Genomic DNA, 56,048 nt, shown 5'->3' with positions numbered 1-56,048 from the left:
CGGAGGCCCACAACACGACGGTGACCGTCGCCGCGCCCGCGGCGAGCAGCTCCGCGCGGCGTGCGGGGGCAGGGGAGGAGGCGTTCATCATGCTCCTGAGACTAGGTACGGGCGGGGTGCCGGTCCGGCGGATTCCGGACGCCGTGGTGAGGGGCGGGGAGCGGATGGGGCGGGAGCGCTCAGTGGAGTGCCGTCGCCTCGATGCCCAGGAGTTCCGTGAAGGCGCGCTCCCCCTCCGGCGTGACCTTGACCGCGCGCTCCGACCCGATGCGTACGCACCAGTGGACGTCCAGGGCGTGGCGGCACAGGGCCGCGCCCGCCGTGCCGGCGAGGTGGGGGCGGCGCTCGGTCCAGTCGAGGCAGGCGCGGCTGAGAGGACGCCGACCGGTGCGGTCCAGGGCGATGCCCGCCGTGTCGAACCAGCGCAGGCCCGCGTCCGTGAGGGCGAAGCCGGTGTCCTGGCGCAGCAGCCCGCGCCGGGTGAGGGCGTCGGTGAGGGCGATACCGAGCCGTCCGGCGAGATGGTCGTAGCAGGTGCGTCCGCGGGCCATCGCGGAACCCGCGCCGGCCTCCCCCAGCGAGCGGGGACGCCCGGCGGCGCCGGGGGCGACCTGGGCGGCGAGATCCTCCACCAGCTGCGCGACACGGCTGTCGGCCAGGCGTACGTACCGGTGGCGGCCCTGTCGCTCCTCGGCGAGCAGGCCGCCCGCGACCAGTCTGCCGAGGTGTTCGCTGGCCGTCGACGGCGCGACCTCGGCGTACCGGGCCAGCTCACCGGCGGTCCAGGCACGGCCGTCGAGCAGCGCGAGCAGGAAGACGGCGCGGGTCTCGTCGGCGATCATCCCGGCCAGCGCCGCCAGACCGGGCGCGACCGGATCCTTCCGTCTGCTCATACGACCAGGATGCGTCAGGAACATTTCGGCGTCGGCCGAACCATGGGGCGAGGCCACCCCGCGGGCCCGGGTCCGGTCACACTCCGTGCCGGGTCCGGCTACTCCGTGCCGGGTCCGGCTACTCCGTCCCGGTCACCCGCTGGAACTGCTGCACCAGCCCGTCGAGCAGCGCCGTGAGCCCGACCTCGAACGCCCGCTCGTCGATCTTCTCCTGCTGGTCGGCGAGCAGATGGGCCTGCCCCAGATGCGGGTAGTCGGCGGGGTCGTACGCGGTCTCGTCGTCGACGAAGCCGCCGGCGAACGAGCCGAGGGCGGAGCCCATGATGAAGTACCGCATCAGGGCGCCGATGGAGGTGGCCTGCGCGGGCGGCCAGCCGGCGCCGACCATCGCGCCGAAGACCGCGTCGGCCAGGCGCAGACCGGCGGGCCGGCGCCCGGGTCCGCGCGCGAGGACCGGGACGATGTTCGGGTGGTCGCGCAGCGCGGTCCGGTAGGAGACGGCCCAGTCGTGCAGCGCGGTGCGCCAGTCCCGTCCGTCCTCGAACATGGAGAGATCGACCTGAGCGCTCACGGAGTCCGCGACCGCTTCCAGGATCTGGTCCTTGGTGCGGAAGTGGTTGTAGAGGGAAGGTCCGCTCACCCCCAGTTCGGCGGCGAGCCGGCGTGTGGAGAGGGTCGCCAGGCCCTCCGCGTCCACCAGGGTCCGTGCCGTCTCGACGATCCGGTCGGTGCTGAGGAGGGGCTTGCGCGGTCGGGCCATGGCGCACATAGTAGGGCTGCACACTTAAACTAGCAGTGCTAATTTACATTTTCGGATGTACGGCTTTCACGTGGGGTGTTCGTCATGAACCTGGAGCTCAGCGAGGAGCAGACCGCCGTCCGGCAGCTCGCCAAGGACTTCGTGGACCGTGAGATCGCCCCCCACGTCGTGGAGTGGGACCGGGTGGAGGAAGTCGACCGGTCCCTCGTCAAGAAACTCGGTGAGGTCGGCTTCCTCGGCCTCACGGTCGACGAGGAGTACGGCGGCAGCGGCGGCGACCATCTCGCGTACTGCCTGGTGACGGAGGAGCTCGGGCGCGGGGACTCGTCCGTGCGCGGCATCGTCTCCGTCTCGCTCGGTCTGGTCGCCAAGACGATCGCGCACTGGGGGAGCGAGGAGCAGAAGCGGCGGTGGCTGCCGGGGCTGACCGCCGGTACCCAGGTGGGCTGCTTCGGCCTCACCGAGCCCGGCACCGGCTCGGACGCCGGCCATCTGACGACCAGGGCCGTGCGTGACGGCGACGACTACGTCATCAACGGCACCAAGATGTTCATCACCAACGGGACGTGGGCCGATGTGGTGCTGCTGTTCGCCCGGTCGACCGACGCCCCGGGCCACCGGGGCGTCTCCGCCTTCCTGGTGCCGACGGACACGCCGGGGCTGACCCGCCACACCGTCCACGGCAAGCTCGGTCTGCGTGGCCAGGCCACCGCCGAACTCGTCCTCGAGGACGTCCGCGTCCCCGCGAGCGCCATGCTGGCGCCGGAGGGCAAGGGATTCTCCGTGGCCATGGCCGCCCTGGCCAAGGGGCGGATGTCGGTGGCCGCCGGCTGCGTCGGTATCGCCCAGGCCGCGCTGGACGCCGCCGTGACGTACGCGACCCAGCGGGAGCAGTTCGGCAAGACCATCGCCCATCACCAGCTCGTCCAGGAGCTGATCAGCGACATCGCCGTGGACGTGGACGCGGCGCGCCTGCTGACCTGGCGGGTCGCCGATCTCGTCGACCGGGGGCTGCCGTTCGCCACCGAGTCCTCCAAGGCCAAGCTCTTCGCCTCGGAGGCCGCCGTGCGCGCCGCGAACAACGCCCTCCAGGTCTTCGGCGGCTATGGCTACATCGACGAGTACCCGGCGGGCAAACTGCTGCGGGACGCCCGGGTGATGACCCTCTACGAGGGCACCAGTCAGATACAGAAGCTGGTCATCGGGCGCGCGCTGACCGGGGTTTCGGCCTTCTGAGTACACGGGTGAGTACGGGAGCGGATGCGGCCGGGACCGAGTCGGCCGAGTCTGGTCCGCATGACCGACACATCCGTCAAGCAGCAGTCCACCGCCGCCTTCTACGGCCAGGCGGTCGCCTCCTTCGCCGTCGCCATGGTCGCGACCGCCATCGGCATCTACAAGCTGGAGGCCGACACCTGGGTGCGCGCCTTCCTGGGCGTCGCCGTCCTCTATCTGGTGACCTCGTGCTTCACCCTGGCCAAGGTGATCCGGGACCGGCAGGAGGCACAGCTCACGCAGCGTGCGTACAGTCCGTTCGAAAAGCTCTGAGCGCGGGGCGGGCCGCCCTGAGCGGGCACGCTAAGCGCTCGCTCAGTATCAGAGGTATGGTGTTCGTCCTGCCAGTGGAAGGGGCGAACCAGCGATGAGTACGGCGCAGGAGACGGCCGACGGCGAGATGCAGCCGTGGGCCGAGGTCACCCCGGACGCGGCCCGGCGGCTGCTCGTCGCCGCCGTGGAGGCGTTCGCCGAGCGCGGGTACCACGCGACGACGACCCGGGACATCGCCGGGCGGGCGGGCATGAGCCCGGCCGCGCTCTACATCCACTACAAGACCAAGGAAGAACTGCTCCACCGGATCAGCCGGATCGGGCACGACAAGGCCCTCGCCATCGTGCGCGCCGCCGCGGACGGCGAGGGCGACGCCGCCGGGCGGCTCACCGACGCGGTGCGGTCCTTCGTGCGGTGGCATGCCGGGCAGCACACCACCGCGCGGGTCGTGCAGTACGAGCTCGACGCGCTCGGCCCAGAGGCCCGTGCCGAGATCATCGCGCTGCGCAGGCAGACCGACGCCGCCGTGCGCGGGATCATCGAGGACGGCGTCGCGGCCGGCGACTTCGACGTGCCGGACGTCCCGGGCACCACGCTCGCGGTGCTCTCGCTCTGCATCGACGTGGCCCGCTGGTTCAACGTGGACGGTCCCCGTACGCCCGACGAGGTCGGCGGGCTGTACGCCAACCTCGTGCTGCGCATGGTGGGGTCCAAGGAGTAGGGCCGGCGGGCGGATCCGGGGGGCGGCTCCGAGGAGCGGTCCCGGCGTGCGCCGTGCGGCCCACGCCGCTCAGACGTAGTAGCGCGACACCGACTCCGCGACGCACACCGGCTTGTCGCCGCCCTCGCGCTCGACGACGAAGGCCACGGACACCTGGACGCCGCCGGGCACGTCGTCGACACCGGTGATCGTCGCGGTGGCGCGCAGCCGTGAGCCGACCGGTACCGGGGCGGGGAAACGGACCTTGTTCGTGCCGTAGTTGACGCCCATCTGCACGCCCTCGACGCTGATCAGCTGCGGGCCGAAGAGCGGGAGCAGGGACAGGGTGAGGTAGCCGTGCGCGATCGTCGTGCCGAAGGGGCCCGACGCGGCCCGTTCGGGGTCGACGTGGATCCACTGGTGGTCACCGGTCGCCTCCGCGAAGAGGTCGATGCGCTTCTGCTCGATCTCGACCCAGTCGCTGTATCCCAGCTGCTCGCCCACGGCGGCACGCAGTTCGTCGACCGTCGCGAACGTCCTCGGCTCTGCCATCTCGCTGACCTCCCATATCTCCATGTCTAAGCGACTGCTTAGCATGGTCGTGTGCGGGGCGCATGTCAACGGACCGGGCGGGTGACGAAGTCGGTAGGGTTGGAGGGGTGCCCCAGATCCCTGAGAAGATCCACGAGCTGACCGTCGGACAGCTGTCGGCCCGCAGCGGCGCCGCCGTCTCCGCCCTGCACTTCTACGAGTCGAAGGGCCTGATCAGCAGTCGGCGCACCACCGGGAACCAGCGCCGCTACCACCGTGACGCGCTGCGCCGTGTCGCCTTCGTCCGCGCCGCCCAGCGGGTCGGCATCCCGCTGGCCACCATCCGTGAGGCGCTCGCCGAGCTCCCCGAGGAGCGCACCCCGACGCGCGCGGACTGGGCCCGGCTCTCGGAGGCGTGGCGTTCCGAACTCGACGAGCGGATCAAGCAGTTGAGCAGACTGAGGGACCATCTGACCGACTGCATCGGATGCGGGTGCCTGTCCCTGGACAAGTGCGTGCTCTCCAACCCGGACGACGTCTTCGGCGAGCGCCGGACCGGCTCCCGGCTCATGGTCGAGCAGGGTGCCGCGGCACGGCCGGTGCCGGAGCGGCGCAGGGAGTCCGAGGACTGTCGCTGACCCCGGCGCTCCCAGGCCGTGCCGGACGCCGTCCGGCTCACTCGTACTCCGTGCCGCCCTTGCGCGTCAGATACGCCGGGCTGACCGCCTTCGCGATGGCCCGGCCGCCCGTCACCGGGCTGTACCGCTCGGTCGCGGGCCTGATGACCACGCCTTCGCGCAGATGCAGTCCGCGGCCGGAGACCGTCTCCCGGCCCGAGGCCGCGTCCAGTACGCGGTCGACGCTGTACGGGCCCTCGTACACCCGTGGGACCAGGGGCAGTTCGCCCTCCAGCAGCGCCACCGCGTCCAGCCAGCGGACCTCGCCGTCGATCTCCGCGGACACGTCGAACACGGCGTAGCCGAGAGACTCGCGGCGGCCGTCGGCGCCGTAGGAGAGGTCCTGTACGCCCGCGCCGTACACCTCGCCGAAGATGCCCACCCGGCGCGCGCCGAGCCGCTCGGCGAGCCGGGCCGCGGCCCGCGCGACCCCGTGGCCGTGCACGGCGCGCCAGTACAGATTGCGCGGATCCTCCTTGAGCGCCTGCGACTTGGCCCCGAAGCCCTTGGAGGAGACGTACGCGCGCCCTTCGTCCGCGAGGTGGGTCACCAGGCAGGCCGAGCCGTGCAGCTTCTCCGTCAGTACGACGGGCTCGCCCGGCGCGAAGATGTCCGGGTACCGCTGGATGTTCTCGATGTCGACCCAGGGCAGCAGTCCGGGCGCGGACTCGATCTCGCCGTTCATGGTGGGCGGGATCGGGGGCACCCACTTGACGATGCCGAGCGTCTCGGCGAAGTCGGTGCCGTCCGCGGCGGCGCGCTCCAGGTCGACGTCCGCCAAGGCCCTGGGACGGCAGACGATCCCCTGTGACAGCTCTCCGCGCAGTCGTACGGCCCTGACGCGGTCCGACGAGCTGCCCGCGAGCCGTCCGGTCAGACCCAGCTCCTCGATCAGGCCGGGCGGGAGCACGGACTGCTCCGGGATGTAGAGCGCGGTCTCGCCGGTGCGGTAGGCGCCCTTCGCGACGACGGCCCGATAGAGGCCCACCTGGGCCAGTTCGAGCGCGTCGGCGTTCGGGTGGTCGTGGACGGTCAGGACTTCGGCGGTGACGCGCAGCGTCGACATCGGCCTCTCCTAGGGTTCCGCGGGATTCTCAGCCCGGTTTCATCGCCCCGACTATCCGGACCGCAAAGGAGTGGAGCGAGCGGGTTTACGGCTGTTAGCGTCGGTTTCCGGGGTCCACGTCGGTCCACGTCGGTCCACGTCGGTCCACGTCGGTCCACGTCGCCGCGCGACGACGCGCGGCCTGCCGCCCCGCCCTGCCCCACCCCGCCTTTCCGGCGCGCGCTACGACGGACGCCGGGCGGCCCCGTACTGAACCAGTCCCTCGGCCACCAATCGCGCGTTGGACCGAGCCCGCTCGCCGTCCGGCAGGACGAGGGTGTCCTCCAGCCCGATGCGGGTGGCCAGCCCCAGCCGGCCGGCGAGCCGCAGCACCGGCCAGGTGCCGCCCTCCTCGCCGTGCAGCAGGACGGGGGCGCCGTGCGCGGTGCCGAGGCCGGCGAGGAGGTCCAGGGCCGACCGCTCGGCCGTCCACGGGGAGGGGTCGGTCACCTCGGCCAGCACCCGCAGTACGCGCGGTCCGAGCGGTGACGCGGCGAAGCGGGCGGCGCCGTCGGTGCCGGACCAGATGCCCGCCTCCACACCGACACCGCGGGCGAGAAGCGCCGCCGCGAGCTCCTCGGCGCCCGGCTCGTGCCAGTTGACCGAGGCGTGGTCGGGCAGCACCGTCCAGGACCGGACCCGCTCCACGCGGGCGGCGGGACCGGGCGCGGCCCACGCGCCGGTCGTCACGCCGACCGGGACGTCGACCCGGGCCCGGATCGCGTCGAGGACCGCCGCGACCGCCTTCTCCGACAGGGTGTCCTGCCCGCAGGGGGTCTTGGGGTGAACATGAACGTCCGAGGCCCCGGCCCCGACCGCCCCGGCCGCGGACTCGGCCAACGCCTCGGGCGACATCGGCACCCCGACCCCGTCACCGGCCCCACGCGCCCCGTTCAGACAAACCTGCACCACACCCCCGATCCTGTCACCCGGACACCCGGACACCCGGACACCCGGACACCCGGACACCCGGTCACCCGGACACGGGGCAGCACGCCCCGGCCGTTCGACGGACGGCGGGGCCGCGCCCTGTCTTGAGGGGCGCGGGGGTCGCTTGCCGGGCCGCGGGGGACTGTGCGCTCAGCCATGAACAGCCCGCGGCGGACAACCGATCCGCAGTCCCCGCAGCGGGTCGCTTGCCGGGCCGCGGGGGGCCGTGCGCCCAGTCACGAGCAGCCCGCGGCGGACAACCGATCCGCAGTCCCCGCAGCGGGTTGCTTGCCGGGCCGCTGGGGACTGTGCGCCCGGCCATGAGCAGCCCGCGGCGGACAACCGATCCGCAGTCCCCGCAGCGGGTTGCTTGCCGGGCCGCTGGGGACTGTGCGCCCAGCCACGTACAACCCGCGGCGGACAACCGATCCGCAGTCCCCGCGCGCCGCCACTCACCCGAGCGCACCAGACCGGGACAACTCACCCCGACCCACCCGCACCCGACCGCTCAACCCGGCGGAGCGCCTACGCCGAGACGAGCAGCCGTCCGCGCCGTGCCTCCGCCACCGCCGCGGGCGTCAGGACCGGCCGCGGCACGACGATCCCGCAGCCCCTGCAGACCGGACCCGACGACGGTTCGTGGGCCAGGTCGTACTTCCACGCGAGGCGCTCCCCGGTGCACACCGGGCAGACCGCCCCTGGCTCCCGCTCCAGCGCGGCGATCAGCCGGCGCAACACCTCGGCCATGGGCTCGCGGGGATGGATCCTGGGGTCGTCGCACCACGCGACACCGAAGCCGCCCCAGGTCAGCCGATGCCAGTCGTCCACGCTGCCCGGCCGGCGCAGCCCGTCGTGCTTCTCCTTCTTGCGACGCTCGGCGAAACCGACCTCGTAGGCGAGCCAGACGGAGCGGGCCTCTTCCAGTTCCTCCAGTGCGGCCACGAGCCGCGCCGGGTCGGGAGACCGGTCCTCCGGGCCGAAGCCGGACCGGGAACACAGATGGTCCCAGGTCGCCCGATGCCCATAAGGGGCGAATCGCTCAAGGCACTTGCGCAGTGAATAGCGTCGCAGTGCCAGATCACTCCTCGGATCTCGCACCTGTCTCGCCAGACTCCGGAAACCGGCCATCGCCCTGCACCTCCGTCACACCTGCACCTGTACTTCGGTCACTTCGGCGTCGTCGTCCTAAGGACGTCGCCGAGTAGACGTATCGACACGCGATTCGGCTCCCTCCGATTTCCGACGAGGGCCACAAGTCACCGGCCGAATTCCCCCGGCCTACCCCTCTTCGCTGCTCTCACCTGTGGAAACGACTGTGAGTCGGGACGCCGGAGCCCCGGAGGATTCCCGCGGCCCGGTGATCCCGGAGGGCTGCCGACCGGGGGTTCCCGTGCGGCCCCTCGTCCCTCAACCACCCTGTGATCGTTAAAAGTTGACGCATGTTCATCTTCCAACTCGGGGATACCGGCGGTAACGTCCGGCCCACCCCGTCGGGAGGAGCTGCCATGCCACGGTGCACCCCACGTACCACCCTCGACAGACTGAGAACTCCCCGCAGATTCCCCAAGTTCCTGAAGGCCGCATCCATCTGTGTCCTGGTCGCCGGCCTGCTGTCCCCGTTGACCCAGGCCGCCGCCGCGGGCGGCACGGCCGGGCTCGCCGCGAACGACTACTGCGGCGGTCAGTGTTCCGACATCCTCCCGCCCGGCGAGAACGGCAACGCCACCCTCGCCCAGATCCTCCTCAACCAGGTCTTCGGCACCCAGCCCGACCACGCCGAGGACCAGCTCGGCCCCTACAGCAACCTCGCCGCGGGCTACTCCACGCTCACCGACGACAAGATCAACACCTTCTTCAACGACGCGTCCTTCGGCGTCGCCTCCGACCAGGTCGCCTCGACCACCAAGCCGGGCGGCCGCACGGACGTGACGATCGTGCGCGACAAGAAGTCCGGTGTGCCCCACATCACTGGTACTACCCGCTATGGGACCGAGTACGGCGCCGGATACGCGGCGGCCCAGGACCGGCTCTGGCTGATGGACGTCTTCCGGCACGTCGGCCGCGGCCAGCTGACCTCCTTCGCCGGCGGTGCCCCCTCCAACCAGGGCCTGGAGCAGGAGTTCTGGCGCAACGCGCCCTACACCGAGGCCGATCTGCAGGCGCAGATCGACAGCGCCACCGCCAACGCCGGAGCCCGTGGCACCCAGGCCCTCGCGGACGCCAACGCCTACCTCGACGGCATCAACTCCTACATCGACGCCTCCGACAGCGGCCGCTACTTCCCCGGCGAGTACGTCCTGACCGGCCACAAGGACGCCATCACCAACGCCGGCACGATCGACCACTTCAAACTCACCGACCTGGTCGCGCTGGCCTCGGTGATCGGCGCGCTGTTCGGTTCCGGAGGCGGCGGCGAGGTCAACAACGCGCTCTCGCTGCTCGCCGCCCAGTCCCAGTACGGCGTGACCGAGGGCACCAAGGTCTGGGAGTCCTTCCGCGAACGCAACGACCCCGAGGCCGCGCTCACCGTCCACAACGGCGAGAGCTTCCCGTACGCCACCAAGCCCGACACCGCGCAGGGCGAGGCGCTGCCCGACGCGGGCTCGGTGGCCCAGGAGCCGCTCGTCTACGACCGCACCGGCAGCGCCGGCACGGCAAAGGCCACCGGTGCCTCGGCCACGGCGGCCGCGACGACGCTCACCTCCGCCAAACGCGGGATGTCCAACGCCCTCGTGGTGAGCGGCAAGGCCACCGCCAGCGGCCACCCGATCGCCGTCTTCGGCCCGCAGACCGGCTACTTCGCGCCACAGCTCCTCATGCTCCAGGAGATCCAGGGGCCCGGCCTCAGCGCACGCGGCGCGTCCTTCGCGGGGCTGAGCATGTACGTGGAGCTCGGCCGCGGCCAGGACTACTCGTGGAGCGCGACGACGTCCGGCCAGGACATCATCGACACCTACGCCGTCGAGCTGTGCCAGGACGACTACCACTACCTCTACCACGGCACCTGCACCGCCATGGACAAGGTCGAGCGGACCAACTCCTGGAAGCCGACCACGGCGGACGGCACCGCGGCGGGTTCGTACCGCATGCAGGTCTACCGGACCAAGTACGGCCCGGTGGAGTACCGCGCGACGGTCGGTGGCAAGAAAGTCGCCTACACCACCCTGCGCTCCTCCTACATGCACGAGGCCGACTCGATCATCGGCTTCCAGATGCTCAACGACCCGGACTACGTGAAGAGCCCGGGGACCTTCCAGAGCGCGGTGCAGCACATCAACTACACCTTCAACTGGTTCTACGCCGACTCCGCGCACACCGCGTACTACAACAGCGGCGACAACCCGGTGCGGGCGAGCGGCGTGGACGCCGAGTTCCCCGTCTGGGCGCAGGCCGCCTACGAGTGGCAGAACTGGGATCCGGCCACGAACACCGCCGCCTACACCCCGGCGTCCGCCCACCCCAACTCGGTCGACCAGGACTACTACGTCTCCTGGAACAACAAACAGGCCAAGGACTACACCTCGGCGCCCTGGGGCGACGGCTCCGTGCACCGCGGCAACCTCCTCGAGGACCGGGTGAAGAAGCTGGTCGCCGCGGGCGGGGTGACCAGGTCCGCGCTGACCAGGGCGATGGCCGACGCGGCGCTGGCCGACCTGCGCGCCGAGGACGTGCTGCCGAAGCTGCTCCAGGTCGTCAAGAGCTCGCCGGTCACGGACACCGCGGCCGCGGCGGCGGTGACCAAGCTGTCCGACTGGGTGACGGCCGGAGCCAGGCGCAAGGAGACCTCCGCCGGCTCGAAGACCTACGCCAACGCCGACGCGATCCGCATCCTGGACGCCTGGTGGCCGCTGATGGTCAAGGCCGAGTTCGCGCCGGGCCTCGGCACCGACCTGTACACCGCCTTCACCGCCAACCTGCCCGTCGACGAGTCGCCGTCCGCGGCGCACGGCCCGACCGGCGCGCACGCGGGCAGCTCCTTCCAGTACGGCTGGTGGAGCTATGTCGACAAGGACATCAGGGCGGTGCTGGGGCAGCCGGTGCAGGGCGCACTGGCGCGGAAGTACTGCGGCGGCGGCAGCCTGAGCGCCTGCCGGGACATCCTGATCAGCACGCTCAAGACGGCCGCGGGTCTGACCGCCGCGCAGGTCTACCCCGGCGACGACCAGTGCTCGGCGGGTGACCAGTGGTGCGCCGACTCGATCGTCCAACGGGCGCTCGGCGGCATCAAGCACGGCAGGATCACCTGGCAGAACCGGCCGACGTACCAGCAGGTCGTGGAGTACACGTCGCACCGCTGACCCCGGTCGCGCCGTCGACTCCCGCCCGGTGGCGGATCGGAACTCCCGATCCGCCACCGGGCACCGGCCGTACGGCAGGAGTCAGCCGTAGAGGAGATGCTCCTTCCGCGTCCGCCGGAAGGCCGCCAGTTCGTCCCGCCAGGACGCCACGACCTCGTCGGCCGTCGCCCCCGCGTCGATCATCGTGCGCACGCCGGTGGAGCCGGTCAGCTTGTCGATCCAGTGGTCGGAGCGCCAGGCGAAGCCGCTCCAGACCTTCTTGGCGGTCACCAGGAGCGCGATGCCGGTCCGGACGGGGTCGAACGCGGCCCGGTCGTCCACATGGATCTGCACGCCGCCGATGGTCGTGCCCTCGAACTTCGAGAAGGTGGGGGCGAAATAGGCCTCCCTGAAGTGCACGCCCGGCAGCCCGAGGCCGCCGACGGCCCCGGCCCACCGGCCGTCCAGGCCCTCCGCGCCGAGCAGTTCGAACGGCCGTGTGGTGCCGCGTCCCTCCGACAGGTTGGTCCCCTCGAAGAGACAGGTTCCGGAGTACACCAGAGCCGTGTCGGCCGTCGGCATGTTCGGACTCGGCGGCACCCAGGGGAGCCCGGAGGCGTCGTAGAAGTCCGACCGCTTCCAGCCCGACATCAGGACGGTCTCCAGCGCCACCGGCTTCGTCAGGAACTCCTTGTTGAACAGCCGTGCCAGCTCCGCCACCGTCATCCCGTGCGCCTGCGCGATCGGCTGCCGGCCGACGAAGCTCGCGAATTCCTTGTGGAGCACGGGCCCCAGGGCGGCCCGCCCGGTCACCGGGTTCGGCCGGTCCAGCACCACGAAACGCTTGCCCGCGAGCCGGGCCGCCTCCATGCAGTCGTACAGCGTCCAGATGTACGTGTAGAAGCGCGCGCCCACGTCCTGGATGTCGAAGACCACGGTGTCCACGCCGGAGGCGGTGAAGATGTCGGCGAGCGGCTGCCCGCTCTTGAGATAGGTGTCGTAGACGGGCAGCCCGGTCGCCGGGTCGTCGTAGCGGCCCTCGGAGCCGCCCGCCTGCGCGGTGCCGCGGAAGCCGTGTTCCGGGCCGAAGACGGCGACGAGGTTCACGTGGGCGTCGGCGTGCATGACGTCGACGATGTGGCGCACGTCCGTGGTGACGCCGGTGGGGTTCGTCACGATCCCGACCTTGTGGCCGTGCAGGAGCGAGTAACCCGCGCTCCGAAGGCGGTCGAAGCCGGTGCGGAGACGGTCACCGGTGGCGGCCGCGGGGACCGGGGCCGGGGTGGGGGCGGCGGGGGCCGTCGCCAGGCCGGCCGCCGCGGTGGCCGTGAGAAGGGCTCGCCGGGAGAGGCGCATGGGGGGACCTCCGTGATCGCGGAAGGTGAGCACCGGCACGCTATGCGCAACCGCCCGACATGCGGAAGCCGCCGGTGCCCGTTGCCTGGTCGGGCCCGCGCGGCGGCGCCGCGCAATGTCACACTCCCGGGCGCCCCGCGCGGAGCCGGCGCCCCTTCCCTTGCAACATACCGACTGGTTAGTCTGACGTCGCAGCAGAGCCGACCGAGTGCAGAGCCGACCGAGTGCAGAGCCGACTGCTCGCAGAGCCGATCGGCGTCGCGTCGAAGGAGACCGATGGTGGAAGCCGTGCAGGATGCGGGAGTGGTCGTCACCGGTGCGGGAGGCGGCATCGGGGCCGCGCTGGCCCGCCGCTTCGCCGCCGAGGGAGCCAGAGTCGTCGTCAACGACCTCGACGCCGCCAAGGCGCGGGCCGTGGCCGAGGAGATCGGCGGCATCGCGGTCCCCGGCGACGCGTCCACGATCGTGACCGAGGCCCGGGACGCCCTCGGCGGCACGATCGACGTCTACTGCGCCAACGCGGGCGTCGCCTCGGGCGGCACCGAGGCGGCCGGCGAGCAGGTCTGGGAGCTGGCCTGGGACGTCAACGTGATGGCCCACGTCCGCGCCGCCCACGAGCTGCTCCCGGCCTGGCTGGAGCGCGGCGCCGGCCGTTTCGTCTCCACCGTCTCCGCCGCCGGGCTGCTCACCATGATCGGCGCCGCGCCCTACAGCGTGACCAAGCACGGCGCGTACGCCTTCGCCGAGTGGCTGTCGCTGACCTACCGGCACCGGGGCCTGAAGGTGCACGCGATCTGTCCGCAGGGAGTGCGCACCGACATGCTCGACGCCACCGGCAGCGCGGGCGACCTGGTGCTCCAGCCGACCGCCATCGAGCCGGAGGACGTCGCGAACGCCCTCTTCGCGGGGATCGAGGAGGACCGCTTCCTGATCCTGCCGCACCCCGAGGTGGCCGGTTACTACCAGGTGCGGGCCACCGAACCGGACCGCTGGCTGACGAACATGAACCACATCCAGCAGAAGTGGGAGGCCGGCCGGTGACCACGTACGCGGACCGCCCCTGGGTGGCCCTCCTCAGCGACGCGCAGAGCGCCCCGGTGAGCCCCGCCGACTCCCTGGTGCACGCCCTGCGCGTGGCCGTGGAGGACGTTCCGGACCGCACCGCGCTCGCCTACTTCGACGGGCGCCTGAGCTACCGCGAGGTGGACGAGCTGAGCGATTCGGTCGCCGGGCATCTCGCCGCCCGCGGCCTGGAGCGCGGCGACCGGGTCGCGATCCTGCTGCAGAACTCCCCGCACTTCGTGCTCGCGCTGCTCGGCGCCTGGAAGGCCGGCGCGACCGTCGTACCGGTCAACCCCATGTACAAGTCGGGCGAGGTCCGCCACGTCCTGCACGACGCGGACGTGCGCGCCCTGGTCTGCTCGGACCGCGCGTGGGAGTCCTATCTGCGCGGGGCGGCGGCCGACTCGGCCGTGGGCATCGTCCTCACCGCCTGCGAACTGGACTTCCAGAACCGCGACGACGCGCGCGTGCTGACCTTCGAGCGACTTCCGTCGGCCGCGGACGCCGACGACCTCGGGACGGTCGCCGCGCGGGGGCACAAGGCCCCCGAGGGCCGCGACGCGGGCCCCTCCGACATCGCGCTGATCAGCTACACCTCCGGCACCAGCGGCACCCCCAAGGGCGCCACCAACACGCACGGCAACATCATGTACAACGCCGAGCGGCAGCGGACCGGCCTCGCGCTGCCCGAGGCCCCGGTGTACTTCGCGATGGCGCCCCTCTTCCACATCACCGGCATGGTCTGCCAGCTCGCCGCCTGCCTCAACAGCGAGGGCACGCTGGTGCTCGCCTACCGCTTCGAGGCGGGGGTCGTGCTCGACGCGTTCGCCGAGCACCGGCCGCTCTACACCGTCGGCCCCTCGACCGCCTTCATGGCCCTGGCCGCCCATCCGTCCGTCACGCCGGACCACTTCTCGTCCTTCGTGAACATCTCCTCCGGCGGAGCGCCGCTGCCGCCGGCCCTGGTGGAGAAGTTCCGCGCCGGATTCGGCCCCTACATCCGCAACGGCTACGGGCTCACCGAGTGCACCGCGCCGTGCGCCTCCGTGCCGCCGGGCCGGGAGGCCCCCGTCGACCCGGTCTCCGGCACGCTGGCCGTCGGCCTGCCGGGCCCCGACAGCGTCGTACGGATCGTCGACGAGCAGGGCCGGGAGGTCCCGTTCGGGGAACAGGGCGAGATCCTCGTGAGGGGACCCCAGGTCGTACCGGGCTACTGGCAGCGCCCCGAAGCCACCGCCGAGACCTTCCCGGACGGTGAGCTGCGCACCGGCGACATCGGATTCATGGACCCGGAGGGCTGGCTCTACGTCGTCGACCGCAAGAAGGACATGATCAACGCGTCCGGCTTCAAGGTGTGGCCCCGCGAGGTCGAGGACGTCCTCTACACCCATCCGGCGGTCCGCGAGGCCGCTGTCGTGGGCGTCCCCGACGGCTACCGCGGCGAGACCGTCAAGGCGTACATCAGCCTGCGGCCGGGCGCCGAGGAGGACCCCGACGCGCTCGCCGCGTACTGCAAGGAGAGACTGGCCGCCTACAAGTATCCGCGGTACGTGGAGATCCTGCCCGACCTGCCGAAGACGGCGAGTGGGAAGATCCTCCGTCGGGAACTGCGTACGCGCTCGCAGGGCCCGGAGTAGACAACAATCTCCGTGGTGGACGCTCCTCGCCGAGCGGCGTCCGCCACCGGACGGCGCTTTCATCGAACCACGCACGGAAGGCAGGTGGCGGCAGTGCCCAGAACGACGGACGGCGACGGTACGCCCGTCCCGCAGCGGCTCCTGGCCGCCGCCACCCGGCTCTTCGCCGAGCAGGGCTACGACCGGACCTCGGTGCAGGAGATCGTCGAGGCGGCAGGCGTCACCAAGGGCGCGCTGTACCACTACTTCGGCTCGAAGGACGACCTCCTGCACGAGGTGTACGCACGCGTGCTGCGCATCCAGCAGGAGCGGCTGGACGCGTTCGCGGACTCCGGCGCGCCGGTGGAGGAGCGGGTCCGGGGCGCGGCGGCCGACGTGGTCGTCACGACCATCGACAACCTCGACGACGCCTCGATCTTCTTCCGGTCGATGCACCACCTCAGCCCGGAGAAGCTCAAGCAGGTGCGGTCCGAGCGGCGCCGCTACCACGAGCGCTTCCGCGCGCTGATCGAGGAGGGTCAGAACAAGGGCGTCTTCTCCACGGCCACCCCGGCGGACCTGGTCGTCGACTACCACTTCGGCTCGGTCCACCACCTGTCGACGTGGTACCGCCCGGACGGCCCGCTCACCCCCCAGGAGGTCGCCGACCATCTGGCCGACCTGCTGCTGCGCGCGCTGCGCCCGTAGCCTCCTCCGCGTCCCCGGGGCTCTGCCCCGGACCCCGCCAGGGGCGCTGCGCCCCTGGACCCCCGCCATCGCCCGAAGGGCTCGTCCTCAGACGCCGGACCGGCTGAACATCTCCGGCGCGGGCCCGCACATCCAGCCCGTCCGGCGCTCGATGACGAGGCCGTCCAGGCCGATACGGGGGTCTGGGGGCGGAGCCCCAGGTACGGGAGGGGCGGGGCGGCGGGGGCGAAGACCCCCCACCGCCCCCCGGCGTCACACGTACTTCTTGATCTCCCGCCGCGCCAGTGACCGCTGGTGCACCTCGTCCGGCCCGTCCGCGAGCTTCAGGGTGCGCGCGGCGGCCCAGAGTTCCGCCAGCGGGAAGTCCTGGCTCACACCCCCGGCGCCGTGCAGCTGCACCGCCTTGTCGAGGATGTCGACGACCGTGCGCGGGGTGGCGATCTTGATGGCCTGGATCTCGGTGTGGGCGCCCCGGTTGCCGACGGTGTCCATCATCCAAGCGGTTTTCAGCACCAGCAGCCGCAACTGCTCGACGGCGACCCGCGCGTCGGCGATCCAGTTCTGGACCACGCCCTGCTGTGCCAGCGGCTTGCCGAACGCCGTCCGGGCCACCGCCCGTCGGCACATCAGCTCGATCGCCCGCTCAGCCATGCCGATCAGCCGCATGCAGTGGTGGATACGGCCGGGGCCGAGCCGCGCCTGGGCGATGGCGAAGCCGCCGCCCTCCTCGCCGACCAGGTTGGTGACGGGAACACGGGCCCCGTGGAAGACGACCTCCGCGTGGCCGCCGTGGGAGTGGTCCTCGTAGCCGTACACCTGCATGGCGCGCCGGACTTCGACCCCAGGCGTGTCACGCGGGACCAGCACCATGGACTGCTGGCGGCGGATGTCCGGCCCGTCCGGGTCCGTCTTGCCCATCACGATGAAGATCCGGCAGTCCGGGTTCATCGCCCCGGAGATGTACCACTTGCGGCCGGTGACGACGTACTCGTCGCCGTCCCGCTCGATGTGGGTGGTGATATTGGTCGCGTCGGAGGAGGCCACCTCCGGCTCGGTCATCGCGAACGCCGAGCGGATCTCACCGGCGAGCAGCGGCTCCAGCCACTGCTTCTTCTGCCGCTCGTCGCCGAACTGCGCGAGCACCTCCATGTTGCCGGTGTCCGGCGCCGCGCAGTTCAGGGCGGTGGGCGCGAGGTGCGGGCTGCGGCCGGTGATCTCGGCGAGCGGCGCGTACTGGAGGTTGGTGAGCCCGGCACCGTGCTCGGCGTCGGGCAGGAAGAGGTTCCACAGGCCCTGCCTGCGTGCCTCGGCCTTCAACTCCCCGACCACGGCGGGTGTGTCCCACGGGGAGGGCAGCAGGGCGCGCTGCTCCTCCGCCACCGCCTCCGCCGGATACACGTACTCGTCCATGAAGGCGAGCAGCCTGCCCCGCAGTTCCTCGGTGCGCGCGTCGAATGCGAAGTCCACGGCGGTTCAGCCTTCCTGAAGAGTGGTCAGGCCGTGCTCGATGAAGAACGGCACCAGGTCACCGATGCGGTCGAAACCCGCGCCGACCGTCTGGCCGAGCGTGTAGCGGTAGTGGATGCCCTCCAGGATCACGGCGAGCTTGAACCAGGCGAACGCCGTGTACCAGGCGACGTCGGACGCGTCGCGCCCCGAGCGCGCGGCGTAGCGTTCGACGATCTCGGCCGGGTCCGGGTGTCCGTCGGCCGAAGCGGTCGTACTGATGGGGGAGTCGGGCAGATCCAGGGGCGCGCTGTACATCACCAGCAGGCCCAGGTCGGTCAGCGGATCGCCGAGCGTGGACATCTCCCAGTCCAGGATCGCCTTGATCCGGTCGTCCTCGCCGATCAGCACGTTGTCGAGCCGGTAGTCGCCGTGCACGACGGTGGGCGCGGGGGAGTGCGGCAGCGCGCGCCCCAGGGCCGCGTGCAGCTCGTCGATCCCGGCCAGCTCGCGGTTTCTGGAGGCGTCCAACTGCTTTCCCCAGCGCCGCAGTTGGCGGTCCAGGAAGCCTTCGGGTCGGCCGAAGTCGGCGAGGCCCACCTCGGCGGGATCCACGGAGTGCAGTTCGACGAGCGTGTCGACCAGCGCGAGCACCGCGTCCCGTGTGCGCCGCGGGCCGAGCGGGGCGAGCTGATCGGCGGTGCGGTACGGCGTGCCCTCCACGAACTCCATGACGTAGAAGGGTGCGCCGAGCACCTCCACGTCCTCGCACAGCAGCACCGGGCGCGGCACCGGGACGGCCGTCGGGTGCAGCGCGCTGATCACCCGGTGTTCGCGCTTCATGTCGTGCGCGGTGGCCAGCACGTGGCCGAGCGGAGGCCGCCGTACGACCCATCGCGTGGTGCCGTCCGTGACCGCGTACGTGAGGTTCGACCGTCCGCCCTCGATCAGCCGGCCGGTCAGCGGGCCGTGCGTCAGGCCGGGCCGCTCGCCGTCGAGCAGGCCGCGCAGCCGGTCGAGGTCGAGACCTGGCGGGTGGTCGGGACTCATCGTTTCTCCTACACGCGAGGGAGCGGGACGTGACCATGATGCCGACCAGTCGGTATGTCGTCCAGGGTGTACGCGAAACGTGATCGGCGTCTCCTCCGGGGGGTGGGGGAGACGCCGAACGGGCGCCAGGGGGAGACGCCGGGCAGGCGCCGGGAAGGGACACCGGAGGGGATCCGGGGTGCTTGGCGGGAGGGCCCGCCGGGTCCTCCCGCCCCCAGGGCGTGTTGCGGAAGTCCCGCCCGTCTCGCGACGCCTGGCAGGCGCCGCGAGGCCCACCCTCCGGGCGGACGACGGGACTTTCGCCACGCGCCCTAGTGGTCGTCCCAGTGGCCGTCGTGCTCGGCGTGCCGGTGCCCGTCGTGCAGGTAGTCGAGGTGGTCGCCGTGCTCGACCGCCGGGTGCCCGCAGCCCTCTTCGTGCCGGTGGCTCCCGTGGTCGTCGTGCGCCGTGTGGCCGCTCGGCTCGCACTCGTCCCAGTGCCCGGAGTGCTCGCGGTGCAGGTGCCCGTCGTGCGCGTAGTCGACGTGGTCCCCGTGCGGGACCGCGGTGTGCCCGCAGGCCGGGCCGTGGGTGTGCTGATGGGCCGAGTGCTCCGGATGCAGGGTGGTCATGGTGCTCACCTTCGTGCGTGGCGGGAAGCGACGGCTCAGGCTAGCGCCAGAAAGCATGTCATTTCTGTCAATTCGCCATCATTCGGGCACTCGTGCCGTCCGGGGGCACGCAGGGCCGGGCGACGGGTGGAGGGGGCGCGGCGCCGTCCGGTCCCCGGGTCGGTCGCGGGGTCCGTCGCGACGTTGCCCGGTGCTCCGGTCGGGTCGCGGCCCCGCCCGGTCGCCGGGTTCTCAGAACACCAGCACCGCCGCGCAGACGGCCAGTGCGACCGTGCACAGGGCCGCGGCCGTCGCGTGGAGCGGTGCGAGGGCGGGCGGGCCGGCGGTGCGGGACGCGGCCAGCACCCGGATGCGGCGGTGCGCGAGCGCCAGGAACCCCAGCCACAGCGCGCCGCACAGGACAGCGGCCACGACACCGGTCGCCGACGGACCGCCGTGCAGCGCCGCCTTCGCCGCCAGGACCGCGGTGACGGTGCTCGACAGGGTCGAACGTCGCCAGGCGAGCCGGGTGCGCTCCGGCTGCAGCCCCGGGTCGCGCTCCGGGACGGGCGCGGTCATCCTTCCCAGCCGACGAGGACGACGACGACCATGGCGACCGCCACCACCGCGACGGCGATGCCCAGCAGCGCGGGGAAGCGCGACACGGGGAGGTCCTCCCCTCTCCGCATCGCCCGCTCGCACCGCACCCAGTGGTTGACGGCCCGCAGCGAGCAGAGCACGCCCGCCGCGAGCAGGGCCAGCGCGAGACCGACCCGCCAGGCCCACCGCAGGTCCGGCAGGAACTGGTCCACGGCGAACCCGCCCCCGATCAGCGCCAGCGCGGTACGCAGCCAGGCCAGGAAGGTGCGTTCGTTGGCCAGCGAGAACCGGTAGTCGGGAGTGCCGCCCTCCTGCCGGACCTCCTCGGGCGCGAACCACAGCCGGACGTTCCGTACGAATTCGATCACGACCGGGACCCTACTCGGCCGCCGCGCGGTGCCGGCCGCCACCGTCGGGCCGGGCGCCGGAAAGGCTCAGTCCGCCGCCCGGTGCTCCCGCAGGCGTGCGTACGCCGCCAGCCCGTCCGGCACCCACGTCCACTCCGTCAGGCGCCGCTCCACCTCCTCCTCGGTGAGGAAGGCGTGCCAGGCGACCTCCTCCGCTTGGGGGTTCACGGGGAGGTCGCAGCGGACCTCGTAGACGGCGGACCACCAGGTCTGCCCGGCGCCGTTGTCGTACAGGAACTTGAAGACCGGGACGGGGTCCGGGAGTCCGGAGACGCCCAGTTCCTCCTCGGCCTCGCGCAGGGCCGCCGCGTCGTACGACTCGCCCGCGCCCACGACCCCGCCGACGAACATGTCGTACAGGGAGGGGAAGACGAGCTTGGTGGCGGTGCGGCGGTGGACGAAGAGCCGGCCGTCCGCGTCCCGGGCCTGGACGAACACGCACCGGTGACGGAGTCCGCGCGCGTACGCCTCGCCGCGCGGGGACTCTCCGACGACCACGTCGTTCTCGTCCACGATGTCGAGGATCTCGTCAGCGGCGCTCATGCCCCCCCATCCAACCAGCCCGGTTCGGCCGACCCCGGCCGGGCCGCCCCCGGAGGCCCCCGGGGAACCGCGCCGCGCCCCGCCCAGGGCCGCCGCTCGACCGGCCGCTGTCCCGACCGCGCCGGCGACCGCGTTCCTCGTGCTTCCGTCCCCTCGGCCACCGCGCCTCCCCGGCCACCGCCCGCCGCCCGGCACGCGGGGTGTCTCGCAGCCGCGGTGCGCACGTGCCGCTCCGCCGATCGGGTGTTTCCGGTGCGGCGCGGGCCGTCGGGCCGATCGGGTGTTTCCGGTGCGGCGCGGGCCGTCGGGCCGATCGGGTGTTTCCGGTGGGGCGCGGGCCGTCGGGCCGATCGGGTGTCCGTGCCGGGCGTGGGCGCTGGCGCTCGACCGGGCAGGCCGCGCGGCTCACCGGGCCGCACGGGCCGTCGTGCCCGGCCGGGGCGGGAGCCCGGCCCGGCGCTCAGCGCCGTTGGAGGTCCAGCGCGGGCTCCGTCCTCTTCGCGCCGGCCGGCATCGCGGGATGCATCCCGAGCAGCACGATGCCCGTCACGATCGCCGCGAGCCCCGCCGCCTCCCAGGTCAGTGCGCCCACGTCGGTCCGCAGCCGGTCCCCGAGGAACCCCACCCCGCAGAGGATCCCGGCGAGCGGCTGGGCGGCGGTGAGCGCGGGCAGCGACATCCGCAGCTCCGCCGTCTCGAAGGCGCTCTGCACCAGCACCAGCCCCGACACGCCGAGCACCAGCACCCCGTACGGCTGCCAGCTGACGAGCAGTCCGCCCCAGCCGCCCTCGCCGAACCGCTCCCCGCTCACCCGGGTGAGCGCGTCCTGCACCCCGTACAGCACCCCCGCGGCCAGGGCGAGCAGCACCGGCGCGGCGCCCAGCCGGGAGCGTTTGGCGTACGTGGTGAGGAGCAGCGCCAGCCCGATCATGATGCCGATGATCAGCCAGTGCCGCAGGGGATCGGACACCGCGTCACCGCCCTTGGGGCGGCCCGCCAGGATGAACGCGCTCACCCCGCCCGCGAGCAGGGCGAGCCCGGACCAGCCCTGACGGCCCAGCGGTTTCTTCGTCTGGTGCCGGGAGAGGCCGAGCGCGAACAGCAGGTTGGTCGCGAGGAGCGGTTCCACCTGGGAGACCTCGCCCTTGCCCAGCGCGATCGCGCCGAGGACCATCCCGCACACCATGAGCCCGATACCGCCCAGCCAGCGCGGCACCCGGATGAGGTCCAGCAGCAGACGGGGGGACAGGAAGTCGTTCAGCGGGGCGTGGGACGCGGCGTTCTGCTGGAGCACGAAGCCGAAACCCAGGCAACAGGCCGCGCTCACCGAGAGAATCAGAACGAGAAGCGACACGCTGGGTACCTCGATACATCCGGGGTCGGATCGGGTCACGGGTGCGTATCCCGCCGACTGTAGTGCCACCCGCCGGGCGCCGCCCACGGAGTACCCGCGACGGGGCGGTTGACTCGGTCACTCCTCTTGCCGAAGGATCTGACCGATCAGTAACAACGGCGGGCCGGTCACCGGCTGTCCCGGTCGGCCGCCGATGTCCTGACCGCCACTTTCCTGCCAACCAGCCGTGACGACGGCCACTTGTGACGAAGCCGACACGTGCCTCGTCATGCCGAGAGGACGGGCCCATGGCCTACGACGCAGATGTGATCGTGATCGGAGCGGGTCTCGCGGGGCTCGCGGCGACCGCGGAGCTCGTCGACGCGGGCCGCAAGGTGATCCTCCTCGACCAGGAGCCGGAGCAGTCGATCGGCGGCCAGGCGCACTGGTCCTTCGGCGGTCTCTTCTTCGTGAACTCGCCCGAGCAGCGCCGGATGCGCATCAAGGACAGTCATGCCCTCGCCCTCCAGGACTGGATGGGCACGGCGGGCTTCGACCGCGCCGAGGACCACTGGCCGCGCCGCTGGGCCGAGGCGTACGTGGACTTCGCGGCCGGCGAGAAGCGGTCCTGGCTGCACCAGCAGGGGGTGCGCTTCTTCCCGGTGGTGGGCTGGGCGGAGCGCGGCGGCTACGACGCCAACGGCCACGGCAACTCCGTACCCCGCTTCCACATCACGTGGGGGACCGGGCCCGGACTGGTCGCCCCCTTCGAACGGCGGGTGCGCGCCGGGGTCGCGCGCGGCCTCGTCGAGCTCAGGTTCCGTCACCGGGTCACCGGCCTGTCCCGCAGCGCGGGCGCGGTCGACACCGTCACCGGCGAGATCCTGGAACCGTCCGGGATCGAGCGCGGCCAGGCCAGCGGGCGGACGGTGACCGGCGCGTTCGAACTGAGGGCGCAGGCGGTGATCGTCACCTCGGGCGGTATCGGCGGCGACCACGACCTGGTGCGCGCCAACTGGCCCGAGCGGCTGGGCACCCCGCCCGAGCGGATGATCTCCGGTGTGCCCGCGCACGTCGACGGCAGGATGCTCGGGATCGCCGAGGAGTCCGGCGCGCGCCTCATCAACCGCGACCGCATGTGGCACTACACCGAGGGGATCCAGAACTGGAACCCCATCTGGGAGAACCACGGCATCCGTATCCTGCCCGGCCCCTCCTCCCTCTGGCTGGACGCGCGCGGCAACCGGCTGCCGGTGCCGCTCTTCCCCGGCTTCGACACGCTCGGCACGCTCGAACACATCATGAGGACCGGGTACGACTACACGTGGTTCGTGCTCGACCAGAAGATCATCGGCAAGGAGTTCGCGCTCTCGGGCTCGGAACAGAATCCGGATCTGACCGGCAAGTCGGTCAGGGGTGTCATCGGGCGGGCGCGCGCCGACGTCCCCGGACCGGTCAAGGCGTTCATGGACAACGGCGCCGACTTCGTCGTCGAGAAGGACCTCGGCGCGCTCGTGCGCGGCATGAACGCGCTCACCAAGGAGCCGCTGATCGACGAGGCCGCGCTGCGCCGCGAGATCGTCGCGCGCGACCGGGAGATCGCGAACCCGTTCACCAAGGACCTCCAGGTGACGGCCGTCCGCGGGGCCCGCAGCTACCTCGGCGACAAGCTCATCCGTACGGCCGCGCCGCATCGCATCCTCGACCCGAAGGCCGGTCCGCTCATCGCCGTGCGCCTCCACATCCTCACCCGCAAGTCGCTCGGCGGCCTGGAGACCGACCTCTCGTCGCGGGTCCTGACCGAGGGCGGGGATCCGCTGGAGGGCGTGTACGCGGCGGGGGAGGTCGCCGGCTTCGGCGGCGGCGGCGTGCACGGCTACCGGTCCCTCGAAGGCACGTTCCTGGGCGGCTGCCTCTTCTCCGGCCGCGCGGCGGGGCGCGCGGCGGCCGAGGCGGTGGGCTGAGCCCCTCCGAGGTTGCCCGACGTGCGGACGCGAGTGAGCCGTCCGCACGTCTCGCCGCCACCCCCATCTCCCGGTTCCTGTCACCAACTCGTGCTCGAGTCCGAGGAGTTGACACGTGTAGGACATCGGATGGGCCTTGACGTGAACCCTCAGCCAAGGGTTTGCTGTCCGCGATCGCCACCTGACCAGCCGCGTCTGTGAGGAAACCTCGCGGTGCCGCCACCCCCGCCACCCCCTCCTCCCCTCGGCCGCGGCCGCAAAGGCACGGCCCAGGCCTTCGACGCCGCACTCGACGACGCCGAACTCGTCGTCGCGCGCTCCGCGCTGGCACAGGGCCGCTGGACCGCGGTCCGCTCGCTGCTCGCCCTCACCGGCGACGAGTGGGACCTTCGCGGACACCGCGTCACCGCCCTGGCGCAGGAGCCCACCACCCTCGCCTGGGCGCGCGACTGGCGACTCGCCGAACCCGAGTCCGCCGACGCCTCCGTGCTCCTCGCCTGTGCCACCGTCCAGCGTGCCCTGGACGGCAAGGACCGTCCCGAACGGGCTCGCGAGGCATGTCACGCCGCCGCCGCGCTCGCGCCCGCCGACCCCACGCCCTGGCTCGGGCTGCTGACACTGGAGCGCACGCTCGGCGCCGAGACCGACGTGGTCCGGCTCTTCGACGAGGTGCGCCACCGCCATCCCGAGCACCACCAGGCCCACCATCTGATGGTCGCGCGCCTCGCCGAGCGCCGGGCCCAGGCGGGCCAGGACCCGCTCCACGAGGTCTACGACTTCGCCAACTGGGCGGCCGAGCAGGCCCCGGCCGACTCGCCGCTCGCGATCCTGCCCGTCGTCGCGCACGCCGAGCGCTACCGCGTGCTCGCCACCGCCGGCAGCGAATCGGCCGACCCGGCCGCCTCCGGGCACTGGGTCGGGCGCCGGGCCCGCCAGGTGATGAAGGCCGCCTTCGACTGGTGGCTGGAGTGGGAGCACGACGACCACCCCCGCCGTCTCCTGGACCTCAACTTCCTCGCCCACGCGAAGTCCTGCGAGGGCCGGGGCGCCGAGGCCGCCGCCCTGTTCCACCGCATCGGCCCGCACGCCACCCCGGTGCCCTGGTCGTACCCGGACCGCGACCCGTACAAGGCCTTCCGTACCGCCCGCGCCAGCGCGCTCGGCACGGTGTGAACGACGACCGCTCCAGACAACCGGACCACCGGACATCCGAAAGGACCACCCCGCGATGACGACGGGCAGTTCGAGTACATCGAGCAGTGCGAACACGGGAAGACCCGCCGCCGCCGACGGCGGCATCAGCACCTTCAAGGGGCAGGACCGGGCCCTGAAGGCCAACCGGCTGGGCACCGGAGGGCTGCTCCTGTCCGTCCTCGCGGCGACGGCCCCGCTCATGGTGGTCGCAGGTGTCATGCCCACCACATTCGCGGTGATGGGCATCGTCGGCCAGCCGCTGCTCTTCGTCATCCTCGGCGTGGTGCTGGTGCTCTTCAGCGTCGGGTACGCCGAGATGAGCCGCCACGTCCACAACGCCGGCGCCTTCTACGCCTACGTCGCCCGCGGGCTCGGCGGCACCGCGGGCGCGGGCGCCGCCGCGGTCGCGCTGCTCTCCTACAGCACGCTCCAGGTCGGCATCTACGGCATCTTCGGCTTCGAGGTGTCCGGGCTGTTCTCCAAGTACCTCGACGTCGACCTGGCGTGGTGGATACCCGCCCTGGTGGCCGTGCTGGTCGTCGGCGCGCTCGCCTGGCTGAAGGTCGACGTCAACGCGCGGGTGCTCGGCGTCCTGCTGGTCGTCGAGGTGGCGCTCGTCGTCATCTTCGACGTCGCGGCCGTCGCCGATCCCGGCAAGCAAGGGCTCTCGCTGCACGCCTTCAACCCCGACACGCTCACCGGAGCCGGGGTCGGCACCGCGCTGTGCTTCTGCATCGCCGCCTTCACCGGCTTCGAACAGGCACCGGTGTACGCGGAGGAGACGAGCCGCCCGCACATCCTCGTCCCCCGGGTGATGTTCCTGGCCATCGGCTTCGTCGCCGTCTTCTTCGCGATCAGCTCCTGGGCGCTGACCGTCGCCACGGGACCCGCCGGGATCGTCGACGCCTCCCGGAAGCAGAGCGCGGGACTGCTGTTCTTCCTCACCGAGTCACGGCTCGGGGGGACCTTCACGGACGTCCTGCACGTCCTCTTCGTGACCGGTATGTTCGCGGCGCTGCTCAGCTTCCACAACGTCGTCGCGCGGTACGCCTTCGCCATGGGCCGCGAGGGGCTGCTGCCCAAGGCCTTCGGGCGGACCACCGGAGCCAGCGGCGCCCCCGGCACCGGCTCGCTCCTGCAGACCACCATCTCCCTGATCGTTCTCATCGCCTTCGCCGTGACCGACGACAAGCCGACCGGCGACCCGACCGCGCCCGTGCTGCACCTGTTCACCTGGGGCGGCAACGTCGGCGCGCTCGGCGTCATCCTGCTGATGGCGGCGGCCTCGCTCTCCGTCATCGTCTTCTTCATCCGCCGAGGCGCCGCACGGGCCCAGGCCTGGCGTCTGGTCACCGCGGCGGTCTCGGGCCTCGCCCTGCTCGTGATCGCGGGCTACACCGTCAAGGACTTCGACGTCCTGGTCGGCACCGGCCCGGACTCCCTGCTGAGCCGGCTGCTGCCCGCCCTCGTACCGGCCGCCCTGGTCGTCGGTCTGGTCCAGGGCCTGGTGCTGCGTTCCCGTGCCCCCGAGGCACACGCCCGGATCGGACTCGGCAACGAGGCGTTCCAGCTGGACAAGGCGGCGGATTCCAGGTCCGAACCCGCGGTCGACTCCGGGTCCGGGGCCTGAGGAGTCTCCTGGAGGCGCCGTGGGCCGGGCGGGCCCGCGGCGCCCCCGGACACCGTCCGGTGTCTGAGAAAACTGAGAAAGTGATGACGGAATTCTGACGGACACCCGCTGCCGCTGGCCTGAAAGGGGTCGCGAGTGCTCGTATAGGTGTGTGAACCCTGAACATTCCCGAGAGCCGGGACCGGAGCGGCAGCGGGGGCGTACCCCGCAGGCCCCGCCGACCCGCTCGCCCGAGCGGCCGCCGGAACGGGAACCGGAGCGCCCCGACGAGCCCGGCACACCCATCGGCCGCCGGCTCCTGCTCGGCACCCTCGGACTCGGCGCGCTCGGCGTGCTGGCCGCGCCCCCGCTCCAGCGCGGCCTCGAGTCGGTCTTCGCGGGTGACCCCACGGGCCTGACCGGTCTGCTCCCCAACGGCGGCGGCTTCCGCTACTACTCCGTGACCTCCTCCGTCCCGCGGAAGGGCCCCGCGGACTACCGCCTCACCATCGACGGCCTGGTCGACCGTCCCCGCAGCTACACCCTGGCCGACCTCCAGGCACTGCCCCAGACCCGGCTCGTGCACGACGTGCAGTGCGTCACGGGCTGGCGGGTGCCCGGCACGCCCTTCGAAGGGGTGCGCCTCTCGCAGATCCTCGACGCGGCCGGCGTCCGCCCCACGGCCCGCGCGATCCGGTTCACCTGCTTCGACGGGGCGTACACCGAGAGCCTCACGCTGCGGCAGGCCCGGCGCCCCGACGTCCTGGTGGCCCACCGGATGCAGGACAAGGCCCTCGGCCACGACCACGGCGGCCCCGTCCGCCTCTACGTCGCCCCCATGTACTTCTACAAGTCCGCCAAGTGGCTCTCCGGCATCACCGTCACCGAGGACGTGCGTCCCGGGTACTGGGAGGACCGGGGCTACGACGTGGACGCATGGGTCGGCCGTTCGAACGGACGCGACGATGTACCCACGAGTTGACGACACCCCCGCCGTCTCGGCGCCCTCCGCGCACGTACGTCGCTTCAGCCGGGCGGAACGCTGGGTGCACCGCCTGACCGCCCTGCTGATGGGCGTGTGCGTGGCGACGGCGGCGTGCCTGTACCTCCCCTTCTTCGCCGAGCTGGTGGGCCGCCGTGAACTCGTCGTCAGGGTCCACGAGTTCGCGGGGCTGCTGCTCCCGGTGCCGGTCCTGGCGGGCCTGGCCTCCCGTGCCTTCCGCGCGGACCTGGGCCGCCTGAACCGCTGGGGCCCGCACGACCGCCGCTGGATGCGCGCGGCACTGCGGCGTGACCGGTTCTCCTCCCGGCCCGCCGCCAAGTTCAACGCGGGCCAGAAGACCTACGCGGCCTGGATCGCGGGCGCGAGCCTGGTCATGCTCGCCACCGGGCTGCTCATGTGGTTCACGCACCTCACCCCGCTGATGTGGCGGACCTCGGCGACGTTCGTCCACGACTGGCTGGCCCTGACGATCGGCATCGTCCTCGGGGGCCACATCGGGATGGCCCTCGGCGACCCGGAGGCCCGGCGGGGGATGCGCACCGGCACGGTGAGCCGGGACTGGGCGGAGCGCGAACACCCGCTGTGGCGGCCCGACGACACGCCCTAGGCCGACAGGGGGACCTGCGGCGCCGGCTCCCCGAAGTCCAGCAGCACCTTGCACGAGCGGCTGCGGTCCGCCGCCAGGGCGAACGCCGACACGGCGTCCGCCACCGGCACGACCGCGCTGATCAGCGCGTCGAATCGGGGCTCGGCTGCGAGCAGCGCCGGCGCCTCGTCGAACTCCGCGTCGAAACGGAACGCGCCCCGCAGCTCGATCTCCCGGCTCACCAGCAGGTTCCCCGCGAACGCGCTGCTCCCGGGCGGCAGCATGCCGAGTTGGACCACTACCCCGCCACGCCGTACGAGGCGCAGACAGGTGTCCAGCCCGGCGGCCGCCCCGGACGCCTCGACGGCCACGTCGGTCTCCGAGGGCCACCCGGGACCGGCCGGGTCGTCGGCCCGTACGAGGGTGTCGGCCCCGGCCAGGGAGGCGTACTCCAGAGCCCGCGGCAGCGGGTCGGTGACGGTCACCCGTGCCGCGCCCGCGGCCTTCGCGGCGGCCACCACGAGGCAGCCGATCGGCCCGGCCCCCGTGACCAGCACATGCCGGCCCCGCACGTCTCCGGCCCGGCGCACGGCGTGCAGGGCGACCGACAGCGGTTCGGCGAGCACGGCCCGCCGCGGGGAGAGCCCCGCGGGCAACGCGCGCAGTTGCCTGGCGGGTACCGCGAGCAGGGCCGAGAACCCGCCCTGGACGTGCGGCGTGCGCGCCGCGCTGCCCAGGTAGCGGGTCTCCCGGCACACGTTCGCCCGCGCGCCGGCGCACTCGGGGCACGTGCCGCAGGCCGTCGCCGGGTGCACGGCGACGGCCGTACCCGGTACCGGGCCCGAGGCCCCGGCGCCGTACGACACCACCGTTGCGACGACCTCGTGGCCCGGCACCATCGGCTCCCGCAGCCGGAAGTCCCCTACGCCGCCGTGCCGCCAATAGTGCAGATCGGACCCGCAGATCCCTCCGTACCGGACGGCGACCAGGGCCTGCCCGGGTCCGGCGGAGGGCACGGGCAGCTCCTCGACCCGTAGATCGCCCTGGCCGTGGATCACGCAACCGAGCATCGCCGTATCCCTCTCAGAAGCCCTCGGGCCCAGGGTCGTTCCCGGACCCTTCAGAGCACACTCGTCATGCCGCCGTCGACGTAGAGCACCTGCCCGCCGACGAAGTCCGCCGCCGGCGAGGCGAGGAAGAGCAGCCCGCCGACCAGGTCCTCGGTACGGCCCCAGCGCCCGGCCGGGGTGCGCCGCCGCACCCAGTCGCTGAACTCCTCGTCCTCGACGAGGGGCCGGGTCAGTTCGGTCTCGATGTATCCGGGCCCCAGTGCGTTCACCTGTACCCCGTGCGGCCCCCAGTCCGCGCACATGCCCTTGGTGAGCATCTTCAGCGCGCCCTTGGTGGCCGCGTACGGGGCGATGCCCGGACGCGCGACCTCGCTCTGCAGCGAGCAGATGTTGATGATCTTGCCGTGGCCGCGTCCGGTCATCCGGCGCGCGGCCTCCCGGCCGACCAGGAACGCGCTCGTGAGGTTGGTGTCCAGGATCCGGTGCCAGTCCGCGTCCGTGAACTCCAGCAGCGGGGCCCGCAGTTGCATGCCCGCGTTGTTGACCAGGATGTCGAGCGGACCCACCCGCTGTTCTACGTCCGCGATGCCGGCGGCCACCGAGGGGCCGTCGGTGACGTCGAACACCGCCGTGCGCACGTCGCCGGGCAGTCCGGCGGCGGCCCGGCCGAGGCGGTCGGCGTCGCGCCCGTTGAGGACGACCGTGCAGCCCGCTTCCAGGAGCCCGCGGGCGAGCGCCAGCCCGATGCCCCGGCTGGAGCCGGTGACCAGGGCCGTACGGCCGCTGATGTCGAACAGAGGGTGGCCCATCCCCGTACCCCTAGATCACCAGTGACAGCAGGAGGACCAGTCCGCCGGCCACCACGGAGATGATCGTCTCCATCACCGACCAGGTCTTGACCGTCTGGCCGACGCTCAGGCCGAAGTACTCCTTGACCAGCCAGAAACCGGCGTCGTTGACATGGCTGAAGAAGAGCGAGCCCGCGCCGATCGCCAGCACCAGGAGTGAGGTGTGCGCGGTCGACATGTCGGCGGCGAGTGGGGCGACCAGACCGGCCGCCGAGATGGTGGCGACGGTCGCCGAACCGGTCGCGAGGCGGATGGCCACCGCGATCAGCCAGGCCAGCAGCAGCGCGGGGATCGACCAGTCCTTGGAGATGTCCAGGATCATCTGGCCCACACCGGCGTCGATCAGGGTCTGCTTGAAGCCGCCGCCCGCGCCCACGATCAGCAGGATGCCCGCGATCGGCGCGAGGGACTTCTCCACCGTGGTGGACAGACGCTCCTTGGTGAAACCGGCCGCGCGGCCCAGCGTGAACATGCCCACGATCACGGCCGCCAGCAGCGCGATCAGCGGCGAGCCGATGACGTCGAAGACGCGCTGCACCTTGTGCGCCGGGTCGTCCACGACGATGTCGACCAGCGCCTTGGACAGCATCAGCACGACCGGCAGCAGCATGGTGGCGAGGGTGGCGCCGAAACCGGGACGCTTCTCCAGCTCCTCGGAGGCGCGGGCGGGGACCATGCGGTCGGGGGCCGGTACGTCCACCCAGCGGGCCGCGTACCGGGAGAAGACCGGACCCGCGATGATCACCGTCGGGATGGCGACCAGGACGCCGAGCGCGAGCGTGACGCCGAGGTTGGCCTTGACCGCGTCGATCGCGACCAGCGGACCGGGGTGCGGCGGGATCAGGCCGTGCATCACGGACAGGCCGGCCAGCGCCGGGATGCCGATCCGCATCAGGGAGTAGTTGCCGCGCTTGGCGACCATCAGGACGACCGGGATCAGCAGCACGATCCCGACCTCGAAGAACAGCGGCAGCCCGATCACGGAGGCGATCAGCACCATCGCCCAGGGCATGCCGCGACCGCCCGCCTTGGCGAGGATCGTGTCGACGATCTGGTCGGCGCCCCCGGAGTCGGCGAGCAGCTTGCCGAGTATCGCGCCCAGGGCGATCAGGACGCCCACACCGGCGACGGTGGAGCCGAGGCCGGTGGTGAAGCTGACGATCACCTTGTCGAGCGGCGCCCCGGCGACCGCGCCGAGCGCGAGCGAGCCGATGGTCAGCGCCAGAAAGGCGTGCAGCTTGAACTGGGTGATCAGCAGGACGATGACGGCGATGCCCGCCAGCACGGCGACCCCCAGCTGGGCATGGCCCGCGGAGGTGATCGGCTCGACGGCGTCCGCTGCCAGCATCTCGACGCTGAGTCTGGTCACGGTTTTCCCTTGCTCTGAGAAAGGTCTTCGGACGGGTGGGCGGGGTTACCGCGAGGGCTGGGCGAGGGACCGGAGCGCGGCCACGGCCCGTTCGGTGATCTCTTCGGGGCCGCCGGTGACGTCCACGCGGACGCCCGCCTCGTCGGCTTCCAGCGGCTGGAGGGTGGCGAACTGCGAGTCCAGCAGCGCCGTCGGCATGAAGTGCCCCTGACGGTGCGACATCCGGTCCTCGATGAGCGCGCGGTCACCGGTCAGATGCACGAAGACGATCCCGGGTGCCGCGGCCCGCAGCCGGTCGCGGTAGGCGCGCTTGAGCGCCGAACTGCTGACGACCCCGCCGAGCCCGTGGCGCTCGTGCGCCCAGCGGCCGATGGCGTCCAGCCACGGCCACCGGTCCTCGTCGCTCAGGGGTGTCCCGGCCGTCATCTTGGCGATGTTGGCCTGGGGGTGGAAGTCGTCGCCCTCGGCGTACGGAACGCCGAGCCGGGCCGCAAGCAGGGGACCGATGGTGGTCTTGCCGGTACCTGCGACGCCCATGACCACGACGACATGGGGGGTGCTCATCGCTGCCTCACCGTCTTCGTCGACATCTGGTGTCGACGACACTGAAACCTATTAGGTACGACTAATTCAAGTGGCTGTGACATATAAGTCTGACTTTTTGTTCGTGAGGTCGGCCTCGTACCCTGACCCCATGAGCACACGGGGCCGGGGGCTGCACGGACAGGTACTGGACGCCCTCGGACCGGCCATCACGGCGGGCGAGTACCCCCCGGGGAGCGTGCTGCGCACCGACGAGCTGGCCCAGCGCTTCGAGGTGTCACGGTCCGTGATGCGCGAGGCGGTCAGGGTGCTGGAGTCCATGCACCTGGTGGAGTCGCGCCGCCGGGTCGGTGTGACCGTCCGCCCCAAGGTCGAGTGGAACGTCTACGATCCGCAGGTCATCCGGTGGCGGCTGGCCGGCGCCGACCGTCCCCACCAGCTGCGCTCGCTCACCGTGCTGCGCTCCGCCCTCGAACCCGTCGCGGCGGGACTGGCCGCCCGGCACGCCACCGCCGGGCAGTGCGCCGAACTCACCGAGTGCGCCCTCGGCATGGTCGCCACCTCACGCGGTCATCAGCTGGAGGCGTACCTCGTCCACGACGTCGCCTTCCACCGGGTGATCCTCAACGCGTCGGGCAACGAGATGTTCGCCCGCCTCGGCGACGTCGTCGCCGAGGTGCTGGCGGGCCGCACCCACCACGAGATCATGTTCGAGGACCCCGACCCCGCCGCCGTCACCCTGCACGTCCGGGTCGCGGAGGCGGTCCGCGAGGGCGACGGCGTCCGCGCCGAGCAGCTCACCCGCGAGATCACGGTCGGCGCCCTCCAGGAACTCGACATCCTGGCGCCGTGAGCGCCCAGCGGCCGTGCCCTGCCCGTACTACTCGGCGAAATCGCCGTCCACGTACACCCAGGCACCGTCGACCCGCTCGAAACGGCTCCGCTCGTGCAGCGACCCGCCCCGGAAGGACGCCCGGAACGTCACGGTCCCCGTGGAGTGGAAGGCCGACCCCTGACCGGTCCCGAGGATCTCCAGACCCGTCCACCGCGTCCCGGGGTCGAACTCCACCCGGGGCGGCCGCGTCCGCGGATGCCAGGTCCGCAGCAGATACCCCTCGTCCCGCTGGACGAACGCGCTGTAGCGCGACCGCATCAAGGCCTCGGCGGTCGGCGCGGCCGCCTCACCACGATGGAAGCGCCCACAGCACTTCGCGTACGGCTCGGGCAGCCCGCACGGACAGGTACGACTGGTCATGACCACCATTGTCCCCCAGCCCGCCCCCGCTCCCGCGCGTCGCACCGGCGGGGAGCACGGGACGGCCCTCAGGCCGAGTCGGCGTTCGTCGGCGGGTACGAGGGCCGCGCCGGGATCGGTGCCGTCATGACGGGCAGGGCCGGCAGCTTCGACGTCTGCAGCCACGCCGTGAAGAGGTCGTCCAGCGGCTCCTCCGCGTACCGGGCGGCATGCGCGATGAACGTCGCGGTGCTGACGGCGCCACCCCGGTGCAGGGCGGCCCACCCGCGCAGCATGCGGAAGAAGGCCGTGTCGCCCATCGCGCAGCGCAGGGCGTGCAGCGTGAGCCCGCCGCGCTCGTACAGCCGGTCGTCGAACATCAGCTTGCGACCCGGGTCGGACAGCACCAGGTCCTGCGGCCGCACGGCCAGCTTCCGGTGCGCCACCGCCGCCAGCTGCTGTGCCGTACGGCCGCCCGACCGCTCCGACCACAACCACTCCGCGTACTTCGCGAAGCCCTCGTTGAGCCAGATGTGCCGCCAGTCCGCTATGGACACACTGTTCCCGAACCACTGGTGCGCCAGCTCGTGCGCGATCAGCCGCTCCGAACCGCGCGCCCCGTCCACATGGTTCGCGCCGAACAGCGACAGCCCCTGCGCCTCCACCGGGACGTCGAGCTCCTCCTCGGTCACCACCACGGCGTACTCGCCGAACGGATACGGCCCGAAGAGCTCCTCGAACAGCTCCATCATCGCGGGCTGCCGCGCGAAGTCGCGGGAGAACTCGGGGAGCAGATCCGCCGGCAGATGCCCGGACTGCGGCACGCCACCGAGCCCCGGGTCGCCCAGCAGCACCGTCTGGTACTTCCCGATCGACAGCCCGACCAGATAGCTGGACGTCGGCGCCGCCTGCTCGTACACCCAGGTGGTCGTCGACGCCTTCGTCGTACGGGTCAGCAGCCTGCCGCCCGCCACCACCACGTACGCGGACGGCGTCGTGACCGAGATCTGGTACGAGGCCTTGTCGGCCGGCCGGTCGTTGCACGGATACCAGGACGGCGCCCCCACCGGCTGGCTCGCCACCAGTGCCCCGTCCTCCAGCTCCTCCCAGCCGAGCCCGCCCCAGGGACTGTTCACCGGCTTGGGGTTGCCCGCCCAGTGCACCTCGACGGTGAAGGCGGCCCCGGCCCGGATGGGCTTCGCCGGGCGGACCCGCAGCTTGCCGCCACGGTGCGAGTAGTGCGGCGCCTTGCCGTCGACCCGGATCCGGCCGATCCGGAAGTCGGCCAGGTTGAGCTGGAACTCCGCGAGCGCGCCCCGGCCCGCTATCGCGTTGATCCGCGCGGTGCCGGAGAGCCGGTTCGGGCCCGGGCGGTAGTCCAGCGCGAGCTCGTACCGGTGCACCCGGTAACGGGAATCGCCGTTGGCCGGGAAGTACGGGTCCGATCCCACTGTCTGCTGAACGGTCACTGCTGCGTCTGCTCCCTGCGCTGTGCTCGTACGACGTGCCGGTGCACCGTCCCCGGACGCCGTACGGGCCGCGCCTAGGAACGCCATGCCTCGATCGGGTTGCCCAGCCAGCGGGTGTCGTCGGGAACGGATTCCGCCGCCATGACGAGCGACGCGGGTCCCAGTGTGCTGCGCGCCCCGACTGTGCTGCCGGGAAGGACGATTCCGCCCGGGCCCAGGGTGGCGCCCTCACGGAGGACCACATTATCCGTCCGCAAGATCCGGTCGTGGAAGAGGTGGGTCTGCAGCACACAGCCACGGTTGACCGTGGAGGCGTCCTCCAGGGTGACGAGATCGGTCTCGGGCAGCCAGTAGCTCTCGATCCAGGTGCCCTTGCCGATCCGGGCGCCCAGGCCGCGAAGCCACGCCGTCATCAACGGCGTACCGGGCACGGATCCGGCCAGCCACGGCACGGCCACCACCTCGACGAACGTGTCCGCCAGCTCGTTGCGCCACACGAACCCGCTCCACAGCGGGTGCTCGCCGGCCCGGTGACGGCCGACCAGCAGCCACTTCGCGACGATGGAGAGCACCGCGGCGGCGGCACCGGCGACCAGCAGCACCACTCCGCTCAGCGCCCAGGCCCACACCCCCAGCGCGCTCAGCGCGGCGATGGTGAGCACGGCCAGCGCGGCCGAGCAGAACACCGGCACGATCCTGCACAGTTCCACCAGACCGCGGGCCCACAGCAGCCGCGCGGGCGGCTCGTAGGTACGGCTCTGGTCGCCGTCCTGGGTCGCGCGCGGCAGCTTCACCGGCGGCAGTCCCAGGTAGGAGCTGCCCTTCTTGGCCTTCTTCGGCGTCGCGGAGAGCACGCCGACCAGACCGCCGTCCGGCACACTGCGGCCCGGCGCGGTCATCCCGGAGTTGCCGAGGAACGCGCGGCGCCCGATCTCGGCCCGCCCGATGCGCATCCAGCCGCCGCCCAGCTCGTACGGAGCGGTCAGGGTGTCGTCCGCGAGGAAGGCTCCCTCGCCGACCGTGGTCAGGCTCGGCAGCGCCAGCACGGTGGAGACCTCGGCACCCCGGCCGATCTTCATCCCGAGCAGCCGCAGCCACACCGGTGTGATCAGTCCGGCGTACAGCGGGAACAGCGTCTCCCGGGACCGGTCCATCAGCTGGGTGACCGTCCAGGTCTGCCAGCCGACCCGGCTGTGCGTCGGGTACGTGCCCGCGCGCAGCCCGAGGCTGAGCAGCCGTACGCCGACCAGGATCAGCAGCGCGTACGTGAGCCCGAAGGCGAGCGTGGCCGGCACCAGCGCGATCACGGCGCCGCGCAGGGCCTCGCCGAGACCGGCGCCCGGCGTGACGAACCGGCTCGCCACGAGGAGCGCGGCCAGCCCACCGAGCAGCGGCAGCGCGGTCAGCGCGAAACCCGTCGCGCCGTACATCGCGCGCCAGTACGTGCCCCGGCGCGGGCGCTCCTTGGGCCAGGCGCGCTTCGCCTTCCCGAGCTTCACGGCGGGTGCTCCGGCCCAGCGCTGCCCGGTGGGGACCTGTCCGACGACGGCCGAGCCGGGAGCCACCTCGGCCCGCTTGCCCACGCGTGCCCCCGGGAAGAGGATGCTGCGGGTGCCGACGACGGCGTGCGCGCCCACCTTCACCGGGCCGATCTCCAGACGGTCACCGTCCAGCCAGTGTCCCGACAGGTCCACCTCGGACTCGACGGCGGCACCCCGGCCCAGCTTGAGCAGGCCGGTCACCGGCGGCAGGGAGTGCAGATCCACGTCCGTGCCGACCTTGGCGCCCAGGGCGCGTGCGTACCGCTCCAGCCAGGAACCCGTCAGAGAGGTCGCGCCGCTGAACTCGGCCAGCCGCTCGGCCGTCCACAGCCGCAGGTGCACGCTGCCGCCGCGCGGATGACGGCCGGGCTTGACGCCGCGCATCAGGAGCCGGGCCCCGCCCGCCGCGATGGCGAGCCGCCCCGGCGGGCTGAACAGGACGAGGGCGCCGGCGGCGACGAGCCACCACGAGGTGTTCGGCGCCCAGGGATAGGGACCGAACCAGTGCAGCACGTTCCCGAGCGCGGCCAGCGCCACGGTCCAGCGCAGCCCGAGCAGGGTGAAGAGCGGGACGAGGACGAGCAGCTGGACGACCTTGGCCCGCAGCGGGACGGGCGCGATGACACGCTCGGCGCCGTCGTCCTGCGCGGACTTCTCCAGGTGCCGGGCCAGCTTGCGCAGCACGGGCTGCTGGTAGATGTCGAGCACGGCGGCGCTGGGGTGGCGGGCGCGCAGCCGGGTGGTGAGCTGCGCGGCGGCGAGACTGCTGCCGCCGATCGCGAAGAAGTCGTCGGAGGCGCTGCCCACGGGGATGCCGAGGACCTCGCTCCACTGCTCGGCGAGCCAGGCCTCGGTGCCGTAGAGCTGTTCCTTCGGCCCGTCGGTGCCCAGGTCCTCCAGCGGCCAGGGCAGCGCGGCGCGGTCGACCTTGCCGGACGTCCGGGTCGGCAGGTCCCCGACCGGGGCGAGCAGCGGGACGAGGGCGGCCGGCAGCGCGGCGCGCAGCTTCTCGACGGCGCTCGCGTGGTCCCAGCCGTCCTGGGTGACGACATAGCCGACGAGGAGCTGGTTGCCGCCGCGGGCGGTGCGGACGGCGGCCGCGGCGCCGGCGACACCGGGCAGGGCCTGCAGGGCCGCGTCCACCTCGCCCAGCTCGATCCGGCGGCCGCCGAGCTTGATCTGCTCGTCGGCCCGCCCGAGGAAGACCAGCCCTTCGGGTTCGGCCTTGACCAGGTCACCGCTCCGGTAGGCGCGCTGCCAGCCGAGCGACTCCAGCGGCGCGTACTTCTCCGCGTCCTTCTCGGCGTCGAGGTAGCGGGCGAGACCGACCCCGCCGATCACCAGCTGGCCGCTGTCGCCCAGTGCGACCGGCTCGCCGGCCTCGTCGACGACGGCGAGCTCCCAGCCGTTGAGGGGCAGGCCGATACGGATCGGCTCCTCGCCGGTCATGAGGGAGGCGCAGGCGACGACGGTGGCCTCGGTGGGTCCGTAGGTGTTCCACACCTCGCGGCCCTCGGTCACCAGACGCTGCACCAGCTCGGGCGGGCAGGCCTCGCCGCCGAAGATCAGCAGCCGGACCTCGTTGAGGGTCTCCGGCTCCCAGAGGGCGGCCAGGGTGGGCACGGTGGAGACGACGGTGATCTCCTGCTCGACCAGCCAGGGACCCAGGTCGGCGCCACTGCGGACCTGGGAGCGCGGCACCGGCACCAGGCAGGCGCCGTACCGCCAGGCCAGCCACATCTCCTCGCAGGAGGCGTCGAAGGCGACGGAGAGGCCCGCCATGACCCGGTCGCCGGGTCCGATCGGGTCCTCGGTGAGGAAGAGGTCCGCCTCGGCGTCGACGAAGGCGGCGGCGCTGCGGTGGCTGACGGCCACGCCCTTGGGCCGGCCGGTGGAGCCGGAGGTGAAGATGATCCACGCGTCGTGGTCGACGCCGGGCCGCGCGGCGGGAACCTCGCAGACGCCGTTGACGGTCAGTCGGTGCCCGGCCCCCACGACCGCCCGTACCCCGGCTTCGCCGAAGACCAGCTCGGCGCGCTCGTCGGGGTCCTCGGCGTCCACCGGCACGTAGGCGGCGCCGGCCGCCAGCACGGCGAGGACGGCGACGTACAGGTCGTTGGTGCCCGAGGGGACGCGGACGCCGACGCGGTCGCCGAGGCCCACCCCGGCGTCGCTCAGCCGCGCGCGCAGGTTCTCGACCTCGACGGACAGGGCGCGGTAGGTGAGGCTGCGGTGTCCGTCGTCGAGGGCGGGCTCGTCGGGGTACGCGCGGACGGTGGCGTCGAGGATGTCGACCAGGGTGCGGGGAGAGGCGGCGGCGGAGGCGGAGAAGCGCGCCGGGTCGCCGAACTCCGCGCGCACCTCCTCGTCGAACAGTGCGAAAGCGGGGCCTTGCTCGAGGGCTGCCATCAGGTCCTCACGAGTTGTTCCCGGAGCGTCCGGGGCGCTGGTGGGCCCGCAGGTATGCCTGGGGATATTCCGGTCCAGCTCCAAACAAGCGTGGAATTTTAGTACGACGCTAGTCGCGTGCCTGGTCATCAGCCATGTGGAGAGGCCGCCCGAGGCATCGGAACCGATCATTCCACTGTGTGGGCGACGCTCTGACGTGGGGGTATGTCAGGCTGACGAGATCTGCCCCACATCCGTCCGTGACGCGGCGGACACAACGAGCGAGGGCCGCGACCTGACGGTCGCGGCCCTCGCTCATCACTGTGTGTCCGAGGGGGGACTTGAACCCCCACGCCCGATAAAGGGCACTAGCACCTCAAGCTAGCGCGTCTGCCATTCCGCCACCCGGACAAGGTGTCTGTCGCGCGGGGTTTCCCTCGCGGCGACAGAGGAAACATTACCAGGCTTTCGAGGGCCTCCGATCACACCCCGTCGCCGCGTGAACGGCGCGTGACGGGCCGGGACCGGCCTTGGGCCGGGCGGGGGGTGGGGGAGAGGATGAGGGGGGACCACCAGCAGTGACAGTGGGAGGAAGCAGCGTGAGCGAGTCCAACGCGACCAGGAGCGTCTCCGGCGAGGACGAGGTCGTGGACCTCTGTCGCGACCTGATCCGGATCGACACCAGCAACTACGGCGACCACTCCGGGCCGGGTGAGCGCAAGGCCGCGGAGTACGTGGCCGAGAAGCTCGCCGAGGTCGGGCTCGAACCGCAGATCTTCGAGTCCCACCAGGGCCGCGCCTCCACGGTGGCCCGCATCGAGGGCGAGGACCCCTCGCGGCCCGCGCTGCTCATCCACGGTCACACGGACGTCGTGCCGGCCAACGCGGTGGACTGGACCCACCACCCGTTCTCCGGTGAGATCGCGGACGGGATGGTCTGGGGCCGCGGCGCGGTCGACATGAAGGACATGGACGCCATGACGCTGGCGGTCGTACGGGACCGGCTGCGCACCGGCCGCAAGCCGCCCCGCGACATCGTCCTCGCCTTCCTGGCGGACGAGGAGGCCGGCGGTACCTGGGGCGCCCGGCACCTGGTCGACAAGCACCCGGACCTCTTCGACGGCGTCACGGAGGCGATCGGCGAGGTCGGCGGGTTCTCCTTCACGGTCAACGAGAAGCTGCGGCTGTATCTCGTCGAGACCGCGCAGAAGGGCATGCACTGGATGAAGCTGACCGTGGACGGCACCGCCGGGCACGGTTCGATGATCCACCGGGACAACGCCATCACCGAGCTGTCCGAGGCCGTCGGCCGACTGGGCCGGCACAAGTTCCCGGTGCGCGTGACCAAGACCCTGCGGCACTTCCTCGACGAGCTCGGCGACGCCCTCGGCACCGAGCTCGACCCCGAGAACATGGACGAGACGCTGGCCAAGCTCGGCGGCATCGCCAAGCTCATCGGCGCCTCTCTGCAGAACACCGCCAATCCGACCCAGCTGGGCGCCGGTTACAAGGTCAACGTGATCCCCGGGCAGGCGACCGCCCACGTCGACGGGCGCTATCTGCCGGGGTACGAGGAGGAGTTCCTCGCCGATCTGGACCGGATCCTCGGTCCGCGGGTCAGGCGCGAGGACGTGCACGCGGACAAGGCACTGGAGACCACCTTCGACGGAGCGCTGGTCGACGCCATGCAGACCGCGCTGTCCGCCGAGGACCCGATCGCCCGCGCCGTCCCGTACATGCTCTCGGCCGGCACCGACGCGAAGTCCTTCGCCGACCTCGGGATCCGCTGCTTCGGCTTCGCCCCGCTGAAGCTGCCGCCGGAGCTGGACTTCGCGGGCATGTTCCACGGGGTCGACGAGCGGGTGCCGGTGGACGCGCTGCGGTTCGGTGTGCGGGTCCTCGACCGGTTCATCGAGGCGTCCTGACGTGTTGACGCCCGCAATCGACCGTGCGTACGGAGGCCGCCCGGGACGAGTGAATCCGACGATAAGCTCGTAGCTCCATTACTCCTTCCTCGTTACAGGTGATGCGATCCGAAGCTGGGATCGCATTGCCAACAAGGAGGAATAATGATCAAGAAGGTCGTCGCCGCTGCGGCTGCCACTGGTGGTCTGGTTCTCGCGGGTGCGGGCCTGGCCGTCGCCGACTCGGGTGCTCAGGGTGCCGCCGTGCACTCCCCGGGCGTCGTTTCCGGCAACGTCATTCAGGTGCCCGTTCACATCCCGGTGAACGTCTGCGGCAACACGGTCTCCGTGATCGGGCTGCTGAACCCCGCCTTCGGCAACACCTGCATCAACCACTGACGTTGTGCCCCACCCCCTGGGGTCCGGCTCCACCGGGGCCCGACTCCACGAGGGGCTGAGCGGCCGGCCCCGGAGCGCGCGTCATGCGCTCCGGGGCCGACCGGCTTCCGCGCACGCGCCGGTAAGGGGTGCGCGCGCTTTCCGGATGGTCCAAGCCGAGGGCTAAGGCAGGGAAAACAGCTATGCGACAGGTCACCCGCAAGGGCCTGATGACCGTGGCGGCCGCGACCGGCGTGATCGCCGCGACCGGGGGCTACGCGCACGCCGACTCGGGTGCGAGCGGCTTCAGTTCCAACTCACCCGGCGTGCTGTCGGGCAACACGGTGCAGGCGCCGGTGCACGTGCCGGTCAATGCCTGCGGAAACACCGTGAACGTCGTCGGGTTGCTGAACCCGGCGATGGGCAACACGTGCGTCAACCAGGGCGGCGGTGCGTCGTCCTCCGGAGGTCGCGGAGGCGGCTACGGGGGCGGTCACGGGAGCGGTCACGGTGGTGGTGCGCACGCAGGCGGGCACGCCGTCGGCTCCCCGGGGGTCGGCTCCGGCAATCACATCCAGGTACCGATCGACGTGCCGGTCAACGCCTGTGGCAACAGCGTGAACGTGATCGGAATCGGCAACGGGGCGCTGGGCAACGCGTGCGGGAACGGTACCGGCGGACACGGCGGCGGCCACCAGACACCTCCGGGACACCCCGGTCACCCCGGTCACCCCGGTCACCCGGGATATCCGGGTCACCCCGGTCACCCGGGTCACCCCGGTCACCCGGGTCAGCCCGGTCACCCAGGGCACCCCGGACATCCGGGTCAGCCCGGTGAGCCTGGTCACCCTTGTCCTCCCGACCACCACCACCCGGGGTACCCGGGTGAGCCCGGTCACCCCGGACATCCGGGTCACCCCGGTCACCCCGGACATCCGGGTGAGCCTGGTCACCCGGGTCATCCGGGCCACCCTGGGCATCCCGGCCAGCCGGGGAATCCGGGCCAGCCCGGTACCCCCGGTACCCCCGGCCAGCCTGGAACTCCTGGCACCCCGGGTCAGCCCGGAACTCCTGGAACTCCTGGCACCCCGGGTCAGCCTGGAACCCCCGGTACCCCGGGTCAGCCCGTGACGCCGGCGCACCCCGCTCACCCGGGGACGCAGTCCGTCTCCCAGCCGCACAGCGCCGCGCAGCTCGCCCACACCGGCAGTGAGCTGCCGCTCGGCGCGGTGATCCCGGCGGGCGCGGGCGCGCTCCTGGCGGGTGCGGTGCTCTACCGCCGGGCGCGCGCGAGCGCGTAACCGGTACGACGGGCGGGCCGGGGGACAGGCACGCACACGGCCGCGGGCACCGGCACATGTGCCATCGCGACACCACCCGTGTCCCCCGGTGGCGCCGCGAACCCGGCGGGCCCCGCACTGGCGGGGCCCGCTCCGTTTCAGCCGCTTCCGCTCACCACGTGGCACGCACCTGGCGGATGATCCGCCGGCGCAGCCGCACCCTGCGGCTGCCGTCGCGATGCAGGCTGAGGCGGTCCAACTCCCAGTGTCCGTACTCCGCATGGTCCGTCAGCAGACGTGTGGCCTCCTTGCGGGAAACCCCGCGCGGTACGTACACGTCGACAAATTCGTATTCCGGCATCGCATCTATTGTGCGGGCAGAGGCCGTGTACGGATAGCGTCTGCACTATGTCTGATGCTGTGCAGCCCACCGCTGCCGAGGTACGCGCCGCCGCCGAGGCTGTCAAGACCGCACTCGACCGCCACTTGGCCGCGGTCGAGCACAGGTCGGGCGACGACGACCCGGCCGTCTACGAGGCGTTCAACGAGCTGGCCGCCGCGGCCGAGGAGTACGACGAGCTGCTCTACGACCGCTACGACGAGGTCACTCCCTTCGAGATCCCCGCCGGCGACGACACACTGCCGCCGTACACGGGCCCCGAGGAGCCGAACGCCCTGAGCGTCCTGATCCGCCGGGACTACGCGGTGGTGGAACCCCAGCGACTTCTGGCGCAGGCCCAGCGGGTGGAGGCGGTGGAGGAGGACGGCGCCACCGCGGCCGCGGGCTTCGACGCGGCGTCCGGCACGGTCCACGGGGCGCTCGGTGTCCTGTTCGGTGAGTTCGAACCGGACGAGATCGCCTCCCGGCACAAGGAGTTCGGTCTGGAGGAGGGCGACTCCACTCTCTGGGTCACGGCCGCGGACGACCCGGCCGACCCCGGCGAGTGGCTGGAGACCCCCTTCGAGGCGATCGACCCCCAGCGCGTCGTCTGCCGTTTCGACGTCAGCGCGGTCTTCGACGACGAGTCGGACGACGAGGAAGAGGACGACGACCTCGACACGGACTCCGAGCTGGACGAGGACGGAGACCTGGAGCCCCTGGACGCCGATCGCTGATCCCGGCGCGAGGAGGCGGCGGTCACCGGAGCCCGGTGGCCGCCACCTTTTTGTCTGCGAGGCCCGCGCGCGAGGGCCCGTCGGCGAGGGCCCGTCTGCGAGGCCCTCCCGTGTGGCCCGGGGGTGAGGGGCCACACGGTGCGGGCCGCCCGGTGACCTGCCCGTGTGGCTCAGCCCGCGGTCGGGACCTGTGCCCTGAGCAGGACCGGCAGGCGCGTGGTGCGCGGCTTCTGCGGGACCTCGGCCACCGCCCGCTGCAGCGCCTGCTCCACCCCGTGGACCACGGACAGATGGCGCTCGGCGCGACCGAAGGCGGTGTAGACCCACGGTCTGGTCAGGGCGGCCGCGGCGTCGCCCGGGAGCACGACGACCGCGGCGGGCCAGCGCAGGCCGACCGCCTGGTGCGCGGTGAGGGCCCACCCGAGCCGAACGGACTGTTCCACCCGCTCCTTCGGTACGACGACGGGGACGCCCGAGCAGTCCAGGTGCAGCCCGTCGGTGTCGGCCTTCACCACATGACCCGGCATCGTCCGGCCCGGCGCGGGGGAGTAGGCGATCCGGTCACCCGGGTCGAAGCCCCCGAAGCGGCCGGGGCCCGGGTTGAGCCGTTCCTTGAGCGCGGTGTTGAGCGCGCGGGTGCCCACCGCGCCGCCGTGCCCCGGAGTGATCACCTGCGTCTGCCCGGCCGGGATGCCGATCGCGCGCGGCACCGAGTCCGCGACCAGCTGCACGGTGCGGTGCACCGCCTCACCGGCGTCGCGCACCGGAACGATCACGACTTCCTTGCCGGGAGCCTCGACCTGGTTCAGCTCGCCGATCCCGACGCCGGAGACCAGCTCCCCGACGGGTCCCGGGTCCGGCGTCCGCGAGGCGACCTGCGGGCACACGCGGGCGGCGAGCAGGTCCGCGAAGACCCTGCCGGGCCCCGCGGACCACAGCACCCCCGGGTCCCCGCTCAGCACCAGCCGTGCGCCGTCCGGCAGGGACTCGGCGAGCACGGCCGCCGTCTCGACGTCGAGCTGGGGTGCGTCGAGGACGACGAGGAGGTCCAGGTCCAGGGCGCCGTCCGTGTCCCGGCCCGGGCCCTCGGCGCCGGACAGCAGATCGGCGACGGTGACGACGGCGGTGTCCTTGCCGCCGTCGGACCCGTCGGACCCGTCGGCCAGGTCGTGCCCGGCCGGTCCTGAGACGTGGAGGTCACGGCCGCCGGCGGTGTGCGTGGCGGCCCAGGAGCGCAGGCCGAGGCCGCGCGCGGCGTGCAGCAGGGCCGCCGCCTCGGCCCGGGAGGCGTCCCCGCCGGTGTGCAGGACCAGGCCGTGGCCGGCGACCGTGCGGATCAGTTCGGCGGCCGAGCGGCCGGCGGAGGCGGCGGCCTGTTCCCAGCCGGCCGCCGAACCCTCGTCCTTCGGCGCGGAGTTCATCACCCGGGCCAGCCCGTCGGCGAGACTCTCCTCCGCGAGCGCGTACCGCTCCAGGCTCACGAGGACGCGTACCGGGCGCTCCTCGCCTTCTTCGCCCTCTTCGGCGCTCTCCTCGGCGTCGTCGCGTGCGGGGGCCGCCACGGGGGCCGTCGTCTCCAGCGCGTCCTGGAAGACCAGGGCCTCGCCCTCGGCGAGGGTGCTCTGCACGGCCTCGTCCGGGTCCGGGACGGCGCGCTGGGAGAGCGCGGCGGTGAGCGCCGGAGCGTCGAGGGCGGTGTGCCCGGCGAGCGCCGCCTGTTCGAGGAGCCACACGGTGAGGGCGCGGCCGCGCCGCTCGTCGTCCGGACCGCACTCCGCGCCGAGCAGTGCCCGCGCGAACCCGTCGGCCTGCTCGGGCCGCACCCCGGTGACCCGCAGCAACTGCCAGGGGTCCTCGCGCAGCTGTCCGTCCGCGCCCTCGCCCAGGGCGGCGACGACCTGCGGTGCGAGTCCGTCGGGAGCGCCGCCGCCGGTCAGGACGGCACGAACGGCCTCGACGGTCCGCGGGGCGGGAGCCGACGGGGACGCGGCAGGGGCGGACACCGGTCGCGGGCGTCGCGCGGGCTCCGGCGTTTCACCGCGCGGGGCCTGCTCGGGCTCGCGGAGGGCGGTGGCGACGGGCTTCTCGCCGCTCTCCACGGCCCGTACCGCCGCCAGCAGGTCGGCGGCGGTCCCGCTGAGCCCGGTACCGGCGGCGATCGGACCCCGCTTCTCGGCCTTCCGCCGCTCGATCCGCTCCCGCTCCAGGCGCTGGGCCGCCAACTCGGCCGCGGCCTCGGTCAGCTGGGCGGCGCCCTCGGTCCCGGCTCCGGCGCCCTCGGTCTTGTCCGTGGCTCCCTCGGCCGGGCCCTCGGCACTCCGCGGCTCGCCCTCGACGTCTCCGTCCGGGCCCTCGTCCGTGTCCACACCCGTGGAGGAGGCGTCACCCGCCCCGGTCACCTCACCCGCCCCGGGGGTGTCGCCCTCCGCCGCGGCGCCCAGGGCCCCCGGCTCCGCTTCCTCCGTGGTCTCGGGCTCCGTGCTCACAGCGTGCTCCAGTCGTGATCGGGATAGTGGTGCACCGGTGCCGACACATCGTCGAGCGCCCGGCAGATCTCGTCAGGAAGACTAAGGGCCTCCACTGACAGCGCGCCCATGAGCTGCTGCGCGTTGCGCGCGCCGACGATCGGGGCGGCGACCCCGGGGCGGTCGCGGATCCAGGCGAGCGCGACCTGGAGCGGCGTGACCGCGAGGCCGTCCGCGGCGGTCGTCACCGCGTCCACGATGCTGCTCGCCGTGTCGTCCAGGTAAGGCGCGACGAAGGGCGCGAGATGCTCCGAGCCGCCCCGGGAGTCGGACGGCGTACCGCCCCGGTACTTCCCGGTGAGTACGCCCCGGCCGAGCGGGGAGGAGGGCAGCAGCCCGACGCCGAGGTCGAGGGCCGCGGGCAGCACCTCCCGTTCGACGCCGCGCTGGAGCAGGGAGTACTCCATCTGCGTACTGGCCAGCCGGGTCCGCGTCCCGGGCGCGGCGAGCTGCCAGGTCGCCGCCTTGGCGAGCTGCCAGCCGCAGAAGTTCGACACGCCCGCGTATCGGGCGCGTCCGCTGCTGACCGCGAGGTCGAGTGCCTGGAGGGTCTCGTCCAGCGGGGTGCCGGGGTCGAAGGCGTGCACGTGCCACAGGTCCACGTAGTCGGTGCCCAGACGCTGGAGCGAGGCGTCGAGTGCCGACAGGAGGTGTCCGCGCGAGCCGTCGAACCGCCGGTCCGGGTCGGGCACGCTGCCCGCCTTGGTGGAGATGACCAGGTCGCGGCGTGGCACCAGTCCTTCTATGAGTTGTCCGAGCACGTACTCGGCCTCCCCGTCGCCGTACACGTCCGCGGTGTCGACGAGGTTCCCGCCCGCTTCCCAGAACACCTTCAACAGCTCCGCGGCGTCATGCTCGTCGGTGTCCCGCCCCCAGGTGAGGGTGCCGAGTCCGATCCGGGACACGCGAAGGCCGGTACGGCCGAGATGCCTCTGCTCCATGGACGCCGAGATTACTGGCCAGAACTCACCTCGTGGTGGCCCTGTGGACAACCTGGATGATCAGACCCGGAACCCGTTCCTGCCAGGATGCCCGCCCGCGCGCTAGGGTCTCCGGCACAAGGGACGTTACTGATGGGTAAGGGGATCGGTCATGCAGCTCGGGATCAACCTCGGCTACTGGGGTGCCGGAATGGACGCGGACAATCTGGCCGTCGCCCAGGAGGCCGACCGGCTCGGATACGCCGTCTGCTGGGCCGCCGAGGCCTACGGCTCCGACGCGGCGACCGTGCTCAGCTGGGTCGCCGCACAGACCGAGCGCATCGACGTCGGCTCGGCCATCTTCCAGATCCCGGCCCGGCAGCCGGCGATGACCGCGATGACCGCCGCCACCCTCGACTCGCTCTCCGGCGGCCGCTTCCGCCTCGGCCTCGGCGTGTCCGGGCCGCAGGTCTCGGAGGGCTGGTACGGCGTCAAGTTCGACAAGCCGCTGGCCCGGACCCGCGAGTACGTGGAGATCGTACGGAAGGCGATGACCCGGGAGCGGCTCTCGTACGAGGGCGAGCACTGGACGCTGCCGCTGCCGGGCGGGCCCGGCAAGCCGATCAAGCTGACGGTGCACCCCGAGCGCGAGCACATCCCGCTGTACGTCGCGGCGATCGGCCCGAAGAACCTGGAGCAGACCGGTGAGATCGCCGACGGCGCGCTGCTGATCTTCCCCTCGGCGGAGCACCTTGAGGACACCGCGATCACGTATCTGCGCGCGGGCCGGGAGAAGGCCGGCCTGACGATGGAGGGCTTCGACGTCTGCCCGACGCTGCCGCTCTCCGTCGGCGCCGACAAGGACGTGACGGCGCTCGCCGACATGTTCCGCCCCTACACCGCGCTGTACGTCGGCGGGATGGGCAGCCGCAAGCAGAACTTCTACAACCAGCTCGCCCAGCGCATGGGGTACGAGAAGGAGGCCGCGGAGATCCAGGACAAGTACCTGTCCGGCGACAAGGAGGGCGCCGCGGCCGCCGTCCCGCACGCGCTGATCGACCAGACCACGCTGCTCGGCTCCGTCGACCGCATCGCCGACCGGATGCGCGCGTACGCGGCGGCCGGCGTCACCACGCTCACCCTGGCGCCCGCGGGCTTCACCCTGGACGATCGCATCGCCTCGCTCCGCGCCGGCACCGACGCTCTGGAGCGCGCCGGTCTGGCGTAACGCGACGGATCACGTCGGATTACCTCGAGATGTACCGACAGGGGAGTTCTGCGGCCGTGGTGGGGGCTCGGGGGTCTTCCCCGCCACGGCCGTCACCGTGAACAACGCGTGGGAGCCCGCTCGGTTACGCGCCCTGGCCTCTCTGTCCCTCCTTCGTTCGGCGGATTTGTCCGACACATCGGTTGCCGGGTCTCCGGCATCCGATTTGACTCGTTTTCTGCGGAACCTGTGGAGAGGTGCGAGTCATGCTTTCGGCCAAGAGTCTGTTCCAGGAGATCCTCGACAACGACGAGTCGTTCCGGCTCTTCTGTTCCATCGCCGCCAGCGGCGAATCGCAGGGCGGCTGGGAGAACGGGCGCATCGCCGCGCTCGTCCCCCCGGACGAACGCGGGCTCGCGCCGAAGATCGCCCGGCACGGCGCCGACGAGGACAAGCACGGGCGGATCTTCAACGCCCTGATGAAGAAGCGGGGCCTGGCCCCGGTCGCCGTCCCGGCCGACACGGACTACACGATGCTCCTCGAACGCCGGGGCATCGGCCTCGCCCACGAGAAGCTCAGGAGCGAGCAGCGGCTCAGCGTGCGGGACATCGTCACGTATCTCGCCCACAGCCGGGTCACCGAGCAGCGCGCGTCCGAGCAGATGGATCTGTTGCGCAGGCACTTCGCGGACCATCCCGATCTCGGCCGCGCCGTCCGGATGATCTCCGACGACGAGGACGGCCATCTCGCCTACTGCCACGAGGAACTGCTGCGCTTCGCTTCGGCCGGGCACGGCCACGCCATCCGGCGGACGCTGCGCGCCTGCGCGCTCGCCGAGATCCGCGTCTACCGGGACGTCAGCCTCGCGGTGACGGCCCACATGGGGCGCATCCTCGGCTGGCCCCGGGTCAAGGCGGTGACGCTCACCGCGGGCATCCACGCCGTCTACGCCTACGAGCGGGCGGGCGGCTGGCGGCGCATGGTCTCCCTGAGGATGCCCGAACGGCGTGACGCGCTGGGCGGTCCCCCGGCCGCGGCGCACGAGTTCGCGTGATCCGCGGCCGGACGCCCCGTCCGGTCCACGCGGCCGACGGCAGGCCGGACTCGGGTGCCCCGGCTGCCGGTGCCCCGGCCGTGTGCGAACCCGCCGCTACAGCCAGCCCCGCCGTTTGAAGAGCCGGTACAGCAGGATCTCCAGCGTGACCATCCCCAGGACCACCGCCGGGTACCCCCACAGCCAGTGCAGCTCCGGCATGTGATCGAAGTTCATGCCGTAGATCCCGGCGATCAGGGTGGGGACCGCGGCCATCGCCGCCCACGCGGAGATCTTCCGCATGTCGTCGTTCTGCCGCACGCTCATCTGCGCGAGATGCGCCGAGAGGATGTCCGACACCAGCCGGTCCAGACCCTCCACCGACTCGTTCACCCGCGCCAGATGGTCGTTGACGTCCCGGAAGAAGGGCTGCGCCGCGGCGTTCACGAACGGCACGGCGGTACCGCTCGCGCCGGTTCCGGCGAGCCGGGTCAGCGGGACGGCCAGCGGGCCCGTCGCCCGGCGGAACTCCAGGACCTGGCGCTTGAAGGCGTAGATCCTGGACGCGGTGTTCCGCGAGCCCCCGACGGACGGTGAGAAGACCTCGGCCTCCAGTTCCTCCAGGTCGGCGCCCAGCTCGGTCGCCACCTCCAGGTAGTGGTCCACCGTGGCGTCGGCGATCGAGTAGAGCACCGTCGTCGGCCCGCGCCGCAGCGACTCGGGGTCCGCCTCCAGACGGCGCCGTACGGCCGCGAGCGGTGAGCTCTCGCCGTGCCGGACGGTCACCGCGAACGCGTCCCCGACGAAGACCATGACCTCGCCGGCGGTCACGACGTCACTCTCCGGTTCGTAGCAGACCGGCTTGAGGACCATGAACAGCGAGTCGTCGTAGACCTCCAGCTTGGGCCGCTGGTGCGCCTTCAACGCGTCCTCGACCGCCAGCGGGTGCAGCCCGAACTCGCTGCTCACGAGATCGAACTCCTGTTCGGTCGGTTCGTTCAGGCCGATCCAGACGAACGCGTCGCCCTCGGCACGCGCCGTGTCCAGGGCGTCGGAGAGGTCCTCGGGGCCCTCGGTCCGGTGCCCGGCGCGGTAGATGGCCCAGTCGACGATCACGGAGCGTATTCTCCCGCCGCCCCGGCCGGCGCGCACGCCGGGCTCCGGTTGTCCACAGGCCCGGACGGGTCCGGGCGTCACCCGTTTACGCTGGTTCGCATGCCCACCCTGATCCTCGTCCGGCACGGACGCTCGACCGCCAACACCGCGGGTCTGCTCGCCGGCTGGACCCCCGGCGTCGCCCTCGACGAGCGCGGGGCCCAGCAGGCCGCGGCGCTGCCGGGGCGACTCGCCGCGCTGCCGCTCTCCGAAGTCGTCACCAGCCCCCTGCAGCGCTGCCAGGAGACCGTGCAGCCGCTGCTGGACGTCCGGCCCGAGCTGCGCGCGCACACCGAGGAGCGCATCGGCGAGGCGCACTACGGCGACTGGTCCGGCCGCAAGCTCGCCGAGCTGAGGGACGAGCCGCTGATGGAGGTCGTCCAGGCGCATCCCTCGGCGGCGGCCTTCCCCGGCGGCGAGTCAATGCGCGCCATGCAGACCCGCGCCGCCGAGGCGGTACGCGAGTGGAACGCGCGCGTCGAGCGCGACCACGGCAGCGACGCCGTGTACCTCATGTGTTCGCACGGCGACATCATCAAGTCGCTCGTCGCCGACGCACTCGGACTTCACCTGGACCTCTTCCAGCGGATCTCTGTCGAACCGTGTTCCATCACCGCCATCCGCTACACACGACTGCGTCCGTTCCTCGTCCGCCTCGGGGACACCGGCGATCTCGCCTCCCTGGCGCCGCACGAGGAGCCCCCGAGCGGCGACGCCCCGGTCGGGGGCGGTGCGGGCGCACCGTGATCGTCGGCCGCAGTAGGGTGAAGCGGTCGAAGCAGCGCATCAGTTGTCAGCAAGTCGTCAGCAACCGATGCGGGCCGACGCAGTCAGCCGGTCCGCATGCCGAATCCAATGGAGACAGGACGTGTCCCGTCAGGTGTTCCTCTACGACCCCCCGGACCGTTTCGTGGCCGGTACGGTCGGGTTGCCCGGGCGCCGTACCTTCTTCCTGCAGGCCTCCTCGGGCCCCCGGGTGACCAGCGTGGCGCTGGAGAAGACCCAGGTCGCCGCACTCGCCGAGCGCATGGACGAGCTCCTCGACGAGGTCGTACGGCGCACCGGCGGCATCGCCCCGGTCCCGGCCGTCGCCTCGGCCGAGGTGTCCGACACCGCCCCCCTCGACACGCCCGTCGAGGAGGAGTTCCGGGTCGGCACCATGGCGCTCGCCTGGGACGGTGACGAGCAGCGCATGATCGTCGAGGCGCAGGCCCTCGTGGAGCTCGACGCCGACTCCGACGAGGACCTCGCCGAGGCCGAGGAACGGCTCCTCCAGGACGAGGAGAACGGTCCGCCGATGCTCCGCGTCCGGCTCACCGGCGCGCAGGCCCGTGCCTTCGCCAAGCGCGCCCTCGACGTCGTCAACGCGGGCCGGCCGCCCTGCCCGCTGTGCAGCCTCCCGCTCGACCCGGAAGGACACGTATGTCCGCGCCAGAACGGATACCGCCGCGGAGCGTGACCACGGCCGAGCTGCTCGCCCAGGGCGAGCTGAAGGTGCGCGGACAGATCCGTGAGGCCTCGAACGCGGTGCTGTACTGCACCGTCTCGTACGAGGGCCGCGACGCGTTCTGCGTCTACAAACCGGTCGCCGGGGAGCGCCCCCTGTGGGACTTCCCGGACGGCACTCTTGCGCAGCGCGAGGTCGCCGCGTACGAGGTCTCCCAAGCGACCGGGTGGGGGCTGGTGCCCACCACCGTGCTGCGCGACGGCCCCTACGGCGAGGGCATGTGCCAGCTGTGGGTCGAGGCGTCCCCCGAGGACGACGGGGCCGGCCTGCTCGCCCTGGTGGACGACGAGGAGCCCGCGGAGGGCTGGAAGGCCATCGGCTTCGCCGAGGTGGGCGAGGGGCGCACGGCGCTGCTCGTGCACGCCGACGACACGCGGCTGCGCCGGCTCGCCGTCCTCGACGCCGTGATCAACAACGCCGACCGCAAGGGCGGCCATCTGCTGCCCACCGGTGAGGGGCGGCTGTACGGCATCGACCACGGGGTGACCTTCAACGCGGACAACAAACTGCGCACGCTGCTGTGGGGCTGGGCCGGGGAGCCGCTGACCGCGGAGGCCCTCGACGTCCTCGCCTCGCTGCGGGACGGCCTCGCGTCCGGCGCGCCGCTCGCCACCCGGCTGGCCGAACTCATCACCACCGCCGAGATCGACGCCACGCGCGATCGTGTCGAGGCGATGCTCGCCTCGGGGAAGCATCCGGAACCGAGCGGGGAGTGGCCGGCGATTCCCTGGCCACCGGTCTGAGGCGACCTCCGGCCCTGTGGCCGCCGATGTGAGGAACCCGACGCGAAGGACGCCGCAGGGTGGGTGCGATCGCCCGGTACGCGCCGGGGCCGCGCTCTTCTACTGCCCTTGGCGCACACAGGTGCGATGCCATACCCGGCATTGCGTGCTTATGTCTCCATATGCGCGGACGTGAGGCCAGGTCGACTCCGCCGCGACCGAGCCCAGTCGCTCCCGCGCAGGCCGGAAAGAGCGCCGAATGCACAGTGAGATGTCCCGCACAAGAGGGCCTTCCGGGCCATCAGGCCTGGTCCGGTTCGTATACGGAAGTTCCGTCCGGTTAGGCTCATGACATGCATGCCTGGCCCGCTTCTGAGGTCCCCGCCCTGCCCGGTGAGGGCCGCGACCTCCGGATCCACGACACCGCGACCGGCGGTCTTGTCACTCTCGACCCCGGTCCCGTCGCCCGTATCTACGTCTGCGGCATCACGCCGTACGACGCGACCCACATGGGTCACGCGGCGACCTACAACGCGTTCGACCTCGTTCAGCGCGTGTGGCTCGACACCAAGCGGCAGGTTCACTACGTCCAGAACGTGACCGACGTCGACGACCCGCTCCTGGAGCGGGCGGAGCGCGACGGCGTCGACTGGGTGGCACTCGCCGAGCAGGAGACCGCCCTCTTCCGCGAGGACATGACCGCCCTGCGGATGCTTCCGCCGCGGCACTACATAGGCGCCGTCGAGGCCATACCCGGCATCGTGCCGCTCGTCGAGCGACTGCGGGACGCGGGGGCCGCGTACGAGCTCGAAGGAGACGTGTACTTCTCCGTCGAGTCCGACCCCCACTTCGGCAACGTGTCCGGCCTGGACGCCGCCGCGATGCGTCTGCTGTCCGCCGAGCGGGGCGGCGACCCGGACCGTCCGGGCAAGAAGAACCCGCTCGACCCGATGCTCTGGATGACCGCGAGGGAGGGTGAGCCCAGCTGGGACGGGGGCTCGCTCGGCCGCGGCCGGCCCGGCTGGCACATCGAGTGCGTGGCCATCGCCCTGGATCACCTGGGGATGGGCTTCGACGTCCAGGGCGGCGGCTCCGACCTCGCCTTCCCGCACCACGAGATGGGCGCCTCGCACGCCCAGGTGCTCACCGGTGAGTTCCCGATGGCCAAGGCGTACGTCCACGCCGGCATGGTCGGACTGCACGGCGAGAAGATGTCGAAGTCGAAGGGCAATCTCGTCTTCGTGTCCGGCCTCCGGCGCGACGGGGTCGACCCGGCCGCCATCCGGCTCACGCTCCTCGCCCACCACTACCGCACCGACTGGGAGTGGACGGACACCGTCCTCGCGGACGCGGTCGCCCGCCTGGAGAACTGGCGCGCCGCCGTGTCCCGGCCCGACGGCCCGTCCGCCGAGGCGGTCGTCGAGGAGATCCGCGACGCCCTGGCGAACGACCTGGACGCGCCGGCCGCGCTCGCCGCGGTCGACCGCTGGGCGGCGCTCCAGCACGAGCGGGGCGGCACGGACGAGGGTGCCCCCGGCGTGGTCTCGCGCGCCGTGGACGCCCTGCTGGGTGTCGCGCTGTAGCCCGTGGGCTTCGTACATGAGGGGCGCCGGGCGGTGGTTTCCGCCCGGCGCCCTGTCGTCCGCTCAGACCGTCACTGGTGCACGATGACGGCCTGCACCGTGCCGCTGTCGCGGTCGTAGACGCCGATGACCTGCTGCCCGTGGGCGAAGGCCCGCTGGACCTCGTCGTGCGTCACCCGGCCGGGGTTCACCAGGGGACGCCAGGCGTTGTCGATGAACAGGTGGAGGACGGACGGCTGGCCCGGGAGCGGGGCGACCACGTCCCAGAAGTGCAGGGCGGTCCCGCTCACCAGCGTCTGCGACGCGACGGCGCCCATCGGCACCGGTGACTGTGCCTGCCACGGCAGCTGTCCCTGACCCGGCATCTGACCCGGCATCTGACCCGGCATCGGTCCCGGCAGCTGTCCCTGCGGTTGTCCGCCGAGTTGCTGAAGGAGCTGCTGGAAGGGCTGCTGCTGCCCCATCTGCTGGAGCTGCTGGCGCAGGTGCGGCGGGACCTGCTGGGACATCGGCTGAGGCGACATCTGCGGAGACGTCTGCTGCTGTCCGGGGAACTGTTGCCCGAAGAACTGTTGTCCGAACGGCTGCTGCCCGGGGGACTGCTGTCCGAACAGCTGTTGGCCGGGGGACTGCTGTCCGAACGGCTGCTGCGGCTGCTGCCCGAAGGGCTGCGGCGGTGCCGTGCTCGGGCCCTGCGACGGGTTGTGCTGGTGCCCTTGCTGCTGACTCATCTGCGGGGTGGTGCTCATACGGGTGCCACCTTCCGTGAATCGTGGACTCTGCGGGTACGTCAGCCGGTGACCACCAGGCCGACGATCTCGTCGTCCGAGAACCAGACGCGTACGTCGGGCCGTCCGCCCGCGAAGGCGGAGTGCACCGCCTGGCGGATCTCGAGGGACGGGTCGTTCAGGCTGCGCCAGTCACCGGCCACGAACAGCCGGAGCCTGGGCGGGAGTTCGCGCGGGTACGGCAGCAGCTCGTCCCAGTACCGTTCGGCCCGGCCCGAGCCGACCGCCTCCGGCAGCAGTCGGGTGACCGCCGCCCTGATGTCCGGCCGGTTGCCGATCCGCTGGGAGGCGGGCCGGCCCGGCGCGTCCTGCTGGGGGGAACCACCGGCCCGCAGCACCGCGCGGGCGAGCTCCGGTGACATCGGGTCCTGCCCGGCCGTCCTGAGCATGCCCTGCAGCGCGGCCAGCGCCCCGGCCACCACCGGGGACGCGGAGGAGGTCCCCGAGAACGTGTCCGTGTACCAGCCGGTCTCCTCGGCGCCGCCCTGCAGATCGCCGGGCCGGTCCCAGAATCCGCCGGTCGTCGTGACCTCGAGCCCCCAGCCCTGCGCGTCCACCCGTGCGCCGTAGTTGGAGAACGCCAGCCGCGAGCGGTCGGGGCCGTGATCGCGGCCGTGCGTGCCCGGCGGCGGCGCCCCCGCGCCGACCAGCACCGCGCCGGAGGACGGGTGGGAGGGGTTGAAGGGGTTGCGCCACCACGCGGGGAACTCGGCGGGACGGCGCTCGTACACCGCGTCGTCGAGCGAGTCGGCGCCGTTGCCCGCCGCCGCGACCACGAGGACGCCCTTGGCGGTCGCGTACCGGATGGCCGCGAAGTTGTCGGGCCACCACTCGATCGGTATGTATCCCCGCTGGTCGTCGCGTTGTTCGAAGTCGAACCGCGGGCCGGGCGCGTGCAGTTCGACCAGCAGGAGATCACCGGGACTCAGCCGGTCGGCCGCCGCGTGGATCGCGGCCGCCGTGCCGATGCCCTGGAAGG

52 protein-coding genes and 1 tRNA gene (2 of these 53 running past the window's edge) are annotated in these 56,048 nt (G+C 72.1%); 24 read left to right on the top strand and 29 right to left on the bottom strand.

The features are described from left to right. From ACFVTC_RS13350 to ACFVTC_RS13340, 3 genes are all read right to left on the bottom strand, one after another. Positions 1-91: the 5' portion of a DMT family transporter gene (locus tag ACFVTC_RS13350; RefSeq protein ID WP_390126694.1), read on the bottom strand. Its footprint begins 857 nt before the window's first position; 91 of the gene's 948 nt are visible here — the first part of the coding sequence; it begins with the start codon at positions 89-91; its stop codon lies beyond the left edge, outside the window. 88 nt (positions 92-179) lie between these two features. Beyond that, positions 180-893 carry an ArsR/SmtB family transcription factor gene (locus ACFVTC_RS13345; protein WP_390126693.1) on the bottom strand — a complete coding sequence of 238 codons (714 nt, stop codon included), beginning with the start codon at positions 891-893 and terminating at the stop codon, positions 180-182. 118 nt (positions 894-1,011) lie between these two features. Further along, positions 1,012-1,653 carry a TetR/AcrR family transcriptional regulator gene (locus ACFVTC_RS13340; RefSeq protein WP_390126692.1) on the bottom strand — a complete coding sequence of 214 codons (642 nt, stop codon included), beginning with the start codon at positions 1,651-1,653 and terminating at the stop codon, positions 1,012-1,014. Positions 1,654-1,737: 84 nt separating this feature from the next. Between ACFVTC_RS13340 and ACFVTC_RS13335 the strand changes: the two genes are divergently transcribed. The 3 genes from ACFVTC_RS13335 (at position 1,738) to ACFVTC_RS13325 (ending at position 3,922) form a co-directional block, all read left to right on the top strand. After that, the gene (locus ACFVTC_RS13335) at positions 1,738-2,889 is read left to right on the top strand and encodes an acyl-CoA dehydrogenase family protein (RefSeq protein WP_390126691.1); all 1,152 of its coding nucleotides are present in this window, start codon (positions 1,738-1,740) and stop codon (positions 2,887-2,889) included. Between the two features lie 60 nt (positions 2,890-2,949). Next, complete coding sequence (locus ACFVTC_RS13330; protein WP_390126690.1) at positions 2,950-3,201, top strand: YiaA/YiaB family inner membrane protein; 252 nt, start codon at positions 2,950-2,952, stop codon at positions 3,199-3,201. Between the two features lie 94 nt (positions 3,202-3,295). Next, the gene (locus tag ACFVTC_RS13325; RefSeq protein WP_390126688.1) at positions 3,296-3,922 is read left to right on the top strand and encodes a TetR/AcrR family transcriptional regulator; all 627 of its coding nucleotides are present in this window, start codon (positions 3,296-3,298) and stop codon (positions 3,920-3,922) included. Between the two features lie 69 nt (positions 3,923-3,991). Here the strand turns inward: ACFVTC_RS13325 and ACFVTC_RS13320 are convergent, their stop codons facing one another. Next, positions 3,992-4,453 (bottom strand): MaoC family dehydratase, encoded by a 462-nt coding sequence (locus tag ACFVTC_RS13320; protein WP_329529066.1) that lies wholly within the window; start codon positions 4,451-4,453, stop codon positions 3,992-3,994. A 107-nt stretch (positions 4,454-4,560) separates the two neighbouring features. On the opposite strand from ACFVTC_RS13320, the gene soxR reads away from it, so the two are divergent. Next, positions 4,561-5,070, top strand: a complete 510-nt coding sequence (gene soxR / locus ACFVTC_RS13315; RefSeq protein ID WP_390126687.1) for a redox-sensitive transcriptional activator SoxR — start codon at positions 4,561-4,563, stop codon at positions 5,068-5,070. Between the two features lie 37 nt (positions 5,071-5,107). Here soxR and ACFVTC_RS13310 read toward each other — a convergent pair whose 3' ends face one another. The 3 genes from ACFVTC_RS13310 to ACFVTC_RS13300 all read right to left on the bottom strand — a co-directional run bounded on the left by ACFVTC_RS13310 (position 5,108) and on the right by ACFVTC_RS13300 (position 8,272). Further along, the gene (locus tag ACFVTC_RS13310) at positions 5,108-6,175 is read right to left on the bottom strand and encodes an RNA ligase (ATP) (protein WP_390126686.1); all 1,068 of its coding nucleotides are present in this window, start codon (positions 6,173-6,175) and stop codon (positions 5,108-5,110) included. Positions 6,176-6,397: 222 nt separating this feature from the next. Beyond that, positions 6,398-7,126 carry a 3-keto-5-aminohexanoate cleavage protein gene (locus ACFVTC_RS13305; RefSeq protein ID WP_390126685.1) on the bottom strand — a complete coding sequence of 243 codons (729 nt, stop codon included), beginning with the start codon at positions 7,124-7,126 and terminating at the stop codon, positions 6,398-6,400. 543 nt (positions 7,127-7,669) lie between these two features. Continuing rightward, positions 7,670-8,272 (bottom strand): hypothetical protein, encoded by a 603-nt coding sequence (locus tag ACFVTC_RS13300; protein WP_390126684.1) that lies wholly within the window; start codon positions 8,270-8,272, stop codon positions 7,670-7,672. A gap of 377 nt (positions 8,273-8,649) precedes the next feature. On the opposite strand from ACFVTC_RS13300, the gene ACFVTC_RS13295 reads away from it, so the two are divergent. Continuing rightward, positions 8,650-11,442, top strand: a complete 2,793-nt coding sequence (locus ACFVTC_RS13295) for a penicillin acylase family protein (protein WP_390126683.1) — start codon at positions 8,650-8,652, stop codon at positions 11,440-11,442. Positions 11,443-11,523: 81 nt separating this feature from the next. Here the strand turns inward: ACFVTC_RS13295 and ACFVTC_RS13290 are convergent, their stop codons facing one another. Continuing rightward, positions 11,524-12,777 (bottom strand): exo-beta-N-acetylmuramidase NamZ domain-containing protein, encoded by a 1,254-nt coding sequence (locus ACFVTC_RS13290; RefSeq protein ID WP_390126682.1) that lies wholly within the window; start codon positions 12,775-12,777, stop codon positions 11,524-11,526. A 276-nt stretch (positions 12,778-13,053) separates the two neighbouring features. Between ACFVTC_RS13290 and ACFVTC_RS13285 the strand changes: the two genes are divergently transcribed. The 3 genes from ACFVTC_RS13285 (at position 13,054) to ACFVTC_RS13275 (ending at position 16,163) form a co-directional block, all read left to right on the top strand. Beyond that, entirely contained in the window at positions 13,054-13,818 is a 765-nt protein-coding gene (locus tag ACFVTC_RS13285; protein WP_390126681.1) for an SDR family oxidoreductase, read from the top strand. Continuing rightward, positions 13,815-15,476: a class I adenylate-forming enzyme family protein gene (locus ACFVTC_RS13280; protein ID WP_390126680.1), complete on the top strand. Its 1,662-nt coding sequence runs from the start codon at positions 13,815-13,817 to the stop codon at positions 15,474-15,476. Before ACFVTC_RS13285 ends, ACFVTC_RS13280 begins: the two co-directional genes overlap by 4 nt. Before the next feature lie 93 nt (positions 15,477-15,569). Further along, complete coding sequence (locus ACFVTC_RS13275) at positions 15,570-16,163, top strand: TetR/AcrR family transcriptional regulator (RefSeq protein ID WP_390126679.1); 594 nt, start codon at positions 15,570-15,572, stop codon at positions 16,161-16,163. A gap of 252 nt (positions 16,164-16,415) precedes the next feature. On the opposite strand, the gene ACFVTC_RS13270 is transcribed toward ACFVTC_RS13275, so the two are convergent. From ACFVTC_RS13270 to ACFVTC_RS13240, 7 genes are all read right to left on the bottom strand, one after another. After that, a complete protein-coding gene (locus ACFVTC_RS13270; protein WP_390126678.1) occupies positions 16,416-17,630 on the bottom strand; it encodes an acyl-CoA dehydrogenase family protein in 1,215 nt (404 codons plus the stop codon). A 6-nt stretch (positions 17,631-17,636) separates the two neighbouring features. Next, the gene (locus ACFVTC_RS13265; protein ID WP_390126677.1) at positions 17,637-18,659 is read right to left on the bottom strand and encodes a phosphotransferase family protein; all 1,023 of its coding nucleotides are present in this window, start codon (positions 18,657-18,659) and stop codon (positions 17,637-17,639) included. Between the two features lie 311 nt (positions 18,660-18,970). After that, positions 18,971-19,270, bottom strand: coding sequence for a hypothetical protein (locus tag ACFVTC_RS13260; RefSeq protein ID WP_390126676.1), 300 nt, complete (start codon positions 19,268-19,270; stop codon positions 18,971-18,973). A gap of 231 nt (positions 19,271-19,501) precedes the next feature. Further along, positions 19,502-19,828: a DUF202 domain-containing protein gene (locus ACFVTC_RS13255; protein ID WP_390126675.1), complete on the bottom strand. Its 327-nt coding sequence runs from the start codon at positions 19,826-19,828 to the stop codon at positions 19,502-19,504. Continuing rightward, a complete protein-coding gene (locus ACFVTC_RS13250) occupies positions 19,825-20,217 on the bottom strand; it encodes a YidH family protein (RefSeq protein WP_390126673.1) in 393 nt (130 codons plus the stop codon). Before ACFVTC_RS13250 ends, ACFVTC_RS13255 begins: the two co-directional genes overlap by 4 nt. Positions 20,218-20,283: 66 nt before the next feature. Beyond that, positions 20,284-20,799: an NUDIX domain-containing protein gene (locus ACFVTC_RS13245; RefSeq protein WP_390126672.1), complete on the bottom strand. Its 516-nt coding sequence runs from the start codon at positions 20,797-20,799 to the stop codon at positions 20,284-20,286. Positions 20,800-21,259: 460 nt separating this feature from the next. After that, positions 21,260-22,153, bottom strand: a complete 894-nt coding sequence (locus ACFVTC_RS13240) for a DMT family transporter (protein ID WP_390126671.1) — start codon at positions 22,151-22,153, stop codon at positions 21,260-21,262. A 287-nt stretch (positions 22,154-22,440) separates the two neighbouring features. Between ACFVTC_RS13240 and ACFVTC_RS13235 the strand changes: the two genes are divergently transcribed. From ACFVTC_RS13235 to ACFVTC_RS13215, 5 genes are all read left to right on the top strand, one after another. Then, complete coding sequence (locus tag ACFVTC_RS13235; RefSeq protein WP_390126670.1) at positions 22,441-24,096, top strand: FAD-binding dehydrogenase; 1,656 nt, start codon at positions 22,441-22,443, stop codon at positions 24,094-24,096. A gap of 213 nt (positions 24,097-24,309) precedes the next feature. Further along, positions 24,310-25,269 carry a hypothetical protein gene (locus ACFVTC_RS13230; protein ID WP_390126669.1) on the top strand — a complete coding sequence of 320 codons (960 nt, stop codon included), beginning with the start codon at positions 24,310-24,312 and terminating at the stop codon, positions 25,267-25,269. Positions 25,270-25,324: 55 nt separating this feature from the next. Then, entirely contained in the window at positions 25,325-26,920 is a 1,596-nt protein-coding gene (locus ACFVTC_RS13225; RefSeq protein WP_390126668.1) for an APC family permease, read from the top strand. 283 nt (positions 26,921-27,203) lie between these two features. Continuing rightward, on the top strand, positions 27,204-27,881 hold the full coding sequence (locus ACFVTC_RS13220; RefSeq protein WP_390126791.1) for a molybdopterin-dependent oxidoreductase: 678 nt from the start codon (positions 27,204-27,206) through the stop codon (positions 27,879-27,881). Further along, positions 27,865-28,509 (top strand): cytochrome b/b6 domain-containing protein, encoded by a 645-nt coding sequence (locus ACFVTC_RS13215; RefSeq protein ID WP_390126667.1) that lies wholly within the window; start codon positions 27,865-27,867, stop codon positions 28,507-28,509. The genes ACFVTC_RS13220 and ACFVTC_RS13215 overlap by 17 nt, the downstream gene beginning before the upstream one ends. Here the strand turns inward: ACFVTC_RS13215 and ACFVTC_RS13210 are convergent. The 4 genes from ACFVTC_RS13210 to ACFVTC_RS13195 are packed head-to-tail and all read right to left on the bottom strand — an operon-like array spanning position 28,506 to position 32,339. After that, the gene (locus tag ACFVTC_RS13210; protein ID WP_390126666.1) at positions 28,506-29,558 is read right to left on the bottom strand and encodes an L-idonate 5-dehydrogenase; all 1,053 of its coding nucleotides are present in this window, start codon (positions 29,556-29,558) and stop codon (positions 28,506-28,508) included. The two genes, ACFVTC_RS13215 and ACFVTC_RS13210, sit on opposite strands and share 4 nt — an antisense overlap. A gap of 50 nt (positions 29,559-29,608) precedes the next feature. Next, on the bottom strand, positions 29,609-30,367 hold the full coding sequence (locus ACFVTC_RS13205; protein ID WP_390126665.1) for an SDR family oxidoreductase: 759 nt from the start codon (positions 30,365-30,367) through the stop codon (positions 29,609-29,611). Between the two features lie 10 nt (positions 30,368-30,377). After that, the gene (locus ACFVTC_RS13200; RefSeq protein ID WP_390126664.1) at positions 30,378-31,775 is read right to left on the bottom strand and encodes a gluconate:H+ symporter; all 1,398 of its coding nucleotides are present in this window, start codon (positions 31,773-31,775) and stop codon (positions 30,378-30,380) included. A gap of 45 nt (positions 31,776-31,820) precedes the next feature. Beyond that, positions 31,821-32,339: a gluconokinase gene (locus tag ACFVTC_RS13195; RefSeq protein ID WP_390126663.1), complete on the bottom strand. Its 519-nt coding sequence runs from the start codon at positions 32,337-32,339 to the stop codon at positions 31,821-31,823. 130 nt (positions 32,340-32,469) lie between these two features. Between ACFVTC_RS13195 and ACFVTC_RS13190 the strand changes: the two genes are divergently transcribed. After that, a complete protein-coding gene (locus tag ACFVTC_RS13190) occupies positions 32,470-33,171 on the top strand; it encodes a FadR/GntR family transcriptional regulator (RefSeq protein WP_390126662.1) in 702 nt (233 codons plus the stop codon). A gap of 27 nt (positions 33,172-33,198) precedes the next feature. Here ACFVTC_RS13190 and ACFVTC_RS13185 read toward each other — a convergent pair whose 3' ends face one another. The 4 genes from ACFVTC_RS13185 to ACFVTC_RS13170 form a co-directional block, all read right to left on the bottom strand. Continuing rightward, positions 33,199-33,573: a YchJ family protein gene (locus ACFVTC_RS13185; protein ID WP_390126661.1), complete on the bottom strand. Its 375-nt coding sequence runs from the start codon at positions 33,571-33,573 to the stop codon at positions 33,199-33,201. Between the two features lie 68 nt (positions 33,574-33,641). Beyond that, positions 33,642-35,021, bottom strand: coding sequence for a M1 family metallopeptidase (locus tag ACFVTC_RS13180; RefSeq protein ID WP_390126660.1), 1,380 nt, complete (start codon positions 35,019-35,021; stop codon positions 33,642-33,644). 74 nt (positions 35,022-35,095) lie between these two features. Then, complete coding sequence (locus tag ACFVTC_RS13175; protein WP_390126659.1) at positions 35,096-38,971, bottom strand: Pls/PosA family non-ribosomal peptide synthetase; 3,876 nt, start codon at positions 38,969-38,971, stop codon at positions 35,096-35,098. Between the two features lie 305 nt (positions 38,972-39,276). Then, positions 39,277-39,361, bottom strand: a tRNA-Leu gene (locus ACFVTC_RS13170). Between the two features lie 188 nt (positions 39,362-39,549). On the opposite strand from ACFVTC_RS13170, the gene ACFVTC_RS13165 reads away from it, so the two are divergent. From ACFVTC_RS13165 to ACFVTC_RS13155, 3 genes are all read left to right on the top strand, one after another. Beyond that, positions 39,550-40,875, top strand: coding sequence for a M20/M25/M40 family metallo-hydrolase (locus tag ACFVTC_RS13165; protein ID WP_390126658.1), 1,326 nt, complete (start codon positions 39,550-39,552; stop codon positions 40,873-40,875). Between the two features lie 144 nt (positions 40,876-41,019). Continuing rightward, positions 41,020-41,253: a chaplin ChpH gene (gene chpH, locus ACFVTC_RS13160; protein ID WP_153291494.1), complete on the top strand. Its 234-nt coding sequence runs from the start codon at positions 41,020-41,022 to the stop codon at positions 41,251-41,253. Positions 41,254-41,435: 182 nt separating this feature from the next. After that, on the top strand, positions 41,436-42,533 hold the full coding sequence (locus tag ACFVTC_RS13155; RefSeq protein ID WP_390126657.1) for a chaplin: 1,098 nt from the start codon (positions 41,436-41,438) through the stop codon (positions 42,531-42,533). A 151-nt stretch (positions 42,534-42,684) separates the two neighbouring features. Here the strand turns inward: ACFVTC_RS13155 and ACFVTC_RS13150 are convergent, their stop codons facing one another. Then, on the bottom strand, positions 42,685-42,873 hold the full coding sequence (locus ACFVTC_RS13150) for a DUF5703 family protein (protein WP_005319466.1): 189 nt from the start codon (positions 42,871-42,873) through the stop codon (positions 42,685-42,687). 47 nt (positions 42,874-42,920) lie between these two features. On the opposite strand from ACFVTC_RS13150, the gene ACFVTC_RS13145 reads away from it, so the two are divergent. Then, the gene (locus ACFVTC_RS13145) at positions 42,921-43,628 is read left to right on the top strand and encodes a hypothetical protein (RefSeq protein ID WP_390126656.1); all 708 of its coding nucleotides are present in this window, start codon (positions 42,921-42,923) and stop codon (positions 43,626-43,628) included. A 170-nt stretch (positions 43,629-43,798) separates the two neighbouring features. Here ACFVTC_RS13145 and ACFVTC_RS13140 read toward each other — a convergent pair whose 3' ends face one another. Together ACFVTC_RS13140 and ACFVTC_RS13135 are read right to left on the bottom strand one after the other, a co-directional pair. Beyond that, entirely contained in the window at positions 43,799-46,114 is a 2,316-nt protein-coding gene (locus tag ACFVTC_RS13140; RefSeq protein ID WP_390126655.1) for a helix-hairpin-helix domain-containing protein, read from the bottom strand. Then, positions 46,111-47,094: an aldo/keto reductase gene (locus ACFVTC_RS13135; protein WP_356803817.1), complete on the bottom strand. Its 984-nt coding sequence runs from the start codon at positions 47,092-47,094 to the stop codon at positions 46,111-46,113. The genes ACFVTC_RS13140 and ACFVTC_RS13135 overlap by 4 nt, the downstream gene beginning before the upstream one ends. 151 nt (positions 47,095-47,245) lie before the next feature. Between ACFVTC_RS13135 and ACFVTC_RS13130 the strand changes: the two genes are divergently transcribed. Further along, on the top strand, positions 47,246-48,301 hold the full coding sequence (locus ACFVTC_RS13130; RefSeq protein ID WP_168527310.1) for an LLM class F420-dependent oxidoreductase: 1,056 nt from the start codon (positions 47,246-47,248) through the stop codon (positions 48,299-48,301). A gap of 245 nt (positions 48,302-48,546) precedes the next feature. Then, positions 48,547-49,335: a ferritin-like domain-containing protein gene (locus ACFVTC_RS13125; protein WP_390126654.1), complete on the top strand. Its 789-nt coding sequence runs from the start codon at positions 48,547-48,549 to the stop codon at positions 49,333-49,335. 96 nt (positions 49,336-49,431) lie between these two features. On the opposite strand, the gene corA is transcribed toward ACFVTC_RS13125, so the two are convergent. Further along, a complete protein-coding gene (gene corA / locus ACFVTC_RS13120; RefSeq protein ID WP_390126653.1) occupies positions 49,432-50,430 on the bottom strand; it encodes a magnesium/cobalt transporter CorA in 999 nt (332 codons plus the stop codon). Between the two features lie 99 nt (positions 50,431-50,529). On the opposite strand from corA, the gene ACFVTC_RS13115 reads away from it, so the two are divergent. The 4 genes from ACFVTC_RS13115 to mshC all read left to right on the top strand — a co-directional run bounded on the left by ACFVTC_RS13115 (position 50,530) and on the right by mshC (position 54,281). Beyond that, complete coding sequence (locus ACFVTC_RS13115) at positions 50,530-51,216, top strand: histidine phosphatase family protein (RefSeq protein WP_390126652.1); 687 nt, start codon at positions 50,530-50,532, stop codon at positions 51,214-51,216. A 121-nt stretch (positions 51,217-51,337) separates the two neighbouring features. Then, on the top strand, positions 51,338-51,928 hold the full coding sequence (locus ACFVTC_RS13110; RefSeq protein WP_148007673.1) for a DUF3090 domain-containing protein: 591 nt from the start codon (positions 51,338-51,340) through the stop codon (positions 51,926-51,928). Next, positions 51,892-52,719, top strand: coding sequence for an SCO1664 family protein (locus ACFVTC_RS13105; RefSeq protein WP_390126651.1), 828 nt, complete (start codon positions 51,892-51,894; stop codon positions 52,717-52,719). The genes ACFVTC_RS13110 and ACFVTC_RS13105 overlap by 37 nt, the downstream gene beginning before the upstream one ends. Before the next feature lie 332 nt (positions 52,720-53,051). Continuing rightward, entirely contained in the window at positions 53,052-54,281 is a 1,230-nt protein-coding gene (gene mshC / locus ACFVTC_RS13100; protein WP_390126650.1) for a cysteine--1-D-myo-inosityl 2-amino-2-deoxy-alpha-D-glucopyranoside ligase, read from the top strand. 71 nt (positions 54,282-54,352) lie between these two features. Here the strand turns inward: mshC and ACFVTC_RS13095 are convergent, their stop codons facing one another. Then, positions 54,353-55,030 carry a hypothetical protein gene (locus ACFVTC_RS13095; RefSeq protein WP_390126649.1) on the bottom strand — a complete coding sequence of 226 codons (678 nt, stop codon included), beginning with the start codon at positions 55,028-55,030 and terminating at the stop codon, positions 54,353-54,355. A 41-nt stretch (positions 55,031-55,071) separates the two neighbouring features. After that, positions 55,072-56,048, bottom strand: the 3' portion of a protein-coding gene (locus tag ACFVTC_RS13090) for a S8 family peptidase (RefSeq protein WP_390126648.1). Its footprint extends 772 nt past the window's final position; the window shows 977 of its 1,749 coding nt (coding positions 773-1,749); its start codon lies beyond the right edge, outside the window — the gene reads right to left on this strand; it ends in the stop codon at positions 55,072-55,074.

Source organism: Streptomyces sp. NPDC057950 (assembly GCF_042887295.1).
GTDB lineage: Bacteria > Actinomycetota > Actinomycetes > Streptomycetales > Streptomycetaceae > Streptomyces > Streptomyces kaempferi.
Note: the sequence above shows the minus strand (reverse complement) of the source record. Positions and strands in the feature narration are given on the sequence as shown.

Bases quoted from the DNA above. Each gene is read 5' to 3' on its own strand.
- ACFVTC_RS13345 (WP_390126693.1), bottom strand. From the start codon at position 893: ATGAGCAGACGGAAGGATCCGGTCGCGCCCGGTCTGGCGGCGCTGGCC.
- ACFVTC_RS13340 (WP_390126692.1), bottom strand. From the start codon at position 1,653: ATGGCCCGACCGCGCAAGCCCCTCCTCAGCACCGACCGGATCGTCGAG.
- ACFVTC_RS13335 (WP_390126691.1), top strand. From the start codon at position 1,738: ATGAACCTGGAGCTCAGCGAGGAGCAGACCGCCGTCCGGCAGCTCGCC.
- ACFVTC_RS13330 (WP_390126690.1), top strand. From the start codon at position 2,950: ATGACCGACACATCCGTCAAGCAGCAGTCCACCGCCGCCTTCTACGGC.
- ACFVTC_RS13325 (WP_390126688.1), top strand. From the start codon at position 3,296: ATGAGTACGGCGCAGGAGACGGCCGACGGCGAGATGCAGCCGTGGGCC.
- ACFVTC_RS13320 (WP_329529066.1), bottom strand. From the start codon at position 4,453: ATGGCAGAGCCGAGGACGTTCGCGACGGTCGACGAACTGCGTGCCGCC.
- ACFVTC_RS13310 (WP_390126686.1), bottom strand. From the start codon at position 6,175: ATGTCGACGCTGCGCGTCACCGCCGAAGTCCTGACCGTCCACGACCAC.
- ACFVTC_RS13300 (WP_390126684.1), bottom strand. From the start codon at position 8,272: ATGGCCGGTTTCCGGAGTCTGGCGAGACAGGTGCGAGATCCGAGGAGT.
- ACFVTC_RS13295 (WP_390126683.1), top strand. From the start codon at position 8,650: ATGCCACGGTGCACCCCACGTACCACCCTCGACAGACTGAGAACTCCC.
- ACFVTC_RS13290 (WP_390126682.1), bottom strand. From the start codon at position 12,777: ATGCGCCTCTCCCGGCGAGCCCTTCTCACGGCCACCGCGGCGGCCGGC.
- ACFVTC_RS13285 (WP_390126681.1), top strand. From the start codon at position 13,054: ATGGTGGAAGCCGTGCAGGATGCGGGAGTGGTCGTCACCGGTGCGGGA.
- ACFVTC_RS13265 (WP_390126677.1), bottom strand. From the start codon at position 18,659: ATGAGTCCCGACCACCCGCCAGGTCTCGACCTCGACCGGCTGCGCGGC.
- ACFVTC_RS13260 (WP_390126676.1), bottom strand. From the start codon at position 19,270: ATGACCACCCTGCATCCGGAGCACTCGGCCCATCAGCACACCCACGGC.
- ACFVTC_RS13255 (WP_390126675.1), bottom strand. From the start codon at position 19,828: ATGACCGCGCCCGTCCCGGAGCGCGACCCGGGGCTGCAGCCGGAGCGC.
- ACFVTC_RS13245 (WP_390126672.1), bottom strand. From the start codon at position 20,799: ATGAGCGCCGCTGACGAGATCCTCGACATCGTGGACGAGAACGACGTG.
- ACFVTC_RS13235 (WP_390126670.1), top strand. From the start codon at position 22,441: ATGGCCTACGACGCAGATGTGATCGTGATCGGAGCGGGTCTCGCGGGG.
- ACFVTC_RS13225 (WP_390126668.1), top strand. From the start codon at position 25,325: ATGACGACGGGCAGTTCGAGTACATCGAGCAGTGCGAACACGGGAAGA.
- ACFVTC_RS13215 (WP_390126667.1), top strand. From the start codon at position 27,865: ATGTACCCACGAGTTGACGACACCCCCGCCGTCTCGGCGCCCTCCGCG.
- ACFVTC_RS13210 (WP_390126666.1), bottom strand. From the start codon at position 29,558: ATGCTCGGTTGCGTGATCCACGGCCAGGGCGATCTACGGGTCGAGGAG.
- ACFVTC_RS13205 (WP_390126665.1), bottom strand. From the start codon at position 30,367: ATGGGCCACCCTCTGTTCGACATCAGCGGCCGTACGGCCCTGGTCACC.
- ACFVTC_RS13195 (WP_390126663.1), bottom strand. From the start codon at position 32,339: ATGAGCACCCCCCATGTCGTCGTGGTCATGGGCGTCGCAGGTACCGGC.
- ACFVTC_RS13190 (WP_390126662.1), top strand. From the start codon at position 32,470: ATGAGCACACGGGGCCGGGGGCTGCACGGACAGGTACTGGACGCCCTC.
- ACFVTC_RS13185 (WP_390126661.1), bottom strand. From the start codon at position 33,573: ATGACCAGTCGTACCTGTCCGTGCGGGCTGCCCGAGCCGTACGCGAAG.
- ACFVTC_RS13175 (WP_390126659.1), bottom strand. From the start codon at position 38,971: ATGGCAGCCCTCGAGCAAGGCCCCGCTTTCGCACTGTTCGACGAGGAG.
- chpH (WP_153291494.1), top strand. From the start codon at position 41,020: ATGATCAAGAAGGTCGTCGCCGCTGCGGCTGCCACTGGTGGTCTGGTT.
- ACFVTC_RS13155 (WP_390126657.1), top strand. From the start codon at position 41,436: ATGCGACAGGTCACCCGCAAGGGCCTGATGACCGTGGCGGCCGCGACC.
- ACFVTC_RS13150 (WP_005319466.1), bottom strand. From the start codon at position 42,873: ATGCCGGAATACGAATTTGTCGACGTGTACGTACCGCGCGGGGTTTCC.
- ACFVTC_RS13145 (WP_390126656.1), top strand. From the start codon at position 42,921: ATGTCTGATGCTGTGCAGCCCACCGCTGCCGAGGTACGCGCCGCCGCC.
- ACFVTC_RS13135 (WP_356803817.1), bottom strand. From the start codon at position 47,094: ATGGAGCAGAGGCATCTCGGCCGTACCGGCCTTCGCGTGTCCCGGATC.
- ACFVTC_RS13130 (WP_168527310.1), top strand. From the start codon at position 47,246: ATGCAGCTCGGGATCAACCTCGGCTACTGGGGTGCCGGAATGGACGCG.
- ACFVTC_RS13125 (WP_390126654.1), top strand. From the start codon at position 48,547: ATGCTTTCGGCCAAGAGTCTGTTCCAGGAGATCCTCGACAACGACGAG.
- ACFVTC_RS13115 (WP_390126652.1), top strand. From the start codon at position 50,530: ATGCCCACCCTGATCCTCGTCCGGCACGGACGCTCGACCGCCAACACC.
- ACFVTC_RS13105 (WP_390126651.1), top strand. From the start codon at position 51,892: ATGTCCGCGCCAGAACGGATACCGCCGCGGAGCGTGACCACGGCCGAG.
- mshC (WP_390126650.1), top strand. From the start codon at position 53,052: ATGCATGCCTGGCCCGCTTCTGAGGTCCCCGCCCTGCCCGGTGAGGGC.
- ACFVTC_RS13095 (WP_390126649.1), bottom strand. From the start codon at position 55,030: ATGAGCACCACCCCGCAGATGAGTCAGCAGCAAGGGCACCAGCACAAC.